This is a genomic window from Corynebacterium sp. HMSC11E11, from assembly GCF_001807025.1.
Lineage (GTDB): Bacteria > Actinomycetota > Actinomycetes > Mycobacteriales > Mycobacteriaceae > Corynebacterium > Corynebacterium freneyi.
In genome coordinates this window covers 1-57171 of record NZ_KV787135.1, presented here as the reverse complement: position 1 = coordinate 57171, position 57171 = coordinate 1, and the positions used below count along the sequence as shown (strand labels likewise).

The 57171-nt window shown below is 69.1% G+C and carries 49 protein-coding genes and 1 tRNA gene; 25 read left to right on the top strand and 25 right to left on the bottom strand.

Features of this window, described 5'->3' with window-relative positions; genetic code table 11:
* The first annotated feature begins 148 nt into the window (after positions 1–148).
* Genes HMPREF3121_RS05345 through HMPREF3121_RS05335 form a run of 3 tightly spaced genes read left to right on the top strand, consistent with a single transcriptional unit; the run spans position 149 to position 2531 of the window.
* The gene (locus HMPREF3121_RS05345; RefSeq protein WP_070520672.1) at positions 149–559 is read left to right on the top strand and encodes an HIT family protein; all 411 of its coding nucleotides are present in this window, start codon (positions 149–151) and stop codon (positions 557–559) included.
* Entirely contained in the window at positions 559–1746 is a 1188-nt protein-coding gene (locus HMPREF3121_RS05340) for an esterase/lipase family protein (protein WP_070520670.1), read from the top strand. The genes HMPREF3121_RS05345 and HMPREF3121_RS05340 overlap by 1 nt, the downstream gene beginning before the upstream one ends.
* Positions 1743–2531: an alpha/beta hydrolase gene (locus tag HMPREF3121_RS05335; RefSeq protein WP_070520668.1), complete on the top strand. Its 789-nt coding sequence runs from the start codon at positions 1743–1745 to the stop codon at positions 2529–2531. Before HMPREF3121_RS05340 ends, HMPREF3121_RS05335 begins: the two co-directional genes overlap by 4 nt.
* A 33-nt stretch (positions 2532–2564) precedes the next feature.
* On the opposite strand, the gene HMPREF3121_RS05330 is transcribed toward HMPREF3121_RS05335, so the two are convergent.
* The 6 genes from HMPREF3121_RS05330 to HMPREF3121_RS05305 all read right to left on the bottom strand — a co-directional run bounded on the left by HMPREF3121_RS05330 (position 2565) and on the right by HMPREF3121_RS05305 (position 9180).
* Positions 2565–4304, bottom strand: a complete 1740-nt coding sequence (locus tag HMPREF3121_RS05330) for a pyruvate dehydrogenase (RefSeq protein ID WP_070520665.1) — start codon at positions 4302–4304, stop codon at positions 2565–2567.
* Between the two features lie 128 nt (positions 4305–4432).
* A complete protein-coding gene (locus HMPREF3121_RS05325; RefSeq protein ID WP_224370521.1) occupies positions 4433–5269 on the bottom strand; it encodes a PaaI family thioesterase in 837 nt (278 codons plus the stop codon).
* A gap of 105 nt (positions 5270–5374) precedes the next feature.
* Positions 5375–5797 carry an arsenate reductase/protein-tyrosine-phosphatase family protein gene (locus HMPREF3121_RS05320; protein ID WP_070520660.1) on the bottom strand — a complete coding sequence of 141 codons (423 nt, stop codon included), beginning with the start codon at positions 5795–5797 and terminating at the stop codon, positions 5375–5377.
* Positions 5798–6015: 218 nt separating this feature from the next.
* The gene (locus HMPREF3121_RS05315; RefSeq protein WP_070520658.1) at positions 6016–6747 is read right to left on the bottom strand and encodes a hypothetical protein; all 732 of its coding nucleotides are present in this window, start codon (positions 6745–6747) and stop codon (positions 6016–6018) included.
* A 185-nt stretch (positions 6748–6932) separates the two neighbouring features.
* The gene (locus tag HMPREF3121_RS05310; protein ID WP_141742981.1) at positions 6933–8807 is read right to left on the bottom strand and encodes an AMP-binding protein; all 1875 of its coding nucleotides are present in this window, start codon (positions 8805–8807) and stop codon (positions 6933–6935) included.
* A 297-nt stretch (positions 8808–9104) separates the two neighbouring features.
* Positions 9105–9180, bottom strand: a tRNA-Thr gene (locus tag HMPREF3121_RS05305).
* 214 nt (positions 9181–9394) lie between these two features.
* On the opposite strand from HMPREF3121_RS05305, the gene HMPREF3121_RS05300 reads away from it, so the two are divergent.
* From HMPREF3121_RS05300 to HMPREF3121_RS05285, 4 genes are all read left to right on the top strand, one after another.
* Positions 9395–10996, top strand: a complete 1602-nt coding sequence (locus tag HMPREF3121_RS05300; protein ID WP_070520655.1) for a threonine/serine exporter ThrE — start codon at positions 9395–9397, stop codon at positions 10994–10996.
* A gap of 208 nt (positions 10997–11204) precedes the next feature.
* A complete protein-coding gene (locus HMPREF3121_RS05295) occupies positions 11205–11579 on the top strand; it encodes a hypothetical protein (RefSeq protein ID WP_070520653.1) in 375 nt (124 codons plus the stop codon).
* A 5-nt stretch (positions 11580–11584) separates the two neighbouring features.
* Positions 11585–13084, top strand: a complete 1500-nt coding sequence (locus HMPREF3121_RS05290; protein WP_070520650.1) for an alpha,alpha-trehalose-phosphate synthase (UDP-forming) — start codon at positions 11585–11587, stop codon at positions 13082–13084.
* 32 nt (positions 13085–13116) lie between these two features.
* Positions 13117–13578: a hypothetical protein gene (locus tag HMPREF3121_RS05285; RefSeq protein ID WP_141742980.1), complete on the top strand. Its 462-nt coding sequence runs from the start codon at positions 13117–13119 to the stop codon at positions 13576–13578.
* A 10-nt stretch (positions 13579–13588) separates the two neighbouring features.
* Here the strand turns inward: HMPREF3121_RS05285 and hsaB are convergent, their stop codons facing one another.
* Positions 13589–14146, bottom strand: a complete 558-nt coding sequence (gene hsaB, locus HMPREF3121_RS05280) for a 3-hydroxy-9,10-secoandrosta-1,3,5(10)-triene-9,17-dione monooxygenase reductase subunit (protein WP_083291303.1) — start codon at positions 14144–14146, stop codon at positions 13589–13591.
* A 70-nt stretch (positions 14147–14216) separates the two neighbouring features.
* Between hsaB and otsB the strand changes: the two genes are divergently transcribed.
* Positions 14217–14996 (top strand): trehalose-phosphatase, encoded by a 780-nt coding sequence (gene otsB / locus HMPREF3121_RS05275; RefSeq protein WP_070520699.1) that lies wholly within the window; start codon positions 14217–14219, stop codon positions 14994–14996.
* 12 nt (positions 14997–15008) lie between these two features.
* Here otsB and HMPREF3121_RS05270 read toward each other — a convergent pair whose 3' ends face one another.
* The gene (locus HMPREF3121_RS05270) at positions 15009–16097 is read right to left on the bottom strand and encodes a LacI family DNA-binding transcriptional regulator (RefSeq protein WP_070520697.1); all 1089 of its coding nucleotides are present in this window, start codon (positions 16095–16097) and stop codon (positions 15009–15011) included.
* 204 nt (positions 16098–16301) lie between these two features.
* On the opposite strand from HMPREF3121_RS05270, the gene HMPREF3121_RS05265 reads away from it, so the two are divergent.
* Genes HMPREF3121_RS05265 through HMPREF3121_RS05255 form a run of 3 tightly spaced genes read left to right on the top strand, consistent with a single transcriptional unit; the run spans position 16302 to position 19018 of the window.
* A complete protein-coding gene (locus HMPREF3121_RS05265; RefSeq protein ID WP_070520641.1) occupies positions 16302–17318 on the top strand; it encodes a metal ABC transporter solute-binding protein, Zn/Mn family in 1017 nt (338 codons plus the stop codon).
* Entirely contained in the window at positions 17319–18020 is a 702-nt protein-coding gene (locus HMPREF3121_RS05260) for a metal ABC transporter ATP-binding protein (RefSeq protein ID WP_070520638.1), read from the top strand.
* Positions 18020–19018 carry a metal ABC transporter permease gene (locus tag HMPREF3121_RS05255; protein WP_371327324.1) on the top strand — a complete coding sequence of 333 codons (999 nt, stop codon included), beginning with the start codon at positions 18020–18022 and terminating at the stop codon, positions 19016–19018. Before HMPREF3121_RS05260 ends, HMPREF3121_RS05255 begins: the two co-directional genes overlap by 1 nt.
* A 108-nt stretch (positions 19019–19126) precedes the next feature.
* On the opposite strand, the gene rlmB is transcribed toward HMPREF3121_RS05255, so the two are convergent.
* Both rlmB and cysS read right to left on the bottom strand, forming a co-directional pair.
* Positions 19127–20074: a 23S rRNA (guanosine(2251)-2'-O)-methyltransferase RlmB gene (rlmB, locus tag HMPREF3121_RS05250; RefSeq protein WP_070520635.1), complete on the bottom strand. Its 948-nt coding sequence runs from the start codon at positions 20072–20074 to the stop codon at positions 19127–19129.
* A gap of 124 nt (positions 20075–20198) precedes the next feature.
* Complete coding sequence (cysS, locus tag HMPREF3121_RS05245; protein ID WP_070520632.1) at positions 20199–21602, bottom strand: cysteine--tRNA ligase; 1404 nt, start codon at positions 21600–21602, stop codon at positions 20199–20201.
* 353 nt (positions 21603–21955) lie between these two features.
* Between cysS and HMPREF3121_RS05240 the strand changes: the two genes are divergently transcribed.
* Positions 21956–23377: an HNH endonuclease signature motif containing protein gene (locus tag HMPREF3121_RS05240; protein ID WP_070520629.1), complete on the top strand. Its 1422-nt coding sequence runs from the start codon at positions 21956–21958 to the stop codon at positions 23375–23377.
* Between the two features lie 20 nt (positions 23378–23397).
* Here HMPREF3121_RS05240 and ispF read toward each other — a convergent pair whose 3' ends face one another.
* From ispF to HMPREF3121_RS05225, 3 genes are read right to left on the bottom strand one after another with little or no spacing between them, the layout of a single operon-like run.
* Entirely contained in the window at positions 23398–23898 is a 501-nt protein-coding gene (gene ispF, locus HMPREF3121_RS05235) for a 2-C-methyl-D-erythritol 2,4-cyclodiphosphate synthase (RefSeq protein WP_070520627.1), read from the bottom strand.
* Between the two features lies 1 nt (position 23899).
* Positions 23900–24634: a 2-C-methyl-D-erythritol 4-phosphate cytidylyltransferase gene (ispD, locus tag HMPREF3121_RS05230; protein WP_209651905.1), complete on the bottom strand. Its 735-nt coding sequence runs from the start codon at positions 24632–24634 to the stop codon at positions 23900–23902.
* 12 nt (positions 24635–24646) lie between these two features.
* Complete coding sequence (locus tag HMPREF3121_RS05225) at positions 24647–25216, bottom strand: CarD family transcriptional regulator (RefSeq protein WP_070520623.1); 570 nt, start codon at positions 25214–25216, stop codon at positions 24647–24649.
* Between the two features lie 170 nt (positions 25217–25386).
* On the opposite strand from HMPREF3121_RS05225, the gene HMPREF3121_RS05220 reads away from it, so the two are divergent.
* Genes HMPREF3121_RS05220 through disA form a run of 3 tightly spaced genes read left to right on the top strand, consistent with a single transcriptional unit; the run spans position 25387 to position 28590 of the window.
* Positions 25387–26136, top strand: coding sequence for a hypothetical protein (locus HMPREF3121_RS05220; RefSeq protein WP_070520620.1), 750 nt, complete (start codon positions 25387–25389; stop codon positions 26134–26136).
* 5 nt (positions 26137–26141) lie between these two features.
* Positions 26142–27524, top strand: coding sequence for a DNA repair protein RadA (gene radA / locus HMPREF3121_RS05215; protein WP_070520617.1), 1383 nt, complete (start codon positions 26142–26144; stop codon positions 27522–27524).
* Between the two features lie 19 nt (positions 27525–27543).
* Positions 27544–28590 carry a DNA integrity scanning diadenylate cyclase DisA gene (gene disA / locus HMPREF3121_RS05210; protein WP_246816077.1) on the top strand — a complete coding sequence of 349 codons (1047 nt, stop codon included), beginning with the start codon at positions 27544–27546 and terminating at the stop codon, positions 28588–28590.
* Positions 28591–28602: 12 nt separating this feature from the next.
* Here the strand turns inward: disA and HMPREF3121_RS05205 are convergent, their stop codons facing one another.
* A complete protein-coding gene (locus HMPREF3121_RS05205; protein WP_070520611.1) occupies positions 28603–29268 on the bottom strand; it encodes a hypothetical protein in 666 nt (221 codons plus the stop codon).
* 5 nt (positions 29269–29273) lie between these two features.
* On the bottom strand, positions 29274–29897 hold the full coding sequence (locus HMPREF3121_RS05200; RefSeq protein WP_168161370.1) for a carbonic anhydrase: 624 nt from the start codon (positions 29895–29897) through the stop codon (positions 29274–29276).
* A 45-nt stretch (positions 29898–29942) separates the two neighbouring features.
* Between HMPREF3121_RS05200 and HMPREF3121_RS05195 the strand changes: the two genes are divergently transcribed.
* Together HMPREF3121_RS05195 and HMPREF3121_RS05190 are read left to right on the top strand one after the other, a co-directional pair.
* Entirely contained in the window at positions 29943–30854 is a 912-nt protein-coding gene (locus HMPREF3121_RS05195) for an HhH-GPD family protein (RefSeq protein ID WP_070520605.1), read from the top strand.
* Between the two features lie 67 nt (positions 30855–30921).
* A complete protein-coding gene (locus tag HMPREF3121_RS05190) occupies positions 30922–32181 on the top strand; it encodes a lipase family protein (RefSeq protein WP_070520602.1) in 1260 nt (419 codons plus the stop codon).
* A gap of 4 nt (positions 32182–32185) precedes the next feature.
* On the opposite strand, the gene HMPREF3121_RS05185 is transcribed toward HMPREF3121_RS05190, so the two are convergent.
* Entirely contained in the window at positions 32186–33166 is a 981-nt protein-coding gene (locus HMPREF3121_RS05185; protein ID WP_168161369.1) for a pirin family protein, read from the bottom strand.
* A 251-nt stretch (positions 33167–33417) separates the two neighbouring features.
* Between HMPREF3121_RS05185 and HMPREF3121_RS05180 the strand changes: the two genes are divergently transcribed.
* Positions 33418–33966, top strand: coding sequence for a hypothetical protein (locus tag HMPREF3121_RS05180; RefSeq protein ID WP_141742979.1), 549 nt, complete (start codon positions 33418–33420; stop codon positions 33964–33966).
* A 105-nt stretch (positions 33967–34071) separates the two neighbouring features.
* Here the strand turns inward: HMPREF3121_RS05180 and HMPREF3121_RS12385 are convergent, their stop codons facing one another.
* Both HMPREF3121_RS12385 and HMPREF3121_RS05175 read right to left on the bottom strand, forming a co-directional pair.
* A complete protein-coding gene (locus tag HMPREF3121_RS12385) occupies positions 34072–34242 on the bottom strand; it encodes a DUF4236 domain-containing protein (protein WP_141742978.1) in 171 nt (56 codons plus the stop codon).
* Between the two features lies 1 nt (position 34243).
* A complete protein-coding gene (locus tag HMPREF3121_RS05175) occupies positions 34244–36958 on the bottom strand; it encodes an ATP-dependent Clp protease ATP-binding subunit (protein ID WP_083291307.1) in 2715 nt (904 codons plus the stop codon).
* Positions 36959–37176: 218 nt separating this feature from the next.
* Between HMPREF3121_RS05175 and mgtE the strand changes: the two genes are divergently transcribed.
* The 5 genes from mgtE to HMPREF3121_RS05150 all read left to right on the top strand — a co-directional run bounded on the left by mgtE (position 37177) and on the right by HMPREF3121_RS05150 (position 44212).
* Positions 37177–38586 (top strand): magnesium transporter, encoded by a 1410-nt coding sequence (mgtE, locus tag HMPREF3121_RS05170; RefSeq protein ID WP_070520593.1) that lies wholly within the window; start codon positions 37177–37179, stop codon positions 38584–38586.
* A gap of 129 nt (positions 38587–38715) precedes the next feature.
* The gene (locus HMPREF3121_RS05165; RefSeq protein ID WP_070520591.1) at positions 38716–39441 is read left to right on the top strand and encodes a hypothetical protein; all 726 of its coding nucleotides are present in this window, start codon (positions 38716–38718) and stop codon (positions 39439–39441) included.
* A gap of 127 nt (positions 39442–39568) precedes the next feature.
* Complete coding sequence (ald, locus tag HMPREF3121_RS05160) at positions 39569–40672, top strand: alanine dehydrogenase (protein ID WP_070520588.1); 1104 nt, start codon at positions 39569–39571, stop codon at positions 40670–40672.
* Between the two features lie 167 nt (positions 40673–40839).
* Positions 40840–42657 carry an AMP-binding protein gene (locus HMPREF3121_RS05155; RefSeq protein WP_083291298.1) on the top strand — a complete coding sequence of 606 codons (1818 nt, stop codon included), beginning with the start codon at positions 40840–40842 and terminating at the stop codon, positions 42655–42657.
* Positions 42658–42787: 130 nt separating this feature from the next.
* Positions 42788–44212 carry a purple acid phosphatase family protein gene (locus HMPREF3121_RS05150; RefSeq protein ID WP_070520585.1) on the top strand — a complete coding sequence of 475 codons (1425 nt, stop codon included), beginning with the start codon at positions 42788–42790 and terminating at the stop codon, positions 44210–44212.
* A 156-nt stretch (positions 44213–44368) separates the two neighbouring features.
* Here the strand turns inward: HMPREF3121_RS05150 and HMPREF3121_RS05145 are convergent, their stop codons facing one another.
* Both HMPREF3121_RS05145 and HMPREF3121_RS05140 read right to left on the bottom strand, forming a co-directional pair.
* The gene (locus HMPREF3121_RS05145; protein ID WP_070520582.1) at positions 44369–45580 is read right to left on the bottom strand and encodes an acyl-CoA dehydrogenase family protein; all 1212 of its coding nucleotides are present in this window, start codon (positions 45578–45580) and stop codon (positions 44369–44371) included.
* A 36-nt stretch (positions 45581–45616) separates the two neighbouring features.
* Entirely contained in the window at positions 45617–47041 is a 1425-nt protein-coding gene (locus tag HMPREF3121_RS05140) for an acyl-CoA dehydrogenase family protein (protein ID WP_070520578.1), read from the bottom strand.
* Between the two features lie 349 nt (positions 47042–47390).
* Here HMPREF3121_RS05140 and HMPREF3121_RS05135 point away from each other — a divergent pair, with 349 nt between their 5' ends.
* Positions 47391–48971, top strand: a complete 1581-nt coding sequence (locus tag HMPREF3121_RS05135; protein ID WP_083291297.1) for a metallophosphoesterase family protein — start codon at positions 47391–47393, stop codon at positions 48969–48971.
* Positions 48972–49032: 61 nt separating this feature from the next.
* Here HMPREF3121_RS05135 and lysS read toward each other — a convergent pair whose 3' ends face one another.
* From lysS to HMPREF3121_RS05120, 3 genes are all read right to left on the bottom strand, one after another.
* Positions 49033–50583, bottom strand: a complete 1551-nt coding sequence (lysS, locus tag HMPREF3121_RS05130) for a lysine--tRNA ligase (protein WP_070520575.1) — start codon at positions 50581–50583, stop codon at positions 49033–49035.
* Between the two features lie 75 nt (positions 50584–50658).
* Positions 50659–51705 carry a carbohydrate kinase family protein gene (locus HMPREF3121_RS05125; protein WP_070520570.1) on the bottom strand — a complete coding sequence of 349 codons (1047 nt, stop codon included), beginning with the start codon at positions 51703–51705 and terminating at the stop codon, positions 50659–50661.
* Between the two features lie 115 nt (positions 51706–51820).
* Positions 51821–53962 carry a PhoX family protein gene (locus HMPREF3121_RS05120; RefSeq protein WP_070520567.1) on the bottom strand — a complete coding sequence of 714 codons (2142 nt, stop codon included), beginning with the start codon at positions 53960–53962 and terminating at the stop codon, positions 51821–51823.
* 230 nt (positions 53963–54192) lie between these two features.
* Here HMPREF3121_RS05120 and HMPREF3121_RS05115 point away from each other — a divergent pair, with 230 nt between their 5' ends.
* Entirely contained in the window at positions 54193–55872 is a 1680-nt protein-coding gene (locus tag HMPREF3121_RS05115) for a dihydroxyacetone kinase subunit DhaK (protein WP_070520564.1), read from the top strand.
* A gap of 36 nt (positions 55873–55908) precedes the next feature.
* Here the strand turns inward: HMPREF3121_RS05115 and HMPREF3121_RS05110 are convergent, their stop codons facing one another.
* On the bottom strand, positions 55909–56148 hold the full coding sequence (locus HMPREF3121_RS05110; RefSeq protein WP_052054514.1) for a helix-turn-helix domain-containing protein: 240 nt from the start codon (positions 56146–56148) through the stop codon (positions 55909–55911).
* The gene (locus HMPREF3121_RS05105; RefSeq protein WP_141742977.1) at positions 56148–56864 is read right to left on the bottom strand and encodes a hypothetical protein; all 717 of its coding nucleotides are present in this window, start codon (positions 56862–56864) and stop codon (positions 56148–56150) included. The genes HMPREF3121_RS05110 and HMPREF3121_RS05105 overlap by 1 nt, the downstream gene beginning before the upstream one ends.
* Positions 56865–57171: the final 307 nt, after the last annotated feature.

Here is a 57171-nt window from a genome sequence, read left to right as displayed (position 1 = left end):
GGGCCGTCGTCACGCACAACGAAGCACCGCGAATGGGGCCGCGAAAAATACCCCCGCAGAACGAATTACACGGACGTGGTTCACCGCCGCCCGCGACCGGGCACGATTGCCCTGCACCCGCCCCGGGTTCGCCGCTACCCTGGGCGGCATGAGCACCGTCTTCACGAAGATCATCAACGGCGAACTGCCCGGACGTTTCGTCTACCGGGACGACGAAGTCGTCGCCTTCCTGACCATCGAGCCGGTCGCCTACGGCCACACCCTCGTCATCCCCGTCGAGGAAGTCGACAAGTGGACCGACGCCGACCCCGCCCTGTGGGCCCACATGAACGAGGTTGCGCAGAAGGTCGGCCAGGCCGTCGTCGAGGCGTTCGACGCCCCGCGCGCCGGCTACCTCATCGCCGGCTTCGAGGTCCCGCACGCGCACATCCACGTCTTCCCGGCCTCCGACATGAGCGGCTTCAACCTGGCCAACGTCAACCGCGACCCCGACCCCGCCAAAATGGACGAGGCCGCAGACAAGCTCCGCAACGCGCTGGGAACCACGGAACTGGCGTAATGGCCGATCAGAACCCGCAGGTCCCCTACGCCACGTACCGCACGCGGCGCGGGATTTTCGAGGATGATTGGCGGGCGACCGTGTCGCCGCAACGCCCGTGGCCGATCGTGCTGCTCCACGGCACCGGCCACGCCAAGGGGGTGTGGGAGGACCTCGGGGCAGAACTGCGCAAAGACGGTTGGGCGGTGTTCGCCCCCGACTACGGCTACCGGGCGACCGGGCCGCTGACGGAGTCGATGGACCAGCTCGCCGCGTACATCCGGCAGGTGCTGGCCGCCACGGGCGGGCGGCGCGCCATCATCGTCGGCCATTCGCAGGGCGGACTGCTGGCGACGCTGCTGTCGTTCCACCACCCGCAGATCACACGGCACGTCGTGTGCCTGGCCGCACCCAACCACGGCACGTCGCTCGGCGGCGTCGCATCCGGGCTGCTGAAGATCCCGGGCACGAAATCGCTGGTCAACAACTTCGTGCAGAGCTACTGGGGACAGTCCGGCCTCGAACAGCTGACGGGATCGCCGCTGCTGGAGGACATCGCGCAACGGGACGTGACCGCACCGGGCGTGACATACACGTGCCTCGCCAGCCGCACGGACCAGCTGATCAACCCGCCGTCGTCGTGCTTCCTCGACGACGGCGGGCAGGGAACGGTCGACAACATCTGGGTGCAGGACCGGTTCCCCCAGGCGGTGGTGCTCCACGAGCACGTGGCCACCGACCGCCGCGTGCGGGCGCTGGTGCGCGAACAGCTGCTGCTGCTGGTCAACGAGTCGTTCACGGGCGGCGCGTTCGTCGCCGATGGAAATGACGACGACGGCGACGGCGGCGCCGGGGCCAGCTCGGATGAGCGGGCCGATGCGATGCGCGAGGAGTTCGGCGGCGACGACTCAAACGACGGTGGCGGCGGGCCGAACTTCGCGTCCCTGCTGTCGGCGCTGATGTACCGCGAGGGCTTCGCCGAATGGGCCGAACGGTCGGGCTTCGCCGAATGGGCCGAGCGCGCGGGCTGGTCGGGCCTGCAACAACTGACCGAATCGAAGGGCACGGGCCCGAAGTTTTCGTGGAACTGGGGTGACGGCTCCGATTCCCGCGACGGCGGTGGCGAGGATGACGGCGACGCCGACGACGCCGACGACGCCGCCGATGGCACCGCCGCCGATGGCACCGACGACGCGGCCGACCGGTGAAGCCGCTGCTGCTGGCCTTCCCGCCGACGGGTTTCATCCCCGACGGCGTGCTCGACGTCTCGGCCGCATCCGCCGCCCCGCTCGCCGAGCCGCCGACCGCACCACCCGTCGTCTGCCTGCACGGGACGGTGGCCAACGGCGGCAATTGGGCGGCGTTGGCGCAGTTGTTGCTCGCACGGGGGCGTGTGGCGGTGACGCCGACGTACGGCAATCGGGGCACGGCGCCGCTGGCGGACAATCGTGCGGAGGTCACCCGCATCGTCCGCCGCACCCTCGAATTGACGGGTGCCGACCGGGTGGACCTGGTCGGGCACTCGCAGGGCGGATTGTTGGCGGGTCTGGTGGTCGCGGATGTGCTTGACGACGACGTCGTCCGCCGCGTCATCTGCATGTCGGGGACTCACCGCGGGGTGCGCATGCCCCGTGGGGTGCCGATGTCGGCGATCTCGGCGACATTCGGGCCCGCGTTGGCCGATCAGGTCCGCCTTCGACGGCAGCTGCTCGCCGGGTCGGGGCTCCCCGAGGTCGCGCGGGCGGTCCGCGACCGCCTCAACGCAGACGGCGCCGCCGGCGGCACCGTTGGCGATGGCGCCCGGCTACCCCGGTGGTTCGACCTGGTCAGCGACGCCGACCACGTCGTGCCGCCCGACTGCGCGCTCACGCCCGACGAATACCCGGGCGCGACGACGATCCGTCTGGAGGACCGCCTCGGCCGCGGGGTGGCCCACCACCTGCAGCCCCACGACCGCGGCGTCGCCGGGCTGGTCGCGGAGCTGCTGGGCTGAGGTCGGCGCCCGCCCCTTTCGCCCCCTCCCCTTCTAAGGCCGGGGAATGTTGCGCAGGTTGGTGCGCGCGAGTTCGACCATCTTGCCCACGCCGCCGTCGAGGACGGTGCGCACGGAGGCCTTGGTGAACCCGGCGACCTGCTCGAGCGAAATCTCCGGCGGAATCGACAGGGCGTCGGCGTCGGTGACGACGTCGACGAGCACCGGCCCGTCGAATGCCAGGGCGTCGGCGAGCTGCTCGCGCAGGCGCGTCGGGTCGGTGATGCGCACCGACCGCATGCCCAATGCGGAGGCGACGGCCGCGTAGTCGACGTCGTCCTGGTCGGTGCCGAAGTCGGGCATGCCCTCGACGAGCATCTCCAACTTCACCATGCCCAGCGACGAGTTGTTGAACACGATGGTCTTCACCGGCAGGCCGTTGCGGCGCACGGTGAGCAGTTCACCGAGCAGCATGGTCAGGCCACCGTCGCCGGACATGGAAATCACCTGACGGTCGCGGTCCGGGCCCTGGGCGCCGATGGCGTGCGGCAGGGCGTTGGCCATGGTGCCGTGGCGCCACGAACCGAGCACCCGGCGGCGGCCATTGGGGGTGATGTAGCGGGCGGCCCACACGTTGCACATGCCGGTGTCGACGGTGAACACCGCGTCGTCGTCGGCGAGTTCGTCGAGCACGCGGGCGACGTACTCGGGGTGGATGGGGGTCTTGTCCTCGATGCCGCTGGTGTACGCCTCGATGACGTGCTCGAGCTGGCGTTCGTGGTGGCGGAGCATCTTCACCAGGAAGGAGTCGTCGGTTTTCTCGGCGACCAACGGCAGCAGGGCGCGGACGGTTTCCCCGACGTCGCCGTGGACGGGGTGGGCGACGGTGGTGCGGCGGCCGAGGTTGGCGGCGTTGGCGTCGATCTGCGCGACGTTCTTCGTCGGCAGGAAGTCGGTGTAGGGGAAATCGGTGCCGATCATGATGAACAGGTCGGCGTCGTCCATCGCCTTCTGCAACCCGCCGTAACCCAGCAGACCGGACATGCCCACGTCGTGGGGGTTGTCGTGCTGGATGATCTCCTTGCCGCCGAGCGAATGCCCGACGGGCGCGTTGAGGCGGCGGGCCAGCGCGAGCACGTCGTCGCGTGCGCCGGCGGCACCCGCGCCGACCATGAACGTCACCGTGTCGGCGTCGTTGATGGCCCGGGCCAGGTCGTCCACCTGGGCGGGATCGGGCTTGACGACGCCTGCGGCCGGCACGATCGTCGACCCCAGGGCGGGCACGTCGACGGCGTCCTCGGCCGCCAGATCACCCGGCATGACCAGCACCGACACGCCATTTCCCGCCATCGTCGACTGGATCGCCCCGTGCAGGACCTTCGCGCCCTGCTCGGCCGAATTGACCATCTCGCAGTAGCCGGAGCACTCGCCGAAGATCTGCTCCGGGTGCGTCTCCTGGAAGAAGGAGGACCCGATCATCTGCGACGGGATGTGCGATGCGATCGCCAACACCTTGGCGCCGTTGCGGTGCGCGTCGTAAAGCCCCTGGATCAGGTGCGTGTTGCCGGGGCCGCACGACGCGGCGCACACCGCCAACCCACCCGTGATCAGCGACTCCGCACCCGCGGCGAACGCGGCGGACTCCTCGTTGTGGACGTGCACCCACTCGATGTCGTCGCTGCGGCGCACCGCGTCGACGACCGGGTTGAGGCTGTCGCCGACCAACCCGTAAATGCGCCGCACCCCCTGCGCCGCGAGGGTCTCCACCAGTTGACGTGCGTAGTTTCCGCTCATGCCGATCCGCCTTTCGCTCGTATCCACTGCACGGCACCGCATGATCCGGCCAATGGTGGTGACCGGCATTCATCGGTGTTCGCCACCGTACTCTCGACGGCGAATTCCCGCAGTGGGACGAAAGGCTGTCAGTACTTGCCCAGCGACTCCCGGGCGTCGATGACCTCGGCACGCAGCGACATCGCGGCGGACCCCGGATTATCGGACGTCAACGCCTCGATGACGACGTCGGGCAGCCCCGCCGCCCGGTAGTCGTCCAGCGTCACCGCACCGTACTCGAGCACCCCGTCGAGCCACGCGACGGCGCGGGCCTCGGGTCGCACGCATCGACGGGCCATGCGCTCATGCTCGGTCAACAGCTCGCGGTGCTCCGCCCCCCGCAACCCCAGACGGGCCAGCGTGCGGCCCGCGGCGATGAGGTTCTCGCCCGCGACGTGCTCGATCTGCGCCGGATTCGGCGGCGGCTTGCCCACGCCCCGCCGGCGCACGTACAGGTCCTGCTGCCCGATGCCGACGATCCCGCCGTCCTTGTCCCGGATGACGGACGTGTAGGGGACGACCGTCGAAAAGCCGCCCTCGGTCTCCGCCAGGATCTGCTCGATCAGCTCATCACTGGCCTCCACGTCCAGGTAGGCGCCGCGACGACCCGGTCGGATGTACTCGAACGAACCCGTACGCGTCCACGCCTCGTAACGGTCGACGCCCAGGCGCTGCATGACCAGCGTGCCGAAAAGCACGTCCGTCATGGAAAACAGCGTGCCGCCGAACGCCGCACCATGCATGTTCGCGTTGAGGCGATTGAGGCGCAGCTCCAGATGACCCCGCGACCAGTCATCCGCGATGTGCGTGATGCGGATGCCCATCGCGATCAGCGGCGGCCACGCATTGAGCAGATGGCGCAGACGGTTGGGCGTCAGCTTCGTTCCCGCGGCGTTGACGAGCACGCGACGGAGAGATGGTCCCATTTTCATGGGTACCCAGCGTAGGCTACGCGACCGTCACCCGAGGCGAAGGGGCCGAAATCACGGGCCGACGGACGGAAGGAAAGGCGGGACGCCGGTGTCGACGCCTCAGTGGGCCGTCGGATCGTCGCCGAGCTCCTTGAGCACGCCGATGATCCGCTCGCGCAGATCGTCGCGCAGCCGGCGGTAACGCTCCACGCCGCGAATGCCGTCGTCGGCGGGATCGCGGATCTCCCAACGCTGCGTGGCGACGTCCGGGGCGACGTGATCGGAAACGTCGATGTCGCCGAGCACGACGACGACGTCGGCGCGGTCGGCCAACGACGCGGTCAACTGCAGCGGATCACCGTCGCAGCGGGCCCCGATCTCGGCGCACGCCAGGCGCGCGTCCTCGTCCACGCCGCGATCGTCCGGGTCGACGTCGATGCCCGCGGAAAAAACCGTCACGGAGGGGGCGACGTGGCGCGTGAGCCCCTCGGCGATGCGCGACATCCCCATGTTCGATCCGCTGACGTACAAGATCTCCGACATCTTTACGCACCCTGCCTTCCGCATGATCGGAATATTCGGATTCCCCGTGCGGGCGCATGTCGCCGCAGCGGTGGCGGCGGAGACGGTGCCGGTGCGATGCCGGTGCGATGCCGGTGCGACGACCCCCGGTCGCCCCCTTCCGTCCGCGCCCCAGCATAGGTGCTTTCGACATGTGCAGCACCCGGAGCAGCCGGCGCGGGGAATCGGGTGCGGGCGAGTTACGGCCCCGCGGACCAGAGGGTGACGATCGACCCGTCTTCGGCGGTGCAGCGCAGCACCTTCTCCGCGACCGGACGGCACCGGTAGGCGTGGCCGGCGGCGTTGACGTCGCGGGCGGTGCCCAGCAGATCGCCGTCGCCGTCGGCCATGATCAGCGCGCCGGTCAACCGCAGCGCGTCGGCGCACAGGCGCTCGGAGTCGGCTGCGGTGGCGTCACCGTCGGCACCGGCCTCGAGGGTCACGCCCACGTGGCTGAGGCCGAACCCATTGCCGGTGAGGCACACCAGGACGTCCTCGCCCTCGATCTCGATAACGTCGCCCTGCACGGCGTAGCCGGTGCGGCCACTGCTGCCCTTGCCGGACTCGGGGGTCGGCGAAGGAGCATCGGCTCCACCAGCACCGGCGTCACCGGCACCGCCGCCGTCACCGGAATCGCCGTCGGCATCGGCCGCGCCGCCATCGCGTCCCGCCGAGGACCCCGGCGCCGACGATCCGGACGACGAGGAGCCGAAGAAGGTGGACTCGTAGGCGACCTCCGAAGCGTCGTCGGCGCCGCCGGAGTTCTGCCCCACCGCGGCCCCGACGAAGAACCCGCCGCCGGCGAGCACGAGGGCCCCCAACACCGCGCCCACGACGGTCCGCGCCGTACGACGCCCGCCGTCAACGCCGTCGGCCGCCGAAATGACCGCGGGTTTCCTGGCGATGATGTTGTCAGAGTCGTTGTCCGACATGCGTCCTCCCTGGTTCTCGCGCCGGCGGGGTGGGGTCGTCACCCCACTTGCGCACGCTCCAGCTTACGCCAAAACCAATAACGGAAGAAACGCAAGTGACGGATGTGACCAACGAAAGCCCTCCCCCGAGCGCACGAAACACCTCCGGCGATCGGGGAAGGGCGGCCGTCGTCAAGCAAAAACGGCTAATCCTTCTCCCAGTACTCCCGCTCGCGGCGCAGCTCCACCGGAGCCTCCGGATCGGTCTCCGCCTCCGGACGCGCCAACTCACTGTTGCGCAACTCGACGCGACGGATCTTGCCCGACGCCGTCTTCGGCAGATCGTCCGAGAACTCCAGACGACGCACGCGCTTGAAACCGGCCAGACGCTCGGCGGTGTGCGCCATGATCGACTTCGCCGTCTCCAGGTTCTCCTCCGCGCCCGCGGCCAGGCGGACCACGCCCTTCGGCACCGCCAACCGCAGCGGATCCGGCGACGGAATCACCGCCGCCTCGGCCACCGCCGGATGCTCCAACAGCACCGACTCCAACTCGAACGGCGAAATCCGGTAGTCCGACGCCTTGAACACGTCGTCGATGCGGCCCTCGAAGGTGATGTAGCCGTCCTCGTCGCGAATGCCCCGGTCACCCGTGTGATAGTGCCCGCCGAACATCACCGCACCCGTCTTGTCGGCGTCCTCGTGGTAGCCCGGCGTCAGGAATAGCGGATGGCCGTCCATGACCACGCAAATCTCGCCGTCATCGACGAGCTCGCCGGTCTCCGGGTCGACCAGCACGATGTCGACGCCCGGACAGGGCCGCCCCATCGACCCCGGACGCACCGCCTGGCCCGGCGAGTTGCACACCAGCGCCGTCGTCTCCGTCTGCCCGTACCCGTCGCGGATGGTCACGCCCCAGTCCCGCTCCACGCGGGCGATGACCTCCGGATTCAGCGGCTCGCCGGCGCCGAGGGCCTCGCGGGGCACGCGGGACATGCCCGTCATGTCGGCCTGGATGAGCATGCGCCACACCGTCGGCGGCGCGCAGAACGTGTCCACGCCGCAACGCTCGAGCTGGCCCATCAACGCGCCGGCCTCGAAGCGGTCCGTGTTGTAGATGAAGATGCACGCCTCCGCCGACCACGGCGCGAACACCTGCGACCACGAATGCTTCGCCCACCCCGGCTGCGAGATCGACATGTGCACGTCGCCGGGCTGCACGCCGAGCCAGTACATGGTGGTCAGCGTGCCCACCGGGTAGCTGGCGTGGGTGTGCGCGACCAACTTCGGCTTCGACGTCGTGCCGGAAGTGAAGTACAGCAGCAGCAGATCATCGGGGCGGGTCGGACCGTCGGCTTCGAATTCGTCGGAGGCGATGTAGGCCTCGTGGAAGTTGAGCACCGGGATGGCGGGCATGCGGCCGTCGCCGGTCATCGGCTCCTCGTCCTCGTCGGCGGCCAGCAGGATGACGTCGCTGTCCGCGGGAACGTCGGCGAAGCGGTCCAGGTAGCGGCGGGAGGTGACGGCCATCTTGACCCGCGCGCGTTCCAGACGCTCCGGGGTTTCGGCGGCGGGCAGCTGAATCGACGCGGGGCTGACGACGGCGCCGAGCTTCATCGCGGCGAGCAGCGTCTCCCACAGCTCGACCTGGTTGTCCAGCATGAGCATGATGCGGTCGCCGCGACCGATGCCGAGGCTGCGCAGGTGGTTGGCCACGCGGTTGGAGCGGCGGCGCATGAGGTCGAAGGAGTAGATCGCCTCGGAGCCGTCGGGCTCGACGATCCACAGCGCCGGCTCGGGGTTCTGGTAGGCGATGACGTCGAACCAGTTGAGCGCCCAGTTGAAGTCCTGCAGTTCAGGCCATTCGAAGGCTTCGCGGGCGCCGTCGTAGTCGGTGCGGGTGGCCAGCAGGGTGTCGCGGGCGGCGCGGAAGGCCTCGCTGTCGCGGGTGTGGCCCGGGGTGCTCAGGCGGTCGTCCTTTTGCTGCGGCGCCTGCACCCGCTTGGGGTGGCGGGGCTGATGCGGGGCTCCGAAGTGGGCGGTGCGATCGAGGCCGGGGGCGGGGGATGCGGAAGCGTTCATGTCGGGTCCTTGAGCGTGAGGCGGTGGGGCCGGACGCCTTGCCGGACGGTGACCCGCCAACGTGGCGCGGATCACAGGCAGTGCGTGGCGAACAGTATTAGGTGAATCCCCATTAACCGGCAAGGTTTCGTTCACTGAACTGTTTTCGGGGGTGGACCATCAATTACCGACGAGTGAAAAGTGTCCCAGGTCACACGTTTTTTGCTTTACGACGCCCGCCTCTCGACGGGGGTGCCCCACCGTGGCAGACCGAAACGAATGCAGACCGGGACGATCACCGTCCCGGCCTGCATGCTTTGGGGCCGGAGACGGGACTTGAACCCGCAACCATCCGCTTACAAGGCGGGCGCGCTGCCAATTGCGCCACTCCGGCATGGAACGGCATTCTACCCGGTCGCACCATCGCCCCGGGGACGCACCCGCATCCGCACTTCGCCCACGTCAGCGGGCCGCGGTCACCGCCCCGACCGGGCGGGTGTCTACGGGCGAATGCGCATGTAGACTCCCCGCGACGCGGAACCACCCCGCCACTAAGACGCGACGAGACACGGGGATCCCCACCACGGGATCCCCGGGGACGGAGGAACATGGCCGAGGACCAGCAGGCGACCACCGCCGCGGCGATCCCCGGATTCGCCGGAGCGTTCCGCACCAAGGTGCGCAACGCCCTGTTCGGACCCCAGTCGACGGTCGACCTCGTCCAGTCGACCCGCACTCCCCTGCCCCTCGCCCCGATCGACTACACCGACCCCGACCAGGTCACGTCGGTGCTCGACCTCGCCGCCCAACTCGGCGGGCTGCTGCTGTCCTGCGGCTCCGGCAACTCCGACACCGTCCTGCAGATCAAAGCCGTGACCTCGGCCTACGGCCTCACCCGAGTGCAGGTCGACATCACCCTGACGTCCGTGACGGTCTACCACCTCATCGGCGCCCGCCGAACGCCGGTGACCGCCATGCGCGTCGTCGACGCCCCCTCCGTGGACTTCCACCGACTGCGCAACGTCGACAAGCTGCTCCGCGCCATCCGCGGCGGCCAGGTCTCCCTCGACGACGCCATCGAACGCGCCGACGCCATCGAAAACGCCCCTCCCCTGTACCGGCTGCGCATCATCTACCTCGGCTGGGCCGCCATGGCCGCCGCAGTGTCGATCCTGCTCGGCGGCAGCGCCCTCGTCGGGGCGATCGCGGCGGTGGTCACGGCGATCATCGTCGCCACCATCGGCGAACTCAACGTCCGGGCGTTGCCACCGTTCTTCCAGAACGCCACCGGCGGATTCATCGCCACCTTCATGGCCGCCCTCGCCTACGCGGGGGCGACGTGGGCGGGCATCGAGATGCAACCATCGCGCGTCGTCGCCTCCGGCATCATCGTCATGCTCGCCGGCCTCACGCTCGTCCAATCCCTCCAGGACGGCATCACCGGCGCCCCCGTCACCGGCTCCGCGAGATTCTTCGACACGATGCTGCTCACCGGAGGCATCATCGCCGGCATCGCCATCGGCTTCGAAGTCACCGCCTTCATCGGCATCCCCCTACCGCCCATCGGCGCCGCCGCCGACCCCAACTTCACCCAGTCCACCGTCCGCGTGCTGGCCGGAACCGCAGCCAGCGTCGCCTTCGCCCTGGCCTCCAACGCGGGCGGAAAGGCGCTCGCAGTCTCCGGCGCGACCGCCCTGATGGGCTCGATGCTCTACTACTGGATGCTCCTGCCCGTCGGCGTCCACCCCGTCGCCGCAGCCGGCGCCGCCGCCACCGCAGTCGGCCTCGCCGGCGGCCTGCTCTCCCGCCGCTCCTCCATTCCCCCGCTGGTCACCGCCATCGCCGGCGTCACCCCCTTCCTGCCCGGCATGGCCATCTACCGCGGCCTCCACGCCCTGCTCAACGGCCAACCCCTCAACGGCTTCACCGCACTCGCCGCCGCCCTGGCCACTGCCACGGCACTGGCCGCCGGCATCGCCCTCGGCGAATGGCTGGCCCGCCAGATGCGCCGCCCGCCGAGCCTGATCCGCCACGGCGACGTCAAACGCCCGAAGGTCCAGCGCCGTCGCCGCCGCCAAGCCGCCGGCACCGACTCCGCCGACGGCACCGCCAACCCCACCGACCCCCGCACGCGCCTCAGCCGCAGCGCCCGCGCCAAATTCGGCCGCCGCTACGGACGCGCCCCCGGCGACGACGGCGTCGAGTGGTAACACGCCGAACGCGAACCCGACGGACTTCGCAAAGCAACGAAGCCACGCGAGCCGCAGGCGAGAAACCGCCCGGCTCACCCCGGAAAGCCCACCTTGGTACACTGGAAGGCCTGTAATGGGGCCACCGGCGAGGCGGACGACCGGACCCCGGGGGACGAGCCCGACCCCACCCGAACCATTCGCAGACCGCCACGAGCCAGGAGGATCCGTGCCACCCAAGGTCACCGACACCCGCACCGCCCAGAACGAGGCACTGCACCAGGTCGAGGCCGAAACGGCGGCGGGCGCGCGACGAATCGTCGCGACGTTCTCCGATGACTTCCACGACTGCGTCACCCTCATGTGCATGCTCGGCGTCGAACCCGAGGGCCTGAACTACAAGAAGGTCCACGAAGAGCACCTCGAGGCCACCGCCCCGAAGACCGCCAAGCGCACCCGCAAGTCGACGAAGAAGGCCGCCAAGAAGACCACCAAGAAGACGACAGCGAAGAAGACCACGAAGAAGACGACGGCCAAGAAGGCCACCGCCAAAAAGACCACCGCCAAAAAGACCACCGCCAAGAAGACCGCGAAGAAGGCGTGACCCCCATGGGCCGCGAACGCTCGGACTTCGTCGTCGTGGCCAACCGGCTGCCCGTCGCCCCCGTCGACGACCCGACGGCCCCCGGCGGCGTGCGCTGGGAAGCCAGCCCCGGCGGCCTGGTCACCGCACTCACCCCGGTGCTGCTGCGCAACAACGGCGCCTGGGTCGGCTGGGCCGGGAGCGTCTCCGACGCACCCGACGCCCCCGACGTGCCCGAGGCCATCGACACCGACGAAGGACTCCACCTCTTCCCCGTCGAACTGACCGCCGACGAGCACGAAAAGTTCTACGAGGGCTTCTCCAACGCCACCCTGTGGCCGCTGTACCACTCGCTCATCGTCGCCCCGACCTACGACGGCGACTGGTGGGAGTCGTACCGCGAAGTCAACCTCCGCTACGCCGAAGCCGTGTCGCGCCGCGCCGCGGACGGCGCCACCGTGTGGGTGCAGGACTACCAGCTGCAGCTGGTGCCGGGCATCCTCCGCCAACTGCGCCCCGACCTGACCATCGGCTTCTTCCTGCACATCCCCTTCCCGCCGTCGGAGATCTTCCGCCAGCTGCCGTGGCGCGAGGAAATCGTCCGCGGGCTGCTCGGCGCCGACGTCATCGGGTTCCACCTGGACACGTGCGCCGACAACTTCCTCGACCTGTGCCGCCGCGTGTCCGGCGAGGCCGGCTCCCACACGGGACTGCCCGACACCCTCTCCGTGCACGGCCGATCGTCGGTGCGCACGGCCACCGGGTCGATCACCGCCCCGGACGGCCGGACGGTGCGGGTGGGGTCGTTCCCCATTTCCATCGATTCCGGCGACGTCATCGCCAAGGCCGCCGACGCCGACCGCGACGGCGTCCGCGCGCTGGCCGGCGATCCGCGCACGCTGCTGCTCGGCGTCGACCGGCTGGACTACACGAAGGGCATCCTCGTGCGGCTCGAGGCATTCGAGTCGCTGCTGGAATCGGGTGCGCTGGATCCGTCGGAAAGCGTCCTGGTGCAGGTGGCCACCCCGTCACGCGAACGCGTCGACGACTACCGCCGCACCCGGGCCCGCGTGGAACACGCGGTCGGGCGCATCAACGGCCGCTTCGGGTCGCTGGGCCGCCCGGTGATCCACTACATCCACCGGCCCGTTCCCTTCGACCAACTGCTGGGCCTGTACGCGGCCGCCGACGTCATGCTGGTCACCGCGCTGCGCGACGGCATGAACCTGGTGGCCAAGGAGTACGTCGCCTGCCACCCCGACGGCACCGGGTCGCTGGTGCTGTCCGAGTTCACCGGCGCCGCCACGGAGCTCGACGGCGCGCACCTGTGCAACCCGCATGACCTGGAGTCGGTGAAGCGGGCGATCATGGCGGCGGTCAACTCCCTGGAGCACCACCCCGACGACGCCCGCGACCGCATGGCGCGCCTGCACGCCCAGGTCCGCGACCACGACGTCGACCTGTGGGCCCGCAGCTTCCTCGAGGAACTCACCCGCGCCCACGAAGCTTCGGAGGCCGGCCGATGAGGCGGGCCGGACGCGCGATCGCCGTTTTCTGCGTGACGACGGCCACCGCGCTGGGTCTGGCGGCGTGCGGCGCCGGAGACGGCCCGGGTGAAACCGCCGACGACGGCGTGGGCGGAGACGAGCGGATCGTCGGCAAGCGCTGGCAGGTCACCGAGGTCTACGACGACCCGACGCTGCCCCGCGGGGTGCCGGAGGGCACCGTGCCGCCGGTGATCGTGTTCGGCCGCGAGTCGTACACCGGCGACGGCGCGTGCGGCTCGTTCCAGGGCACGCTGACCTGGCGCGACCGCGGCATCGTCCACGTCGGCGAGCCGGAGACCGTGCGCGAGACCGGCTGCGACGCCGCGGCGCGGACCTACGACGAACGCCTGCGGGCGCAGCTGCCCGGCGAATTCGTCGTGGGCGCCCCCGACCCCGACCTGCGGATGACCGCCGTCGGCGACTACCCCGCCGGCGAGGCCGCGCCCGGGTGGGCGGCGGTGTCGAGGGGATAGCGGAGCCGGGCTACACCGAGGGGCGCTGGCGCCAGCTCTCGCCGGCCGGGGCGTCCTCGCCTGCGGCGACGACGTTGGCGTACGACCCGCGATGGTACAGCAGCGGCCGCGAATCCGACCGATGCCCGATCTCGGCGACGGCGCCGACGACGATGAAGTGGTCGCCGGCCTCGTGGACCGCCTCGATGGTGCAGTCGATCCACGTGGCGCAGTCGCGCAGCAACGGGTTGCCCAGGTCGGAGCGGATCCACTCGCCGTGGGCGAACTTGTCGGGGCCGCGGCGGCCGAACGCGGCGGACACGTCGCGCTGGTCCTCGGTGAGCACGTTGACCGAAAACCGACCGGTCGCCTCGATGCGGGGCCACGACCGCGACGTCTTCATCACCGTGAACAGCACCAGCGGCGGGTTCAAGCTCAGCGAGGAAAACGACTGGCAGGCGAAACCGACCGGTTCGCCGTCGTCGGAGGCGACGATGGTCACGCCCGTCGCGAATTCGCCGAACGCCTTGCGGATGGACATCTCGTCGAACGTCTCCATGGGGGCGGGGCGGGGGTCGGTGTGCGTCATGGGCCGCACTTTACCCATGGCCGCCTCCAACCGCGCCGCCGGGGCGGGACCGTTGCGTAGGCTGGGCGACGTGAGCAACAAGTCACCGTCCCAGTCCGCCATCGACGCCGTCGCTTCGGCCGACACCGTTTTGGTCGCGCTCGACTTCGACGGCACCCTGGCGGATCTCGGCGACGACCCGATGGCCGTGCGCCCCCGCGAAGGCAACCTCGAGCTGGTGTCGCGCCTGTCCGCGCTGCCCCGCACCGAGGTGGTCATCCTCTCCGGGCGGCAGCTGCGCGACCTGCGGTACCTGTCCGGGATGGAACACGTCGCCCGGCTCGTCGGCAGCCACGGCGCCGAACCTCAGGACGGACTGGCCCTGTCGGAGGCGGAGTCCGCGCTGCTCGAGGCCGTCGACCTGCGGCTGCGCGAAGTCCTCGCCGACGCCGACGACGATCGGGTGTGGGTGGAGCGCAAACCCGCCGCCCGCGTCCTCCACGTGCGGCTGCTGGAGGATGCCGTGCGCAAGCGCCGCGTCCTCGACCACGCCATGTCCTTCTTCCGCCCCATCAAGGGCGTCCACGTCACGGAGGGCAAGGACATCCTCGAGCTCGCCGTCCTCGACGTGACCAAGGGCAGCTACCTCGAGGCCGCCCGCGCCGAATACGGCGCCGACGCCGTGCTGTTCATCGGCGACGACGTCACCGACGAAACCGCCCTGCGCTGCCTCACCCACGGCGACCTGGGCATCAAGGTCGGCTCCCCCGACGACGGCCCCAGCGCCGCGAAGGCGTTCCTCCCCGACACCGCGGCCGTGACCGAATTCCTCCGCCGGTTCGCCGACGCCCGCGAAGCCCAGGTCTCCTAGTGTCCCGGCCTCCTAGTTTCGCGGCGTGCCCGTCGTCCTGCCCGCCAGGAACTCCGTGGGCAAAATGACCTTCGTTTCCCCACCCGCCAGCGCGGCGCCGGCGGCACGGCCCTTGTCCCGGTTGGGCTGGATGATCGTGGTCACGCCCATGTGGCGGGCGATGTCGATGCCGTCGAACCCCGTGACCGACAGATCCTCCGGAACCCGGATGCCGTTGTCCCGCGCATACCGCAGCACCCCGAGCGCCTGCGTATCCGTCGTGCACACCACCGCCGTGAGATTCGGGTGGGCGGTGAGCAGCTCACGGGCCGCGTCGTAGTTGTTGGCGGGGTCGTTGAGGTGACGCTCGACGATCGGCACGTCCGCCGCGTCGACACCCGCCTCCGCCAGCGCCTCCAACGCCCCCTCCACGCGCGACCGCTGCACGTGATGACGCGCCCCCGCCAACCGCTCGGCCGTGACCGCACCATCATTCCGCCGCCGCGACAACCGCACCGACAGCACGCCCACCTCACGGTGCCCCAACTCCGTCAAATGCCGCACCGCCGGCTTGATCGCCTCACGATCGTCGATGCCCACGAACGGCACCCCCGCCACGCCCGTCGGCTGATCGCAGATCACCGTCGGCAACCCGCGCTCCAACACCGCCCGCAGGAAGGGATCATCCTCCGCCACCGAATACACGACGAAAGAATCCACCACCGCCTGGCGGATCAACAACCGCGGATCCGACCCCACCGGCGAAGGGCCTTGCGACGAGCCGTCGTCACGCACATCCCCGGGCTCCCCCTCCGCCGACGACGCCGGAATGACCAGCAACGAATCCCCGCGGAGCCCGCACTCCTCCGACAGGCCCGCCAAAAAATCCACCGACGCCGGATCGTCGAACGCGAAAGACAACTGCTCCGTGAACAACACGCCCACCGCACCGACCCGACGCATCCGCAAACTCCGCGCCATCGGATCCGGCCCCGGATACCCCTGCGCCTCCGCCTGCGCCAGAATCCGCTCCCGCAGCTCCGGCGACAACTGATCCGGCCGGTTGTACGCGTTCGACACCGTCGTCCGCGACACCCCCAACTCCGCCGCGATCGACGCCAACGTGCCCCGGGAACGACGGCCCCCACGCCGGGCCCCGCCTCGGACCGCCGGCGCCGAACGGCCCGAACGGCCCGAACCGGACTCGGACGGGTCTACGGAATCTTCGATGCGCACGCACTTGAATGTACTCGAAGCCCCGGATCGCCGGACCCCACCACAAACCCAGTTGGCAATGGTTTTCATTGTCGCGTTAGGATGCGCCCCATGAAGAACCCCTTCCTCCGCTCCGCCCTCGCCGCCGCAGCCGCCGCGGGCCTGACCATGGGCCTCACCGCCTGCTCCGACGACGGCACCACCGACGCCGTCGGCGATTCCGACGACGTCGTGAAGATCGTGACCTCCACCAAGGTCTGGGCCGACGTCGCCGACGCGGTCGTCGGTGACGCTGACGGCGTCGAGATCCAGCCGATCATCGAATCCAACGACCTCGACCCGCACTCCTACCAGCCCACCGCCGCCGACATGGCGCTCGTCGAACAGGCCGACGTCCTGCTCGCCGGCGGCGGACACTACGACGCCTGGCTCACCGACGCCGCCTCCTCCAACTCCTCCGCGATCATCCTCACCGCCATCGAAGGCGACGGCTTCGACGGCCACGGCCACGGCGAGGACGATCACGGGGACCACGACCACGACCACGCCGCACACGAGGACGAGGACGAGGCCGAAGCCGACGACCACGCCGGCCACGACCATGACCACGCTCACGACCACGACCACGGTCATGACCACGAGGTCAACGAGCACATCTGGTACAACACCGACGCCGTGACGTCCCTCGCGTCGACTCTCGCCGACGAAATCAACGCCCATTGGGATCTCGACGCATCCGACGAGGACGTCGTCAAGCGCATGGAGGACATCGAGGACCGCAAGGCCGACCTGCCCTCCGCGAAAACCGCCCAAACCCACCCCCTCGCCGACGACATCATCGCCGACACCAAGATCAAGGACATCACCCCCGAGGGCTACCGCTCGGCGACCCTCAGCGAATCCGAGCCCGCCGCCGCCGACGTCGCGGAAATGCTCGAGCTCATCGAATCCGGCGACCTCGACTTCCTCATCGACTCGCCCCAGACCCGCAACCACGTCTCCGAGCGGCTGATGCAGGCCGCGCAGTCGAAGGGCCTGCGCATCATCAACGTCTACGAGTCGCCGGACTCCAACGAAAACTTCTTCGATCTGTACGACCGCATCCTCGACTCCCTGGAGAAGAAGTAGGTGCATCCGCTCACCTTCGCCGGCGCGGCCGTCGCACCGCTGTGGTCCGACCTCGACCTGCAGGTCCGGCCCGGGGAATTCCTCGCGGTGCTCGGCCCGAACGGCGTGGGTAAGTCGACCCTGATCGGCGCCGCCCTCGGCACCCGCAAACTCACCGCCGGCACCGTCCGCACGGCGTCGACCGTCGGGTACATCCCGCAGCAGCGCATGTTCGACCCCGACCTGCCCATGCGCGTCCGCGACCTCGTGGGGCTCTCGTCCGCCCATGGCGTGTTTCGCCGCAGCCCGTCGCGCGCCCGCATCGACGAGGCGCTGGCCGAAGTCGGTGCGGAGGGCATCGCCGACCGTCGCGTCGGCACCCTGTCCGGCGGCCAACAGCAGCTGGCCCGGCAGGCGCAGGCCATGGTCAACAATCCCGCGTTGCTGCTTTGCGACGAGCCCCTCCTCAGCCTCGACCCCGCCGCCCAGCGAGCGGCCGTGGAGCGGCTCGACCGGCGCCGCCGCCTGCACGACACCGCCGTGGTCTTCGTCACCCACGGCATCAACCCGATCCTGGGCTACTGCGACCGGGTCCTCTACATCACGCCGCACGGGCACAGGGTCGGGCCCGTCGAGGAGGTCATGACGTCCGAAACCCTGTCCGAGCTGTACCGCACCGAAATCACCGTAGCGACCGTCGGCGGAAAGCTGGTGGTGGTCTGATGGGCGGAGCGATGGGGTGGCTCAACACCTTCGTGGCGGACACCCAGACGTTGCTCAACGTCGGGTTCGTCCAGTCGGCGTTGATCGCCGCGGCGCTGCTGGGCCTGGTGTCCGGCGTGATCACTCCGTTGGTGGTCATGCGCCAGATGAGTTTCACCGTGCACGGGACGTCGGAGCTGGCGCTGATGGGCGCGTCGGCGGCGCTGCTGGCCGGGGTCAGCGTCGGCGGCGGTGCGATCGTCGGTTCGGTGTTGGCCGCCGTGGTTTTGGCCTTGTTGGGGATGCGCGGCAGCCAGGATGCGATCGTCGGCGTGGTCTTGAGTTTCGGCATGGGCTTGTCCGTTTTGTTCATCCACCTGTATCCCGGGCGCACGACCACCGCGTTCGCCTTGTTGACCGGCCAGATCGTCGGCCTGTCCAGCGCGTCGGTGTGGTTGTTGGCCGGCGTGGCGGCGCTGGTGATCACCGTGGTGGCGCTGTTCTGGCGGCCGCTGCTCTTCGCGTCGGCGGACCCCGTGATGGCGGCGGCGTCGGGCATCAACGTCCGGGCGATGTCGGTGTTGTTCGCCGTGCTGATCGGCCTGACCGCCGCGCAGGGCGTGCAGATCGTCGGCGCCCTGTTGATCATCTCCCTGGTGATCACCCCGGGCGCCGCCGCCGCGTACGTCACCGCGTCGCCCGTGAAGGCGGTGGTGCTGTCGGTGATCTTCGCCGAGGTCGCCGCCGTCGGCGGTGTGATCCTGTCGCTGGCGCCGGGCATGCCGGTGAGCGTTTTCGTGACCACGATTTCGTTCGTCATCTACCTGGTCTGCCGCTTCCTCGGTTGGTACCGGGGCCGTTCCGCCACCCGCGACGAGGTCTCCGCCGGCCGTTGGGCCTCTCCCCCGACGGCCCCGACTGCCCCTACTGGCTCGGCTGCCCCGGCCATCCCAGATGGGCCGACCGGTGGCTCCCTCGATGACCACCCCGATTGGGCAGGGCGCCATCCCGCTCCCTGATCCCCCCCTTCCTTCACTCCGAGTCGTGCCCCCACTCCACCCCGCACTGGGGCCGTCCGATTGTCCCTGCGCTCTGGTTCGACCTCCTTCGACCTATTTCGCCGCGGTCTACTTCGACGCGGCCGCCCGGCGCTGGCGCGCGAACTCGCTCAGCGTCACGCCCGCCGCAACCGACGCGTTGAGCGATTCGACCCATCCCGCCATCGGGATCGACATGATCGTGTCGCAGGTCTCCCGGACCAGACGCGACAGCCCCTTGCCCTCCGAGCCGACCACAACCACGGTCGGGGTCGTGCCGTCATAGGTGTCCAGGGTGTGCTCGCCACCGGCATCGAGGCCGACGACCTGGTAGCCCGCCTTCTGGAACTGCTTCAGCGAACGCACCATGTTCGTCGCCCGCGCAACCGGCAGTCGAGCGGCCGTACCGGCGGAGGTACGCCACGTGACGCCCGTGACCGCCGCGGACCGCCGCTCGGGAATGACCACGCCATGCCCGCCGAAGGCGGCGGCCGAACGAATCACCGCACCGAGGTTGCGGGGGTCGGTGATGTTGTCCAGGCACACGATCAAGCCGGGTTCGCCGGAGTCGACGACCTTTTCCAGCAGATCCTCCACCGCCATGTACTTGTACGGCGGGATCTGCAGGCCGATGCCCTGATGCAGCGAGTTGCCGGTCATCCGGTCCAGTTCATGTCGCGGAACCTCGCGAATCGGAATGGCCCGATCGTTGGCGATGCGCACGGCCTCCTGCAGCCGCTCATCGTTGTCCGTGCCCAGCGCCACGAACAGGGTGCTGCCCGGGACCTTGGCGTGCAGGCACTCGACGACTGGGTTGCGTCCGACCACGAGCTCGGTGCCGTCCGACACCTTCTCGTGGCGGCCTTGGTCACGGCGGCGCTTCTGCTGCGCCTGCTTGTAGGCCTTGTGGTAGACCCGGTCCTCCGCCTTCGGGGTCGGCCCCTTTCCGCGCAGGCCTCTCTTCTGCCCGCCGGAGCCCCCGGCGTCCTTCTTGTTCGACTTGCGCACCGCGCCCCGTCGCTGGGAATTGCCCGCCATCGTTCAGCCTCTCGCCTTCGTCGCGTTCGCCGCGTTCGTTCCGGTTGTCGTCATCGTTCCGTGTGGCCGTCGTTTCATGCGGCCGTCGTTTCGCGTGATGCCCGTTACCCTCGGCCGTTTCCCGTCAGTCCCCCAGCGACCACTTCGGCCCGTCGGCGGTGTCGGTGACCGTGATGCCGGCTTCGGTGAGACGGTCCCGCACGGCATCTGCGGCGGCCCAGTCCTTCTCCGCCCGCGCGGTCTTGCGCGCCTCCAGTTCATGGCCGACGAGAACACCCAGGGCGTGCATCGCCTTGTCGTCATCGCCTCCTGACGCGGCCCACTTCTCCGACAGCGGGTCGAATCCCAGCACGGACGCCATGGCCCGCACGGATCCCGCGGTCTTCTTGGCCTCCACGTCATCACCGTCGGCAAGCAACTGGTTGCCCGCGCGGACCGCATTGTGCAGCTCGGCCAGGGCCCGCGGCACGGCGAGGTCCTCATTCATGGCGGCGTCGAAAGCCTCGGTGCGCTCGCCGATCTCGACCTCACCGAACTTGTCCGCGGCGCGATTGAGGAACGCCTCGATGCGCCGGTAGCCTGCGGCGGCCTCCTGCAGCGCCTCCTCCGAGTACTCCAGCACCGAACGGTAGTGGGCGCTGCCCAGGTAGTACCGCAGCTCGACGGGGCGCACCAGCTCGAGGATGTGCGGCACGGACAGCACGTTGCCGAGAGACTTCGACATCTTCTCGCCGGACATCGTCACCCAGTGGTTGTGCATCCAGTACCGCGCGAAACCGTCGCCGGCCGCGTGCGACTGGGCGATCTCGTTCTCATGGTGCGGGAACTGCAGATCCAGCCCGCCGCAATGGATGTCGAACTCACCGCCGAGGTAGTAGGTCGCCATCGCCGAGCACTCCAGGTGCCAGCCCGGCCGGCCATCGCCCCACGGAGTCGGCCACGACGGCTCACCCGGTTTGGCGGACTTCCACAGCGCGAAGTCGTGCGGACCCCGCTTGCCCGGGGAATCCGGTTCACCCTGCTCCATTTCATCGACGCGGTTGCCGGACAGCGCTCCGTAGTCGCCGCCGTCCGAAGACGCCCACGCATCAACGTCGAAGTACACGTTGCCGTCGACGTCGTACGCGTAACCGTTGTCGATCAGCCGTCGCATGTACTCGACCATCTGCGTCACGTGGCCGGTCGCACGCGGCTCGACGCTCGGCGGCAGCACGCCCAGCTGGTCGTACGCCCAGGTGAACTCGCGCTCGTAGGTGGAAACCCATTCCCACCAGGGGCGACCGTGCTCGGCGGCCTTGGTCAGGATCTTGTCGTCGATGTCCGTCACATTGCGCACGAACGCGACGTCGAGCCCCTGCGCCAGGAGCCAGCGCCGAAGAATGTCGAACGCGACGCCCGAACGCACGTGGCCGATGTGCGGCATCGCCTGCGGGGTGGCTCCGCACAGGTACACGGAAGCGTGCCCCTCGCGGATGGGCTCGAAATCTCGCAGCTCACGGGTGGCGGTATCGAAGATTCGGAAGTTCACGCCCCTGAGTGTAGCGGTCGCACGGGAGTCTCCCGAACACTTGCGCGGCGCATGACCGGGGATCTCGGCTGCTGGGACGACAGTTGTTCACCCGCGGTTCGCGGGGCGTTCGATAAGGAGCATTTACCCCGCAGGCATCAGCTATCGGTGCGCGTGAACAGATTCGCTTTACGACGATCATGCGCCCCTTTCGCCACTTGCGCCCCAATTGTCACCCATCCAAAAGCGACCGCCAAACACCGAATGAACGTTCGATTAATTTCCGATTCGCACTTGCGAGCGACCGCAACTGCCCTTAACATCGGAGCCAGAGAATCCGGCATGCGCCATACAGCGAGGGGGGACGGGCGGCCATGGACGACAAGATCAGCAGGCGAATCAACGACCGGAGCGGACTGACGGGCAGGGCACAGGCCACCACCGAAGAGTTCATCGCATTGTTGACGACAGCCACTGAAGCGCTGACCGTGCTCGCCTATCTGTACGAATCAAGCGAACTGGCGGCAGCCACTCTGATGCGGCTCATGCCCGCGCTCAAGAGGTTCGAGACTGCGCGACGCGGGCTCGCGGTCATCGACGCGCGGATAACGGCAACGGTGGCAGCCGAGCAGATGTCGCGAGTGCTGGGGACGACGCGTCCCGACGACTTCCTCGTCGAAGAGCTGAAACTGACGCGACACGAGGCAACGACGCGGGTGCGGGCATCCGCTTTCCTCAGCGAACACCCGGAGATCACCGCATCCGCCCACGCCGCCCTCCGCGCCGGCAACATGACCATGAAAGGCATCTCCGACATGGCGAAGGAACTCGACGCACTGGACGACCGGGTGGAACGGACCCCAGCGGATATCGCCGGCGAAGTGATCGCCCGCTCCCCCGCCCACGGCCCGCATGGAGCTGGCCCGCTGTGCCGCGCACTGGTGAAGGAACACAACAAATGCTTCCCGCGGGATCCGAATGCGGCGCACCGGAAACGCAGGCTGAGCGTCGGCAAGCAAGATGGGGACGGCGGAGCCAAGATCAACGGATACCTCGACGCGGCGACCCTGGCGCTGCTGGAAGCATGGCTGCTCGCACACGGCGTGAAGAAGGGCAGCCACGACGACGGGCGAACGCCTGCCCAACGCAATGCGGACGCGATCGGCATGGCCCTGCGGACGGCGCACGAGGCCCACCCGCGGGTCAAGGGCAAGCCGATGTGCACGGTCATCGCCGCACTGAACGTCGACGACTTGGCGGCGGCAACCGGAACATCCCCGAAAAACCAGCAATCACCGCCGATACACCGGCCGGGGGTGCACCCCACCCGCGTCACCGTGAAGGCGGGTTCCGGCATCGAGCTGGGACTGATCGACCTGCTGAGGCTTGGGCTGTCAGAGGAGATGTACGCCGCAGTATTGGACCCGGACGCACCGACCGTAGATGCACAGCTGGAACTCGGGCGAACGAAGCGGTCCGCGACGCTGGAACAACGTATCGCTCTGCAACTTCTCGACGGCACCTGCCAGCACCCCGGTTGCCGACGGCCACCTGATGCCTGCGACGCACACCATCTCGTCGCCTGGCTGCTGGGCGGAGGCACGGACCTGGAAAACCTGACCCTGCTATGCCGGCGACATCATTCCGATAACGACGACACTCGGGCGGATCCGCGGCGCGGACACATGACGCCCAGGACGGAACACCCTCGAGGCCGAACCGGATGGGCCCGACCGGTCGGCCCGGACGGAACGCGCCAAGTTCGCTTTAACAACCGGAGCGGAGCCGCGGCATGAGGGCGCAGATCGGGGCGGAACTACTCCGCGTCGGCCCTCTTCCAGACGACCGCGGTACCCACGGCGGCGACGCCTTCGCCGCGACCGGTGAAGCCCATGTGGTCGGTCGTCGTGGCGGACACGCTGACCGGGGCGCCGATGTAACCGGACAGGACCTTCTCGGCCTCCTCGCGGCGCGGCCCCATCTTCGGGCGGTTGCCGATCATCTGGGCCGCGGCATTGCCGATGACGAAACCGTTGTCCTCGAGCAGCTGGCGACACTCCTTGAGCAGCTGCTCCCCGGAAACGTCGTCGTACTCGGGCAGACCGACGCCCACGAAACTACCGAGGTCGCCGAGGCCGGAAGCGGAAAGCAACGCATCGACGATGACGTGGGCCACGACGTCACCGTCGGAATGGCCCTCGCACCCGTTCTCCCCCTCGAAAAGGAGGCCGGCCATCCAGCACGGCTTCCCCTCCTGAACCTGGTGCGCGTCCGTGGCGATGCCCACGCGCGGAATGATGATGGGTGCGTCGGTCATGTCATTCTCCGGAAATCTCGAACTCGGTGGACTCGGCCTCTTCGGCGATCTGCGTCGCCAACGCCAAGTCGAGCGGGGTGGTCACCTTGAAGGCCATCGGGTCGCCCTGGACGACGTGGACCGGGACCCCGAGACGCTCCACGAGGGACGCGTCATCGGTGGCGTGCCGGGCTTCATCGGCGGGACGGTTGAAGTGATCCTCGTACGCACGGCGCAACAAGGGCAGGCGGAACCCCTGCGGAGTCTGCACCGCACGGAGGGAAGAACGGTCGGGAGTGCCCACGACCACATCGCCTGCGACTTCCTTGATCGTGTCCGCGACCGGAAGGACGGGAATGACCGCGTCACTGCCCCCGAGGACGGATCGAACGACGCGGGCGATCATGCCCGGAGGAGTCAGGGCGCGAGCGGCGTCATGCACCAGGACGACGCCGTCATCGGGCATGGTGCGCATGCCCTCCCAAACGGAATCGATGCGCTCTCCACCGCCGACGATGAACTCGACGTCGGTGCGAATCCGGCCGGCGGCTTTGGCCCGGCGGAAAAGCTCACGGGCATACCCCATCATGTCGTCGGAGACGATGACGGCGATGTCGTCGACGGCCTCCGACCGCTCGATCGCCGCGACGGAACGTTCCACCAGGGAACGGCCGCACAGCTGGACGTACGCCTTGGGGATGGGCTCCCCGAGCCGCGTGCCGCGACCGGCCGCGGCGACGAGGGCGGTGACCCGCATTCCCACCGGGGCCTAGGCCTCGGCGTCGAGGTCGACCGCGTCCGCAGCCTTGGGCTCGGCGGAGTTGGCGGCCTCGTCGGCCAGCGCCTGGTGACGCTCGATGGTGGCCTCGATGCGGGCGAACAGCTCGGTGGTCTTCTCCTCGTCGACGCCCTCGGCGAGGGACAGCTCGCCGACCAGCACCTGGCGGGCCTTGCTCAGCATTCGCTTCTCACCGGCGGACAGGCCACGGTCCTGATCGCGGCGCCACAGGTCGCGGACGACCTCGGCAACCTTGTTGATGTCGCCGGAACCGAGGCGCTCCTGGTTGGCCTTGTAGCGACGCGACCAGTTGCCGGCTTCCTCGACGTCGGTCTCACGGAGAACGGAGAAAACCTTGCGCAGCCCCTCCTCGCCCACGACATCGCGCACGCCGACCAGTTCGGCGTTCATGGCCGGAACCTGAATGTTCAGGTCACTCTGCAGAATCTGGAGGACGAGATACTGAACGGGCTCCCCGTTCAGTTCGCGCTCGATGATCTGCTCGATCTTCGCGGCCCCGTGATGCGGGTAGACGACGGTATCGCCGACGCTGAATTCCATGTGGTGTCCACGCCCCTTTCAACGGCCCTCCACCCTATCATGACCCCCCTGCAAAGTACCGCTAGTATGAGAAGAGCCTTTGAGGACACTAAGGTGGGTTCTCAACTGCAGAACCCAGTTTTTCAGACCCCAATCCTCAAGTTGCCCTAGATGATGGAGGACACGAACTCATGACCCTCAAGTCGGTTGTCCGCCGCGGTGCCCTCGCCACCGTCGCCGCCGCTTCCGCCGTTGCGCTCGCCGCCTGCGGCGCCGGCCAGATTTCCCAGACCGCCAACCAGGTCGCCGCCGTCGACGGCGCGCAGAACGTCCAGGAGGCCATCCCGGGCGGCATCGCCATCCGCGACGCGCACATCGTCGTCGACCCGGACACGGGTGACGCGGCGCTGAAGTTCTCCGCCACCAACCAGGAGCGCTCGAACGACGCCGCCTACACCCTCCGATCCGTCGAGGTCGAGGGCGCGGGCAAGGTCGACCTGACCACGGTCACCTCCACCAAGAACTACGAGTCCGCCGCCGACGGTGACCTGGCCATCCCGCGCGACTGCCAGCTGGTCGCCGACTACGCCGGCGCCGTCGAGCAGTACTCCGAGGTCGCCGAGCACAACGCGGCGTGCATCACGTACGTCGCCACCTCGCTGGACGCCGAGACGCTGGTGGGCGACAAGGCCACCGCCGCCGGCGAGAACCGCAACGTGACCTTCACGTTCGACGGCCCGGAGGGCACCGAGACGATCGAGATGTTCGTGACCATCTCCGCCTACGTCCCGGAGGCCGGCGCGGTCGACCGCGGCGCCGACGGCCTGGCCGAGGGCGCCGAAGCTGCCGAGGCCTCGAAGCCGGCCAACGGCGCTGTCACCGACGCCGACGCTGACAGCCCGGCGGCCGAGCAGGCCGTCGGCCAGATCAACCAGCAGTAGGCTCCGTGGCGAAGGGGCCGTCCTACCGCTGCTCCGCCTGTGGCTGGCGGGCGTCCAAGTGGGTGGGCCAGTGCCCTTCGTGCGGGGAGTGGGGTTCTTTGACCGAGGCCGCGGAACCGGCCGGACGATTGCGTTCGGCCGGGTCCGCGGTCTCTTCCGCGTCCGGGCCGCCGGCGGTCGCGGCGACGCCGATCACGGGGGTCGATCCGGGGTTGGCGAAGGCCGTGCCCACGGGCATCGGCGAGTTGGACCGGGTGCTGGGCCGCGGCGTGGTGCCCGGGTCGGTGGTGTTGCTGGCGGGCGAGCCGGGGGTGGGCAAGTCGACGCTGCTGCTGGAGGTGTCGTACCGGTGCGCGTCGGGTGAGCTGGGTCCGGCGCTGTACGTGACGGGCGAGGAGTCGGTGGGGCAGGTTCGGCTTCGCGCGGAGCGGACGGGGGCGCTTCACGACGATTTGTATCTCGCCGCAGAGTCCGACGTCGGGGAGGTCATCGAGCAGGCGCTGGCGGTGAAGCCGGGGCTGCTGGTGGTCGATTCGGTGCAGACGATGCAGGCCGCCGGGGTCGAGAGCACTCGGGGCGGCGTGGCGCAGGCGCGGGCGGTGACGGCGGCGTTGACGGCGCTGGCGAAGGAGTCGGGCATCGCGGTGCTGCTGGTGGGGCACGTGACCAAGGACGGGACGGTCGCGGGTCCGAGAACGATGGAGCACCTGGTCGACGTGGTGCTGAACTTCGAGGGCGACCGGCATTCGGGGCTGCGGTTTTTGCGGGGCCTGAAGAATCGGTTCGGCGCCACCGACGAGGTGGGGTGTTTCGAGCAGACGGCCGACGGCATCCGGGAGGTCGAGGATCCGTCGGGCCTGTTTCTGCATCACCGCTCCCCCACCCCGGGTACGGCGGTGACGGTGGCGATGGAGGGCCGTCGGCCGATGTTGGCGGAAGTGCAGGGCTTGGTGGTGTCGGGCGAGGAGGCGAAGGGCAACCGTCGCAACGTGTCCGGCCTGGATCAGCGGAGGGTGCCGATGGTCGCGGCGATCGTCGCGCAGCACGGCCCGGACATGCGGGGGTTGGCGTCTCGGGAGCTGTACGTGGCAACGGTTGGCGGCATGACGTTGATGGAGCCGGCGTCGGACCTGGCGGTCGGGGTGGCGTTGGCGTCGGCGGTGCGGCAGCGGCCGGTGCGGGAGAACATGGTGGTCATCGGCGAGTTGGGGCTGGCCGGGGAGGTTCGCCGTGTCCCCGACATCGGGCGGCGGCTGAAGGAGGCGGCGCGGATGGGCTTCACTCGCGCGGTGGTGCCGGCGGAGACGGATTCGTCGCTGGCTCCCCGGGGGCTGTGGCTGGTGCGGGTGGGAACCATCGCGGAGGCGATCGACGCGGCCCTGGATTAGGTGGCGGTAAGCTGGCGTGGTGTCCGAACTTAGCCATGACCTGCTGAAAACCCTCGCCCCGGGGTCCGGTATCCGCGATGGGCTGGAGAGGATCCGCCGGGGGCGGACGGGCGCGTTGATCGTGCTCGGTTTCGACGACGACGTCGAGGCGCTGTGCGACGGCGGGTTCGAGATAGACGTGGCGTTCGCGCCGACGCGGTTGCGGGAGCTGTGCAAGATGGATGGCGCGGTTGTGCTGTCGACGGATGGCACTCGCATTCGGCGGGCGAATGTGCAGTTGGTGCCGGATCCGTCGCTGCCGACGGATGAGTCGGGGACGCGGCATCGGTCGGCGGAGCGTACGGCGTTGCAGACGGGGGTGCCGGTGATTGCGGTGTCGCAGTCGATGAACATCATCACGGTGTATGCCGATGGGGTGCGGCATGTGTTGAAGGATTCGGCGGAGATTCTGTCGCGGGCGAATCAGGCGCTGGGTACCGTCGAGAGGTACCGGGCGCGGCTGGACGCGGAGTCGGAGGAGCTGTTCGAGGCGGAGATGGCGGGGTTCGCGTCGGCGTCGGAGGTCGTGGGGGTGCTGCGGTTGTCGGAGTTGCTGCGGCGGGCGGCGCAGTCGGTGTCGCGGGACGTGGTGGCGTTGGGGTCGGATGGGCATCAGCTGGACGTGCAGTTGCGGGAGCTCGTCGCCGACACGGCCCCCGATGCGCGGTTGTTGCTGCACGATTACCTGGTCACGGCTTCGGGGCTTCCCGACGAGGCCGACGTGGACGCCGCGTTGGCGGGTCTGGCGGAGTTGCCGGATCCGGATTTGCTGGGGCCGAGGGCGGTGGCGCAGGTGTTGGGATTCCCGACGGACGCGGAGTCGTTGGACGAGCGCGTCGATCCGCGTGGTTATCGTGCGCTGGCGCGGGTGCCCCGGATGCAGTATTCGCTGATGGACAAGCTGGTGGCGCGGTTCGTGACGTTGCCGTCGTTGTTGCGGGCGCAGACCGAGGATTTGGCCGCGTTGGAGGGCGTGGGCCCGTTGTGGGCGCGGCACGTGCGGCAGGGGTTGGACCGGTTGACGTAGCCGGGCGGCGGGTCAGCGGATGTTGAACGTGTAGGGGTCGGAGTTGCGGTCGCCTACGAGACCGTAGACGAGGTAGCTGCCGGAGCCGACTTCCTGTCGGTCGGTTTCGGTGCACTTGCCGGGCGCGGAGCTCTTGCGGGACCAGTTGACGTCGTAGACGGCTTCTTCGCCGGCTTCGATGGTTTCGGTGCCGCTGCCTTCGGAGTCGTGGCAGTCGAGGTCGGACCAGATGCGTTCGTAGGTGACCATGTCGTAGACCTCGAAGCGGAGGGTGTCTTCGTCGAGGTCGATTTCGCAGTCGCCGCCGGTGGGGTTGGCCAGGGTCAGGGCGAAGCGGGGGTTGGTGGCGCCGTAGTTGGGGCTGTCGGCGGTGACGGTGAGGATGAGGTCGCCGAGTTCGCAGGTGTCCTTCGTCGCGGCTTCGGAGGTTTCGGCCGTGTCGGTGGTGGTGTACGGCTCGGAGGAGTGTTTGCCGGGGGCGGAGGTGTTTTCGACGCCGTCGTCGCGGGTGACGGTGACCGGTTCGCTGGTGTCGGCCGCTTGGTCGGTGTCCTGGTCCGAGCCGCCGGCCACCCATCTGATGATGCCCGCGATCACGAGGATCAGGGCGAGCAGCAGAACCAGCGCGGCGATTCGCCGGCGCCGGTAGATCTCGGGGGGCAGCGGTCGGTTGGTCACGGCAATCAGATTAGCGGGTCTTCGCTGACTCCCTTGGTCACGACGACTTCGGCGCGTCCGTCGCCGAGGTGGTAGCGCATGCCGACGACGCCGACGGTGCCTTCGGCGAGGCGGGTTTTGATTTCGGGCGATCGGTCGATGATGTGGTTGACGATTTCGCGGACGTGGCGGCGTTCGAGTTCGTCGGAGGTGTTTTGGCCGTCCTTGCGGGCGGCGAGGAGGGAGGGGGTGACCTTTTCGACGAGGACGCGTTGGAATCCGCCGGGCAGGTCGCCGCCGTCGAGGGCGGCGTGGGCGGCTTTGACGGCGCCGCAGGATTCGTGGCCGAGGACGACGACGAGGTTGACGCCGAGGGAGTCGACGGCGAATTCGAGGGACGCCAGTACGGACAGGTCGGTGATGTGGCCGGCGGTGCGGATGACGAAGACGTCGCCGAGGCCTTGGTCGAAGATGATTTCGACGGGGACGCGGGAGTCGGAGCAGGACAGCACGACGACGGCGGGGTTTTGGCCGGCGGTCAGCTTCTCGCGGCGGGAGGGGTCCTGGTTCGGGTGGGCGGAGTGGCCCGCCATGAACCGGCGGTTTCCCTCGAGCAGTTGCTTCCAGACTGTTTCAGGGGTGCGTGGCATACCATCCATTGTGCTCGTAGTTCGCAGAATGGAGTGAATCGTCTTTTGAAATCAACGCATTCCGGGGGTTCGTCGGCAAGCGGGGATTGGCGGGGTGGCCTCGTGGATTGGTTTCGGGTCAATGCCCGGGATTTGCCGTGGCGGGAGCCGGGTACGTCGGCGTGGGGGGTTTTGGTCAGCGAGGTGATGAGTCAGCAGACGCCGGTGGCGCGGGTGGCGCCGGTGTGGCGGCGGTGGATGGGGTTGTGGCCGGGGCCGGAGGAGTTGGCGGCGGCGCCGGCGGATCTGGTGCTGCGGGAGTGGGGGAAGTTGGGGTATCCGCGGCGGGCGTTGCGGTTGCGGGAGTGTGCGGCGGTGATCGTCGCGGAACATGGGGGTCGGGTGCCGTCGGATGTGGGGGCGTTGTTGGCGTTGCCGGGGATCGGGGATTACACGGCGCGGGCGGTGGCGGCGTTTGCGTTCGGGGCGCGGACGCCGGTGGTGGATGTGAATGTGCGGCGGGTGTTGCGGCGGCATCGGCAGGGGGTGTTTTTGCCGGGTCCGCATAGGCGGGCGGATTTGGATGTGGTGGAGGGGTTGCTTTACGACGATCCGTCGGCGGCGGCGGAGTTGTCGGTGGCGTGGATGGAGTTGGGGGCGACGGTGTGCCGGACGTCGCCGGCGTGCGGTGAGTGTCCGGTGCGGGGGTCGTGTGCGTGGGTGGCGGCGGGGTCGCCGGGGCCGTCGGAGGAGGAGTTGGCGGCGGCGAAGCGGCGGGTGCAGAAGTTCGAGGGCACGGATCGGCAGGTGCGGGGGAAGTTGTTGGATGTGTTGCGGGGGTCGGAGTCGCCGGTGGAGCGGGCGGTGCTCGATGCGGTGTGGCCGGATGCGGCGCAGCGGTCGCGGGCGTTGTTTTCGCTGCTCGATGATGGTTTGGCGGTGCAGGAGGCAGATGGGCGGTTTCGGTTGCCTCGGTAGGGCGCGGCGGACGGCGGTGTTCGAACGGCATGGTCGGGTGGTCCGGGCGGGAGGATAGGCTGGCGTCATGAGCGCTTCGATGGTGGCGGGTGGCCCGATGCGGCGCCGCCTGGTCGCGGCGTTGCTGGTGGTGGTGGTGTGTTTCGGGGTGTCGGCGTGTTCGGGTGGCGGGTTCGAGGGCGCCGATGCGGGGCGGGCGAAGCCGCCGCCGGTGGTGCGGGAGCCGGGCACGGTGGTCACGGAGATGCCGTTGTCGGTGGAGTCGCCGAGCGTGGCTGCGGCGCGGAGGATCGTGTACGCGTCGACGGATGCGCATGGGGCGTCGAACGTGGTCAGTGGTTCGGTGTTGGAGCCGACGGCGAAGTGGACGGGTGATGGGCCGCGGCCGTTGTTGGTCATCGCCCCGGGGACGCAGGGGTCGGCGGATAATTGTGCGCCGTCGTTGACCATGCAGTTCGGCACCGCTCCCCCGCCGCCGTCGACGCATTTCCTGGATTTGGGGTGGGCGGTGGCCATCACGGATTACGAGGGGTTGGGCACTCCGGGCGGACACACGTATCTGGTGCGCGAGGCGCAGGGGCATGCGGTGCTCGATGTGGCGCGGGCGGCGGAGTCGTTGTTGCCGCGGGAGTCGGAGGAGGCGAAGGAGGCGACGCCGATCGCGCTGTTCGGGTTTTCGCAGGGCGGTGCGGCGACGGCTGCGGCGGCGGAGTTGGCGGCGGAGCATGCCCCGGAGCTGAACATTCGGGCGGTGTATGCGGGCGGGGTGCCGGCGGATGTGCCGTCGACGGCGGAGGAGATCGACGGGTCGGCGTTGTCGGGGGCGATGGGGTACGCCCTCAACGGGCTGGTCACGGCGTATCCGGGGGTCGGCGAGGAGGTCACGGCGATGCTCGGTGAGGAGGGCCGCAGGTTCCTCGACGACACCGCCGCCCAGTGCGTCGGCGCGACGTTGGCGTTGTGGGGGCACCGCGATTCCTCGGATTTCACGCGCGACGGGAAGTCTTTTGCGCGGCACCTGGGTTCGGGGGCCGGGCCGGGGTTGAGGGCGGCCGTCGACAAGCAGAGGTTGGGTACGGTCGCGCCGGAGATGCCGGTGTTCGTGACGCACAACGTGCAGGATGACGTGATTCCCGTCGAGGGTGCGCGGCGGCTGGTGCGGGATTGGTGCGAAGCCGGCGCGAACGTGACGTACGTGGAGGTCGACGAGGATCTCGGCGAGGCGTCGCATGGGCTGGCGTGGCAGCTGACGGTGGATGAGGCGTTCGGGTGGTTGGTCTCCGTGATGGGCGGCCCGGATACCCCGGGGGCGGAGGGGACGTGCTGAGGGGCTATTTGTTGCGGCGCGGGCGGAGTTTCACCGACGGCATCGGCGGCGCCGGGATCCGGTCGATTTGGGCGCGGGTGGGTTCGCCGTCGAAGCCGGGGTAGCCTTCGACGACGCCGAAGCGGGAGGCGCGGGTCTCTGCGTTTTCCCAGTCCTCGCGGGCGGAGCGGACGGCGGATTCGTCTTCGCCGACGAAGTTCCAGAACATCAGCAAGTCTTCGCCGTAGGGGTCGCCGGCCAGGAGGATCAGGACGGCGCCGTCGTCGCCGGCGGTGATGGTCGCCTCGGAGACGACGCCGCGGGAGTGGGCCAGGGCGGCGGGGCCGGCGATGGCGCTGGATCCAGCACCGTCCTCCAGTTCAGCCGAGCCGGAGTCGACGAGGATGGCCACCTCGCGGCCGAGCGGCAGGGTGAGGGCGGCGCCGGGTTCCATGCGGAGCTCGGCTGCGAGGGCGCGGCGCGGGGCGGGGATCGGCGAGGAGCCGAAGTCGGCCTCCACTCCCCCGATCTCACCGCCGACCTCACCGCTGAGCCCGCCGAGGAAGACGCGGGCGGTGACGCCGCCGTGGGTGATGGCGCGGGTGGTGAAGTGGTGCAGGCCGCGGTCGGCGTGGCGTTCGTCGGTGGGGTAGCCGAGCCACAGCTGCACGCCGTGGAGGTCGGGGCCGTCGGGCCAGGAGTACTCGGAGTGGGCGATGCCGTTTCCGGCGACCATGAGGACGGTGTCGCCGGGGACGACGTCGAGGTGGTGGCCGGCGGAATCGTCGTGGCGCACCCGGCCGGAGAACAGCCACGTGCAGGTGGCCAGGTGGGTGTGCGGGTGCGGGGCGACGTCCATTGCGGGTTCGGTGGGGCCGAAGTGGTCGGCGAAGATGAAGGGGTCGACGCTGGTGCGCTCGATGTGCGGCAGGGTGCGGCGCACGGTGATGGCGCGGTAGCCGCCGAGGGGGACGTCGCGGGGTTCGAGAACGACGATTGTTGCCATGTCACCCATCGTGCCGCAGCAACCGTCGATCGGCCAGGCTTTCCGGCTTCCGGCCCACCCCATGCCACCCGACCGCCGCGTCCCTCCCCCCGCCACGGGAACGGCGGGAAGACGCGGGGGATCTTTCCCGGTGACTGTGCGGCGGGCGGGTCATAGCTTCATTGGTGAAGGACGGGCGAAACCCCGACCACCGGAACCACGATCACGACGATCCCGAACACCACAGCAACACCGACCCGATGGGAGCCATCATGAACTCGACCACCCGCACCTCCGACCACACCACCGGCCGCGCCACCACCCACATCACCCGCCGTACTTTCCTCCGCGCCATCGCGTCCTGCGGACTGGCCGCGGCCGCCGCCACGGGCCTGGTCTTCGCCCCGGCCGTCGCCGACACCGCGCCCGCCGCCGAGGCGAAGCGCGTGGCCACCGTGGACAGCGACACCTGCCGGAACGGCGACTGGGGCATGACCACCACCGGCACTGGCCGCATGGCGTTCTGCTTCGACTACCGCGCCAGGAAGGCGAACAGCACCGTCGACATCGTGCTGAGCAAGGATCTGCGCGAGTCCGACAAGAACTGGGTGCGCTCCTTCTCCCACTCGAAGGGCAACTCGAATCGGCATAACTTCCGCAAGCTGGGTTACGTGCTCAACGACTCCCGGAACAACTGGAAGGCCGGCGACAGCTGCCCGTCCGCGAAGATCAGGGGCAGCGTGATCGAGAACTTCGACGCCATCTCCGCGAATGGCACCTACCTCTCCTGCTCCTCCGGCAGGCTGGCCACTTCCGACTAACGGGCGGCCGGCACGCGAAAGCGCGGCGCGCGTCGATTGACGTGCGCCGCGCCTTCAGGTTCCCGGGGACTTTGCGACGACCAGGTGGTCGTCGTCAAGCACCTATTACTTCCAGCGGCCCCGGAAATTCAGGCCCTTGCCCAGGCGGACGGAGAATCCGCCGCGGCTGTTGACGGTCACCGGCCCGACGCGCTTCGAACCCGAAACCCCGGACTTCGACCAATTGAGCCAGGAATCCTTGCCGACCTTGGTGCGCTTGCGGAAGTAGATCCCCATGTCAGGCGTCCTTCCCGGCGTCGCCCTCGGCGCCCTCGGCACTCTCGGAGCCGGACTCGCCGTACTTCTCCTCCAGCGTCGCCTCCTCGATCGCGGCTTCGGCGGCGTCGATGACGTCGCCGGCGCCGGAGTCGATGGTGCCCTCGGCGTTGCCCATGGCCTCCAGGCCGTCGAGCTCGTCGGGCACGTCGGCGCCGTCGGTCGAGGTGGTGGTGAAGGTGAACGTGGCGTCGGTGCCCTCGGACTCGCCGTCCCAGCCGTCGACGTCGACGCGGACGGTCTCGCCCATGCCGATCTGGCCGTACAGGATCTTCTCGGACAGCTGGTCCTCGATCTCGCGCTGAATCGTGCGGCGCAGCGGGCGGGCGCCCAGCACCGGGTCGAAGCCGCGCTTGGCCAGCAGGTTCTTCGCCTTGTCGGTGACCTCCATGGTGATGCGCTTTTCCTTCAGCTGCTCCGACACGCGGGCCAGCATCAGGTCGACCATCTCCACGATCTCCTCGCGGGACAGCTGCTTGAACACCACGATCTCGTCGATGCGGTTGAGGAACTCCGGACGGAAGTGCTTCTTCAGCTCGTCGTGGACCTTGCCCTTCATGCGCTCGTACTGGCCGTCGGCGTCCTGCTCGCCGACGCCGGAGAAGCCCATGCCGACGGCCTTCGAGATGTCCTGCGTGCCCAGGTTCGAGGTGAAGATGAGCACCGTGTTCTTGAAGTCGACGACGCGACCCTGCGCGTCGGTGAGGCGACCGTCCTCGAGGACCTGCAGGAGGGTGTTGTAGATCTCCTTGTGGGCCTTCTCGATCTCGTCGAACAGCACGACGGAGAACGGCTTGCGGCGGACCTTCTCGGTGAGCTGGCCGCCCTCCTCGTAGCCGACGTAGCCCGGAGGGGCGCCGAACAGGCGGGAGGCGGTGAAGCGGTCGTGGAACTCGCCCATGTCGATCTGGATGAGCGAATCCTCGTCGCCGAACAGGAACTCCGCCAGCGCCTTCGACAGCTCCGTCTTACCGACGCCGGACGGGCCGGCGAAGATGAACGAACCGGACGGGCGCTTCGGGTCCTTCAGGCCGGCGCGGGTGCGGCGGATGGCGCGGGACACGGCCTGCACGGCCTCGTCCTGGCCGATGATCCGCTTGTGCAGCTCCTCCTCCATGCGCAGCAGGCGCGAGGACTCCTCCTCGGTGAGCTTGAACACCGGGATGCCGGTCCAGTTGGCCAGCACCTCCGCGATCTGCTCCTCGCCGACCTCGGTGATGGTGTCGGACTCGCCGGAGCGCCACTTCTTCTCCTTCTCGCGGCGCTCCTCCCCCAGCTTGCGTTCGGTGTCGCGCAGGCCGGCGGCCTTCTCGAAGTCCTGGGCGTCGATGGCGGCTTCCTTCTCGCGGCGCACGTCCGCGATCCGGCCGTCGATCTCCTGCAGGTCCGCCGGGGCGGTCATGCGCTTGATGCGCATGCGGGCGCCGGCCTCGTCGATGAGGTCGACGGCCTTGTCCGGCAGGAAGCGGTCGTTGATGTAGCGGTCCGACAGGGTCGCCGCGGCGACGAGCGCCTGGTCGGTGATGGACACGCGGTGGTGCTGCTCGTACTTGTCGCGCAGGCCCTTGAGGATCTCGATGGTCAGGTCGACGCTCGGCTCCGGCACGTTGACCGGCTGGAAGCGGCGCTCCAGGGCGGCGTCCTTTTCGATGTGCTTGCGGTACTCGTCGAGCGTGGTGGCGCCGATGGTCTGCAGCTCGCCGCGGGCCAGCTTCGGCTTCAGGATCGACGCGGCGTCGATCGCGCCCTCGGCGGCACCCGCGCCGACGAGGGTGTGGATCTCGTCGATGAACAGGATGATGTCGCCGCGCTGGTTGATCTCCTTGAGCACCTTCTTCAGGCGCTCCTCGAAGTCGCCGCGGTAGCGGGAACCGGCGACGAGGGAACCCAGGTCGAGGGAGTAGAGCTGCTTGTCCTTGAGGGTCTCGGGCACGCGGCCGTTGACGATGTCCAGGGCCAGGCCCTCGACGACGGCGGTCTTGCCGACGCCGGGCTCGCCGATGAGCACCGGGTTGTTTTTCGTGCGGCGCGAGAGCACCTGCATGATGCGCTCGATTTCCTTCTCTCGGCCGACGACCGGGTCGAGCTTGCCTTCGCGGGCGGCGACGGTGAGGTTGCGGCCGAACTGGTCGAGCACCAGCGAACCGGCCTGGTGGTTGCCGTCGGCGACGCGCTGGCCGGAGGTGGCGCCCACGGGACGCTGCTCCGGGCCGCCGCCGGCGCCGTCGGAGTCGCCGCCCTGGAAGCCGGACAGCAGCTGGATGACCTGCTGGCGCACGCGCGGCAGGTCGGCGCCGAGCTTGACCAGCACCTGCGCGGCGACGCCCTCGCCTTCGCGGATCAGGCCGAGCAGGATGTGCTCGGTGCCGATGTACTTGTGGCCGAGCTGAAGGGCCTCGCGCAGCGAGTACTCCAGGACCTTCTTCGCCCGCGGGGTGAACGGGATGTGGCCGCTGGGCGGCTGGGCGCCGCGGCCGATGATGTCGACGACCTCGGAGCGCACGGCTTCCAGCGAGATGCCCATGGACTCCAGGGCCTTGGCGGCGACGCCGTCGCCCTCGCTGATGAGGCCGAGCAGGATGTGCTCGGTGCCGATGTAATTGTGGTTGAGCTCGCGTGCCTCGTCCTGCGCCAGGACGACGACGCGCCGGGCGCGGTCGGTGAACCTCTCGAACATCATTCTCCTCGGTGTCGTCCGGAATCCATATGACGGTTTCACTGAAGCTTAACGACGGCTCGCCCGCGTTTCGTCCCTTCGGGCGTACGCCCATAGCGAACAGGGCCTGAACTGGAGTTTAACGGCGGCCCCCGATCCACGCCGACTCGTCGCAAAGCAGCCGCGGGTTGCCGCGCATCCGACCCCGCCCGACGTGCCGTGCGGATAGTGTCTGGGGCATGGCCTCTTCCCACACCGGACTCGAGTTCGACGTTCTCGCCGACCATTTGGCGCTGATGCTTGCGCAGGAAGATCTCGTCTCGATCGAGAGGGTGATCCGCGACATGTCGCCGTCGGATCTGGTCGACGTCCTCGAGCGCGAGGACCCCGACGACCGGGCGATCATCTACCGTCTGCTGCCGCGCGAGGTGGCGGTGGAGGTGTTCGAGCGGTTCTCCCCGGGCATGCGCGCGGACCTGCTGACGGGGTTGCGCGACGAGCATGTCGTCGGAGTTTTCGAGCACCTCGACCCCGACGACCGGGTGTCGCTGGTCGACGAGCTGCCCGCGACGGTGTCGGCGAAGCTGTTTTCGGGCCTGTCGGAGAAGGAGCGGGCGCTGACCGCGCCGATCCTCGGCTACCCGTCCGGCACCATCGGGCGCCACATGTCCACCGAATACGTGCGACTGCGACCGGGGATGACGCCGCGGGAGGCGTTCGACCACGTTCGCGCCAGCGGCGACGGCGCGGAGACCGTGTACCTGCTCATGGTCACCGACGACCACCGCCGGCTCGAGGGCGTCGTGGGCATGCGGGACCTGATTTTCGCGCTCGACGGGGATTCGGCCGACGGTGATTCGCGTGACGACGACCCCGCCGCGGAGCCGATCACCGTGCGGGACCTGATGAAGTCCCCGGAATCCGTGACGGCGTCGGAGGACGCGGAGAAGGCGGCCCGCCGGGCGGTGCGCACCACCCACCTGGTCACGCCCGTGGTCGACGAGGAGAACCGGCTGATCGGCATCCTCACCGTCGACGACGCCAACCGCATCATCGACCGCGCCGACGAGGAAGACGCCGCCCGAGCCGGCGCGTCCGAGCCGTTGGACCGCCCGTACCTGATCACGTCGGTGACCACCCTGGTGCGGTCGCGCATCGTGTGGCTGCTGGTGCTGGCCCTGTCGGCGATTCTCACGGTGCAGGTGCTGGAGATGTTCGAGGACGCGCTGGCCACGGTGGTGACGCTGTCACTGTTCATCCCCCTGCTCACCGGCACCGCAGGCAACACCGGCTCCCAGGCCGCGACGACCGTGACCCGCGCGCTGGCCGTCGGCGAGGTGCGGCTGCGCGACACGTGGAAGGTGGCGTGGCGCGAGGTCCGCGTCGGACTGACCATGGGCGTGCTGCTCGGCCTGATCGGCGCCGTCGTCGCGGGGCTGGTCTACGGCATGGACTTCGGGCTGATCATCGGCCTGACGCTGGTGTCCATCTGCACCATCGCAGCCACCGTCGGCGGCATCATGCCGATGGTCGCCCGAGCCATCAAGGCCGATCCGGCGGTGTTCTCGACGCCGTTCATCTCCACGTTCTGCGATGCGTCCGGTTTGATCGTGTACTTCCTCATCGCGAAGGCGGTGCTGGGGATCTAGGGCGGTTGCCCTGTGCCGCACCCCCGATCGTCGGAGTTTTCGGAAACCCCGAACTGCGGTGGCGGAGAAAACCACTAAATTGTGCGGGTAGCAAAACCCGGTTCAACGCGACGAGTCCCGGAGAGAGACATGAGCAACGACGCACCCGATTTCGACAACCGCTACCAGGGCGGCGCCTCCGGTGGTTCCCCCCAGTCGCCCGATTACGGCAACCCGTGGCCCAATGCGAATGGCGGCTCCGACGCACCCGCCGCCAAGGGGTCGGACGAATCTGCGGGCGCGCGGGACGCGGGGAAGTCCACCGCCGACAAGTCGAAGCTTCCGCTCATCTCCCTGGCCGTCGTGCTGGCCATCGCGGTCATCACGGGCGGCTTCTGGGCGTTGTCGGGCAAGTCCTCCGATGACTCGGACGGCGAGGACGTCGGTAGCCTCCAGGCCGAGAACGCGCGCCTGAATTCGGATAACGACAGGATCCGCGAGTTGGAATCCGATCTCGAGGCCGCGCAGACCGACAAGCAGACGGTCACCGACCAGCGCGACGCACTGATCAGCGCGTTCGGCGGCGTCAATCCCTGTTCCGTCACCAACTTCGGAACTCCCGAAGGCACGCACTGGGGAGATTCCCCCGAAATGGGGCTGGGCTGCTCCTACACAAAGGAGGGCAAGACCACCCTGGTCGTGACGGTGGCCTCCGGCACCCCCACTTCCTACGGAGAGTTCATTAAGAACCACGGCGAAGAGGGCTACATGCTGTCGTCGAGTTACGGCAAAATGGCCGTCTACGTGTGGCTTGCGGGGTCGGGGTCGGAGGCCGAACAGAAGGCGCACGAGATCATGGAGTGGCTCACCACGTGACCCGGCCCGGCGCGGAGTGCCCCGCATCCCCCTGTTGGTGATCCGGGCCCCGCTCGCGCCATGATTGGGGGAAGACCAATCGCCGGGCCCCTCCGCCCGGCGAGCCGCCACGGACCAGGAGTCACCAATGCGCATCGGAATCCCCCGCGAAATCAAGAGCGGCGAGCATCGCGTCGCAGCGAGCCCGTCGGGGGTGGCGACGCTGACCCGGGCCGGGCATGAGGTGCTCGTGGAGGCCGGCGCCGGCGAAGGCTCGTCGATGCCGGATCAGGCCTACGTCGACGCCGGTGCGACGATCGTCGACACCGCCGCCGAGGTGTGGGCGAAGGGTGATCTGCTGCTGAAGGTCAAGGAGCCCATCGGCCCGGAGTTCGACCTCATGCGGCCGGATCAGATCCTGTTCACCTACCTGCACCTGGCGGCCGCCCCGGAGTGCGCGCGGGCGTTGCTCGACGCGGGCACGACGTCGATCGGCTACGAGACCGTCACCGACGATTACGGCGAGCTGCCGTTGCTCACCCCGATGAGCCAGGTCGCCGGCCGTCTGGCGGTGCAGGTCGGCGCGTACCACCTGATGGGCCATTTCGGCGGCCGCGGCATTCTGCTGCCCGGCGTGCCCGGCACCCGCCCAGCGCGCGTGACGGTCATCGGCGCCGGCCAGGTGGGTGCCTCCGCCGTGGCCATGGCGCATGGCCTGCGCGCCGACGTCACCGTCCTCGACCTGAATCCCCGCGCCCTCAAGCGCATCGACGACATTTACCGGGGCACCGTCGACACCGTTTTCTCCACCGCCCACGAGATCGAAAGGGAGCTGCTGAAATCCGATCTGGTCATCGGCGCGGTGCTCGTGCCGGGCGCGAAGGCCCCGACGCTGGTGCCTGACGAGCTGGTGGCCCGCATGAAGCCGGGGTCGGTGCTCGTCGACGTGGCCATCGACCAGGGCGGTTGTTTCGAGTCGTCGCGGCCGACCACCCACGATGACCCGGTGTTCAAGGTCCACGACAGCCTCTTCTACTGCGTGGCGAACATGCCCGGCGCGGTGGCCAACACGTCGACGCAGGCGTTGGCCAACGCGACCCTTCCCTACGCGCTGGCCCTGGCCGAACACGGTTGGCCGGGTGCCGCGGAGGTCATGCCGGGGCTTTCCGACGGACTGATGACCCACGAGGGCGCCCTGCGCAACCGGCCCGTCGCCGAAGCCCTCGATCTGGACTACGTCCCCGCGCAGTAGGCCACCTTCCGGATGCCGGCCGCGGGGCGCGGCGGCCGGGCCGTCGTCAAGCAAAAAGGCCGCCCCGGAGAGATTCGGGAGCTTTTCCCGCGAAAACCCTCCCAGTGACGAAGGTCACGTATAAGGTTCTTTTCCAGAAGGAACCCATACGAGGAGGCCCGAGCCAGATGTCCGAGAAGATCGACGTCCACGCGACGACCAACGCGCACACCGCCGACGTCGGCGCCGCGGAGAAGTTCCGCATCCGCGCCAAGCACTCCCTGCGCGGCACCACCGACCTCATCAAGGGTCTGGCGCCCGTGACCAAGGCCGGCGTGCTCGGCGCCATGGGCCCCGCCGCCATGGGCAAGGCCGCCAACTCGATCTACCGGTGGGACTTCCTGCCCTCCGGCCTGCTCGGCATCGCCGCAGCCCGCGACCCCCACCACACCGCCATCATCGACGACGGCGGTTCCATGACCTACTCCGAGTTCCACGACAACGCCAACCGCCTGGCCCGCGCCCTGCGCCACGGCGACATCCGCCCCCGCGACCGCATCGGACTGCTGTGCCGCAACCACCGCGGCTTCCTGCTCGCCCTGTGCGCGCACGGGCGCCTCGGCACCGACCTCGTCCTGCTCAACACCGGCGCCTCCGCCGAGCAGACCCTCGCCGTCATCCGCGAGCAGAAGCTCGACTTCCTCTTCATCGACGAGGAATTCACCCACCTGCTGCCCGAGAACTTCGACGACTGCCCCGTCGCCGTGTCCTGGCTCGAGAATTACCAGGACGCCTCCTGCGTCCGCGAAGGCTGGACGTCCATGCGCGAAATGCTGCGCACCGCCCCGCCGGAGTCCTGGCCCACCGCCGACCTGCCGACCCGCCCCCGCCGCGGCCGCGTCATCGTCCTGACCTCCGGCACCACCGGCACCCCCAAGGGCGCCCGCCGCCCCGAGCCGAAGTCCTGGATGCCGGCGTCGTCGATCATGAGCCGCATCCCCCTGCGCCACAACCGGCCCGCGTTCCTCGCCGCGCCGCTGTTCCACACCTGGGGCTTCGCCACCGCCCAGCTGTGCATCGCCCTGCGCTCGACCATGATCCTGCGCCGCCACTTCGAGCCGTCCGACGCCCTGCGGATCATCGAAGCCCACAACCCGCACACCATCTTCCTCGTGCCCACCATGCTGCAGCGCATGCTCGAGGTCATGCCCGACGACTACGACGTCGCCGGCTCCCCCCTGGAGGTCATCGCCTCCTGCGGTTCGGCGATCCCGGAGCACGTGGTCAAGCAGGCGCTCGACCGCTTCGGCCCGGTCCTCTACAACCAGTACGGGTCCACCGAGGTCAGCTGGGCGACCATCGCCACCCCCGACGAGCTCGCCGCCAACCCGACCACCGCGGGCCGCGCGCCGCTGGGCACCCGCATCTCCATCCGCGACGACGAGGGCAACGCCCTGCCCGAGGGAGAGACCGGCCGCATCTTCGTCGGCAACGGCATGCTCTACGAGGGATACACCCGCCCCGGCGCCGACAAGGAGATCATCGACGGCATGGTCTGCACCGGCGACCTCGGCCACCTGGAAAACGGGATGCTCTACATCTCCGGCCGCGAGGACGACATGATCGTCTCCGGCGGCGAGAACGTCTTCCCCCGCGAGACCGAGGACGCCCTGTCCGAGCTGCCCGGCGTGCGCGAATGCTGCGTCTACGGCGTGCCCGACGAGCGCTTCGGCCAGGCTCTGGTGGCCTGGGTCGTGCGCGACGACTCCCCCGAGGGCCGCGAGCTTGACGACGAGGCGATCCGCTCCCACGTCAAGCAGCGCCTCGCCCGCCACTCCGTGCCCCGCGAGACCGTGTTCATGGACGAGTTGCCGCGCAACGCGGTCGGCAAGGTCGTGCCGCGGATGCTGCCGAAGCCGTGGGAGGGTGACAACGCCGCTGATGCCGCCGCCGCCGCCTCCGGTGACCAGCTCGTCGGCCAGGATCGTCTCCGCCCGGCCGGCTAGTCCCGCGCACCCCGAGGGGTGGTTTCCTCCGCACGATGAAACACCATGTCATCATGTGTTCACGCGGAGGAGACCACCCCTTTATCGTGGCGTGACCGAGCCGTCATCATCGCAGGTTAGCGTGCGTTTCATGACGATTTCACGCCGCGCGTTCCTTTCCGCCGCCACTCTCGCGGCGGGCAGCCTGGTGCTCGCCCGCCCCGCTTCCGCCCTTCCCGAAGGTCTCCCGCCGGGGTTGATGCCGGGGTCGCTCGACCCCGCCACGATCGAGGGCGGCATCCAGGCCGCCGACCTGGAGGTCGCGACGGTCACCGACACGTCCGTCGCCTTCACGTGGGCGACGTATGCGCCGGGCGTCCTCACCCCGTACGGGTTGGCGCAGCCGACGGTCAACGCCGGCGAGGAGGTCCTGATCGGCCCGGCCGACGGCGGCGCGATGACGGTGGTCCACGCCGATGACACGCCCCGCGGCTACCACCACGTGATCGTCGACGGCCTGGAGCCGGGCCGCGCGTACCGCTTCGAGTGCCGTTCGAACGGGGTCCGGGCCGTCCCGTCGCTGGCGACCACGCACCGCCCGTCGTCGCCCGAGATGACCGGCACGTTCACCACGTTGACCCCGCCGCCGGGCCGTTCGCTGGGCACGATCGCGATCACGAACGACACGCACATCGGCAAGCCGTACCACGACGGCATCAAGATCGAGGGCATCGGCCTGCGGGAGGCCGAGGGCGCCCGCCGCTTCCCGACGATGCAGCTGGAGGAGCTGCTGGCGGGCGTCGCCGGCACGTCGGCGGCGGCGATCGTGGTCAACGGCGACTGCACGGACGGCAACTCCGCGGAGCAGGCGGCCGAGTTCAAGCGGATCATGGACGGTTTCGGCGCGCAGAACTCCCGCTGGTTCGCCACGCGCGGCAACCACGACAACTACGAGCCGGGGTCGACGAGCGCCCGCGGCGACATGGCGGAGGTCCCGGACCACTTCGGCACCGTGGGCCCGGCCCGCCAGCAACATTGGGCGGCCCGCGTCGGAGAACTGCGCCTCATCGGCATCGACTCGTCGACGGTCCACGACGACGGCGGGTACATCTCCCCGGAGCAGCTGGATGCGGTGCATACGGAGTTGCTTGACGACGCCGACCGTCCGACCTTCGTCTTCGCGCACCATCCGATCACCCGCGATGCGGCGTACACCAACGCCGGCGGCCCGGGGTTCATCGTTCCGGAGGATCAGGCCCGTCGCCTGCAGGACTCGTTGGCGGGCACGCCGGGTGCCGCGGCGATGTTCGCGGGGCACACCCACCGCACGCGCCGCGGCCGCGCGGACGTCGGTCACGTGGACTTCTGCGAGCGCGGGGCCTGCCTGGGCTACCCCGGCGGTTACACGCTTCTCGACGTCCGCGAAGGCGGTTACATGGTCACGTTCCACCGCACGCCGGCGCGGGAGTCGCTCGATTGGTCGGCGCGGACGCGCTGGTCGCTGCTGGGCTTCGAGCCGGAGTACATGCTGGGCTCGGTGGACGACCGCAACTACTCGGTGCACCGCGGCTTCTGACCCGGGCCCGCTTTCCGACGGTTCCGATCCGACGAGTGTGCGCCCCGGGGCATGGGGCGCACACTCGTCGTTTCGTCAACCCGGTCGCCGTCGTAAAGCGAAAGGCCACGGCGGGCACGCGCATGGCGCCCTCCGTGGCCTATCGGGGTGTCGTCGTTACTTGAGTTCCTTGGAGCTCAGGCCCAGCACGCGGCGGGCGACGACGAGCTGCTGGATCTGCTGGGTGCCCTCGAAGATGTCCAGGATCTTCGAGTCGCGGGCCCACTTCTCCAGCAGGTTGCGCTCCGAGTAGCCGTACGTGCCGGCGAGCTGGACGGCGCGCAGGGTCACGTCGGTGCCCATGCGGCCGGCCTTCGCCTTCGACGCGGACGCCTCGAGGGTGTTCGGCTGCTTGTTGTCGGCCATCCACGCGGCGCGCAGGGCCAGCAGGTACGCGGCCTCCCAGTCGGACTCGAGCTTGATGTACTCGGCCACGGCGGCGTGCTGGGTGTGGGCGGGCTTGTCGTAGTCGATCTCCAGGCCGGCCTCCTCCAGGATGCGGCGCAGCTCCTCCAGCGCCGCACGCGCGACGCCGATGGCCATGCCCGCCACCAGCGGACGCGTGTTGTCGAAGGTGGCCATCGCGCCGGCGAAGGACTTCTTGACGTCGATCTCCGGGGAACCCAGCAGGTTCTCGGCCGGAACGCGGACGTTGTCCAGGCGCAGCACCGCGGTGTCGGAGGCGCGGATGCCCAGCTTCTCCTCCAGGCGCTCGACGGTGAAGCCCGGGGTGCCCTTCTTCACCAGGAAGGACTTGATGGCGGCGCGGCCCAGGGACTTGTCCAGGGTCGCCCACACCACGACGGAGTCGGCGCGGTCACCGGAGGGGACGAAGATCTTCTCGCCGTTGATGACGTATTCGTCGCCGTCCTTGCGGGCGGTCGTCGACACGGCCGACGAGTCGGAGCCGAACGACGGCTCGGTGATGGCCATCGCGGCCCAGGTCTTGCCGAAGCTTTCCAGCTGCTCGTCGGTGGCGACGGCGGCCAGCGCGGAGTTGCCCAGGCCCTGGTACGGCAGCGACAGCGTCAGGCCGACGTCGCCCCAGCAGGTCTCGATGACGTTGAGCAGCGACGCCATGTTGCCGCCGTTCTTGACGCCGGTGCGCTGCTTCTTCTTCTCGTCGCCACGGCCGCCGGACGCGCCGGAGAAGGCGCTGCCGCCGTCGGCCATGCCGTCCATCATCGACGCCAGGGTGTCGAGCTCACGCGGGTACTCGTGCTCGGCGAGGTCGTACTTACGGGAAATGGGACGGAAGATCTCCGCCGCGGCCTGATGCGCCTGAGCGGCGCCCGCCCGGAGGAACTTCGGCAGTTCGAGGTTGATCATTTCGGATCCTCTTTCAAATCTGAAGTGTCTGGCGGTTTACAGGACGACGATGCCTTCTGCGACGCCGACGGCGCGCAGATCGCGGTACCAGCGCTCGACCGGGTGCTCCTTGACGAAGCCGTGGCCGCCGAGCAGCTGGACGCCGTCGGAGCCGATCTTCATGCCCTTCTCGGTCGCGAAGTTCTTGGCCAGCGCGGCCTCGCGGTCGAAGCGGCGGCCCTGGTCGGCGCGGGAGGTGCCGCGCAGCAGGATCATGCGCAGGCCGTCGAGCTCGATCTTGATGTCGGCGACCATGAAGGCCACGGCCTGGCGGTGCGAGATCGGCTCGCCGAAGGCCTCGCGCTCGTTGACGTAGGGCACGACGTAGTCGAGGATCGCCTGGCTGGTGCCGGCGGCCAGCGCGGCCCAGCCGAGGCGGGAGCGGCGCAGAACGTCGCGGTACTCGATCTCGGCCTGCTCCGGGGAGATCTGCTCGCCGCCGAGGATGGCGTCGGCGGGGACGCGGACGTCCTTGAGCACGAGGCGGCCGAGCGCGGCGCCGCGAACGCCCATGGACGGGTCGGCCTCGACGTGCAGGCCCTCGGTGTCGGACTCGACGATGACCAGGGCGGGGCGGCCGTTGAGGTTGACGCCGACGATGAACAGCTCGGCGGCACCGGCGTTGGGGACCATCGACTTGACGCCGTTGAGGACGATTTCGTTGCCCTCGCGGCGGCCGGTGGTCTCCGGCTCCAGCGGGTCGAAGAGGGGGCGCGGCTCGGAGAGGACGACGGCGGCGGCCGGAACGTCCTCGCCGGCGAAGGCCGGGAGGTAGGTCTTCTGCTGGGCGTCGGAGCCGTGGGCGGTCAGCGTCGCGGCGACGCCGGCGGGGGCCAGCACGGTCAGGGCGAGGCCCATGTCGCCGTAGGCGAGGGCCTCGGCGACAAGCGCGTTGGTGGTGACGTCCTCGCCGGTGGCGATGCCCTCGAAGGACTCGGGGACGTTGATGAGGGAGACGCCGAGCTCGGCGGCCTCGGACAGGAGGGTCTCCGGCGGGGTGGCCTCGTGGTCGCACTTGGCGGCCGCGTCGCGCAGGCGGGACTCCGCGAACTCCTTCACCGTCTCGACGATCATCTGCTGATCTTCGGTCGGGGTGAGGTCGAAGAGCTTCTTCGACGGGGTCTTGGCCGGTTCGGCGGAGGCGGCGTCGTCCGGGGCGGCGGCCTGCGCGTCGCGCGCGGGGCGCTGCGGCTTGCCGGAGCCGGCGACCTTCTTGAACTGGCGGTTGGCGGCGCCCAGGGTCTTGAACCCGGACTTGGTGGACTGGTAGATCACGCGGTCGATCGTCGGCTGGAGGTCGTACTTCTGGGCGAAGTCGGAGCCGGTGATGGACGTGATGAACCGCATCGCCGCACCAATGGCGTCTCGGCCCGGGTTGTTGCGGCCGACGGTCGAATCCTCGCGGTTCTTCTTCTCGCTCATGGGTTCATGGCCTTTCGAGTCAGAACTGTTACTGGCATAACGATAAAGCCATCTCGTGATCGTTGTCACATCTTTCGGCGGATCCGCCCCAATATTGGCACTATCGCCGCCCCCGTAATGCACCCCCGCAAAACACGAGGTCAACGTCATATTTCGCTTTACGACGATCCCGGGAAACGGCGTTATCGCAGGTATGCCGCGTACTGCCGTCGTTTCATGACCCTTCGTACGCGCCGAGCGACCGTGCTTCCGCCGATGCGAATGGGTTCACCCGAAGGCGACACCGATGCCAACGACAGGACACGTGGCGTCCACCTTTCGTTTGCCTCCGGTCGTTAGCGTCCGGTTCATGGGCACTGAAACGAGCGTCGGCTACACCACCGGAAGCGTCGGAAGCACCGTCGGATCAGGTGCCGGGCCCGGCGCACGCCCCATCAGCAGGCGGGCGGCGCTGGCCGGAGGTGCCGCGGGCATCGGCGCGCTGCTGGCGGCGACCGTGGTCCCGAAGGCCCGGGCGGCGCGCACCGGCGGCATCGAGGCCACCGACCTGGAGGTCGTCACCGTCACTCCGACCTCGGTGACCTTCGGTTTCGCCTCCTACACCGCGCCGCATCCGGCCTACGGCCCGTTGCGCCCGACCGTCCCCACGCTCGGCGAGGTCGCGTTGGCCCCGGCCGATGACCCGATCGTCGCCGCCGATCCGGTGGGTTCCGAGGCCATCGCGGGACCGGCCGGTTCCTGGATCCGCCCCGGCATGCCGGACCTTCCGGTCGTCGCCTCGAGCGATTCGGAGACGGGCTTCCACTTGATCACCGTCGACGGTCTGGAACCCGGCCGGGAGTACGTCTTCGAGTGCCGATGCGACGGCGTGCCGGCCACTCCGGGGCTGATGACCACGAACAAGCCGGACTCCCCCGAGGTGTCGGGGCGCATCACCACCCTGACTCCCCCTCCGGGCGAGCACGTGGCCACCATCGCGGTCCTCAACGACACCCACATCGGCGAGGAAAAGCACGGCCTGATCCTCGGCGATTTCCCCGAAGCGATCGTGCAGGAACCGGGCCTGCCGCCGTTTCCCGAGGTCATGTTGGCCGCGGCGCTGGCGGAGATCCGCGATCGCGGCGTCGGGCGCGTCTTCGTCAACGGCGACACCACCTCCGAAGCACGACCGCACGAGGTCCGGCGTTTCCGCGAGATCATGGACGGATTCGGCACCTTCGGCGTGGATTGGCACGTCACCCGCGGCAACCACGACCGGCCGCACACGCCGGATGCCGACCCGGACGCGGGCTACGAAGACCACCCGGTGCTCGAGGGCACCGACGACCACCGCGATCCGTGGGGCGAGGAGTTCGTGCCCCGGCAGACGATGTGGCGCACCGACGTCGGTGGCCTGCGGGTCATCGGCCTGGACTCGTCCATGCTCGACGAATCCGGCGGCCGCATCGAGGACGATCAGCTCGCCGCCCTCGAATCCGAGCTCGCCGCCGATCCGAATCGTCCGACGCTGCTGCTCGCCCACCATCCGGTCACCGTCGAGGCGGCGTTCACGAACGTGGGCACCCCGGCCTTCACCCTCAACCTCGACCACTCCGACCGGCTGCAGCGGCTGCTCGCCCGGACGCCCGGCGCGTTCCTCATGGCCGCGGGCCACACGCACCGGGCGCGCCGCACCGCCCCCGACGCGGCGACGAACGTCGATTTCGTGGAATTCGGTTCCGCCGCCGGCTACCCGGGCGGATACACGCTCATCCACCTGCACACGGGCGGCTACCGGGTGAACTTCCACCGCACCGGTTCCCCCGAGGCGCTGCACTGGTCATCGCGCTCCCGGTGGGCGATGTACGGCCTCAACCCCGAGTACACGCTCGGCTCCACCGCCCACCGCAATTACGTCGTCGAACGCGACCTGTCGGGTCTCGCCCCATAACGCGAAAACGACGGACCGACGCGAACGCCGGGCCGTCGTCAAGCGAATCCGTGCAGCGGACCTAGTTCTGCTCGGGCTTCACGATCGGGAACAGCACCGTCTCGCGGATGCCCAGGCCGGTGAAGGCCATGAGCAGGCGGTCGACGCCCATGCCCACGCCGGTCGTCGGCGGCATGCCCTGTTCCATGGCGTGGAGGAAGTCCTCGTCGAGGACCATCGCCTCATCGTCGCCGCCGGCGGCCAAGCGGGCCTGGTCCTCGAAGCGCTCCCGCTGGATCACCGGGTCGACCAGCTCGGAGTAGCCGGTGGCCAGCTCGAAGCCGCGGACGTACAGGTCCCACTTTTCGGTGACGCCCGGCTTGGAGCGGTGCTGGCGGGTCAGTGGGGAGGTCTCCACCGGGAAGTCGCGGACGAAAACCGGGCCGTCGAGCTGGTCCTCGCACAGCAGCTCCCACATCTCCTCGACGAGCTTGCCGTGGCCCCACCCGGCGTTGGCGGGCACCTCGAGGCCGATGACGTCGGCGATGGCCGTGAGTTCCTCGACGGTGGAGTCGATGGTGACCTCCGGCTGGCCCGGGAACTTCCGGGCGAGGGCCTCGTTGAGGGAGGGGTACATCTCCAGCTGCTTCCACTCGCCGCCGAAGTCGTACTCGGTGCCGTCGGCAAGCGTCACCGTCGTCGAGCCGAACACGGCGACGGCGATTTCCTGGATGATCTCCTGCACGGTGCGGGCGGAGTCGTCGTAGGTGCCGTAGGCGTCGTAGTACTCGAGCATGGCGAACTCCGGCGAGTGCGAGGAGTCGATGCCCTCGTTGCGGAAGTTGCGGTTGATCTCGAAGACCTTTTCCAGACCGCCGACGACGCAACGCTTGAGGTACAGCTCCGGCGCGATGCGCAGGTACAGGTCCAGGTCCAGCGCATTGGAGTGCGTGACGAACGGGCGGGCCGCGGCGCCGCCGTGCAGGGTCTGCAGCATCGGGGTCTCGACTTCCAGGAAGCCGCGGCGTTCCAGCGCGAGGCGCAGTTCGCGGATGACCTTCACGCGGGTGATGGCGTTGGCGCGGGCCTCCGGGCGCATGATCAGGTCGGTGTAGCGGTGTCGGACGCGCTGGTCCTCGCTCATGTCGGAGTGGGCGAACGGCAGGGGGCGCAGCGCCTTCGACGCCATGGTCCACTCGGTGGCCATGACGGACAGTTCGCCGCGGCGCGACGCGATGACGCGGCCGGTGATGATGACGAAGTCGCCCATGTCCACGTCGGCCTTCCAGGCGGCCAGCGCATCCTCGCCGACCTCCTTCAGGCTGAGCATGGCCTGCAGCTGGGTGCCGTCGCCCTCCTGCAGGGTGGCGAAGCACAGCTTGCCGGTGTTGCGCACGAAGATGACGCGGCCGACGACGGTGACCACGTCCTGGGTCTCCTCGCCCGGCTCCAGGTGGCCCCACTGGTCGCGGACCTGCGCCAGCGTGTGGGTGCGCGGCACCTCGACCGGGTAGGCCTCGACGCCGGCGGCGAGCAGCTTGGCGCGCTTGTCGCGGCGGATGCGCAGCTGCTCGGGCAGGTCGGTGGCGGACTTCTGGTCCTGGTTGGCGGTGGTGTTCTTCGCGTCAGTCACGGTTTCACAGGGTAGCCCACCGCTTTACGACGGCCCATCCGGGCGCGCTGCACCCGCCGCCCCGGGGTGCGGCGGTCAACCCAATTCGGCCGCCGTCGGGGGGTTCGCGCCCGGACGGGACACGGTGATCGCCGCCGCCCGGACCGCACGGTCGAGGATCGGGGCCCACTGTTCCGGGCCCCATGCGCGGACGACGTCGGCCGGCGACGCATCAGAGGGGGCGTCGTGGGCGGTGCGGTCGGCGGTGCGGTCGACGTCGTGCAGTCGGGCATCGATCTCGGCGACGATCGTGCCCATCACGGTGTCGCCCGCCCCGATCGTGTCGGCGACCTCCACCGTCGGCGCCGCCATCGTCGCCGCCCCGCCGGGGGTGAACGCCGTCGCGCCATCCGGGCCCTCCGTCAGCACCACCGCGCCGCCGAACTCCACGGCGATCTCCGAGCAGGCACGGTGGACGTCGAGGCCCGGGTCGTCGTAAAGCCACGCCAAATCCGCGTCGGAGAGTTTGAGCACCGTGACGTGCGGCAACCACGACCGGAACCGCTCCCGGTACCGGGCGGGGTCGGAGATGATGGCCGGGCGGACGTTCGGGTCGAGCGCGACGACGCGGCCGCGGTCTGCCTCACGGAACAGGATGGTCTCGTAGACCGACGCACCCGGCTCGAAAACCAGCGAACACGTGCCCAGGCACACCACGTCGGCGTCGATCGGCCCGGGGTCGGCGACCAGCCGGTCGGCCGAGCCCGCCCAGTGGAAGTCGTAGGTCGCCGACCCATCCGCGTCGATCTGCGTCACCGCCAGCGTCGTCGGTTCGCCGCCGCGCTGCACATGGGCGACGTCGACGCCCGCCCCTTTCAGTCGCTCCAGCCCGGCGCGGCCGTAGGCGTCGGTGGACACCCTCGACAGGAAGGCGACGTCCGCCCCCTGGCGGCCCGCCGCGATGGCGACGTTGAACGGACCGCCACCCAGGTGCGGGCGCAGATCGGGGCCCGCCGGCGCGGTGCCCGTCGCACCGGCCGCCTCCCCAGCCCCGGCGGCGCCGCTGTTTCCTCCGTCGCCACCCGGCCCCGTTCCCGCCACGGGCACCAGGTCGACCAACATTTCTCCGCCAACGACGATCATGGCCCCACCTTAGAGAAGGTGGGGCCATGAACGGGAGCTCATCGACGCGCGATCATCGTGGCGTCACGCCGGGTTCACGCAGCGTCATGCCGGGATGGCGCGCATCGGACGCCGTTTAGACGCCGATCTTGCCGCCGTCGGACTTGACCACCTGCACGACGGCCGGACGCGGCTGGGCGTCGCCGCCCTCGGGCCAGTGCGAGATCGGGTTGTCCGGGGTGGCGTCGTCGTCCTCGCCCGGGTGCTGGACGTTGACCATGACGCGGTTGCCCTCGACGATCGGGCCGCAGGTCTCGGCGCCGACCGGCACGGTGAGGAAGCACTTGACCTCGCCGCGACGCTCGCCCTCGACGGCGACGGCGTACAGGCCGTCGTTGGAGTCCAGGGCGTTGCCGTCGGTGGAGATCCACAGGTTGCCGTACTCGTCGAACGCCAGGTTGTCCGGGCAGGAGATCGGCGAAACCGACTCCTTGTCGAAGCCGCCGAAGTAGGAGTACGCCTCCTCCGGGTCACCGCAGACGAGCAGCAGGTTCCACTTGCCGGTGGTGCCGGCGTGGTCGTCCTCCATCTCCAGGACGAGACCGTTCTTGTTCTCGGTGACCGGGGCGACCTCGGTCGGGCCCTCGTAGGGACGGCCGGCGCCGTCGGTCTCCTGGTCGATCTTGTTGTCCTGGACGCCCTCGTGGCCGCCCTCGGCCATGCCGCGGTACTTGTTGTTCGTCAACGCGGCGTAGACCTTGCCGGTCACCGGCGACGCCTCGACGTCCTCCGGGCGGTCCATGCGGGTGGCGCCGACCTTGTCGCCGGCCAGGCGGGTGTAGATGCAGACCTCGGCGGCGTCCATGCCGTCGACGTGGGACTCGCCGGAGCCGTCGGCCTTTGCGGTCATCAGCGGGATCCACTCGATCTCGCCGTCGAACTCGCCGTCCTCGGGCAGCTCGCCGGAGCCGTCGATCTCGTCCTCCGGGGAGTTGCCGTGGAACTTGGCCACGTACAGGGTGCCCTCGTTGAGGATGCCCATGTTGTGCTCGAGGTCGCCCTCCTTGACCTTGCGCGAGGAGACGAACTTGTAGATGTACTCGAAGCGCTCATCGTCGCCCATGTAGCAGACCACGGTGCCGTCGTCGGTGACGTGGATCTGGCCGGCCTCGTGCTTGAAGCGGCCCAGAGCGGTGTGCTTGACCGGGGTGGACTTCGGGTCGGACGGGTCGATCTCGACGATCCAGTAGAAGCGGTGCGGCTCGTTCGGCTCCTTGGAGACGTCGAAACGATCGTGGTACTTCTCCCAGCCACGGTCGGACAACTCGTTCTTCAGGGAGTAACGGGAGTACTTGTCCAGCAGGTCCTCGTCATCGACCTTGTCGACGCCACCGAAGTACTGGTCGACGTTCTCCTCGCCGGAGAGCATCGTGCCCCACGGGGTGATGCCGCCGGAGCAGTTGTTGAAGGTGCCGATGACCTTCTTGCCGGTCGGGTCCTCCTTGGTCTTGAGCAGATCATGACCGGCGGCGGGGCCGGTGACGGTGAACTCGGTGAAGCCGGTGATGCGGCGGTTGAGCTCGTGGCCCTTGATCGGCTTGAGGAAGCCCTTGTCGTCCTCCTCGACTGCCAGCACGGTGTGGCCGTGGGCGGCGATGCCGATGTTGACCTGCTCCTCGGTGGTCTTCTCGACGTCCCAGTCGCGGAACATCATCGGCTCGGTGGTGTACTCGTGCGAGCAGACGTAGACGAGGGTGCCGTCGGCGGCCTCGAGAACGCCGGCGAAGTCGTTGTTGAAACCGAACTGCTTCTTCTGGGCCTCGGCGGTCTGCTTGTCGAAGTCCCACTCGGGGGCGCCGTCCTCGACTGCGTCGCCCCAGGCGATGAGCACGTTCTGCTCGTAGCCCTCGGGGACGACGACCTCGTCCTTCTCGTTGGGCTCGACGACCGGGAAGCGCATGCCCTCGAGAGACTCGCCGCCGCCGTTGCCGTTGTCGCCATTGCCGCCGCCGTTGCCGGTCGCACCGCCGTTGCCATCGTCGGAGGTGCAGGCGGCCAGCAGGGACGCGCCGCCGAAGGCGACGGTCGCGGCACCGCCGGCCTTGAGGGCCTGGCGGCGGCTGTAGGCGCGCTTGGCGACGTCCGCGAAGTACTCGTTGGTCGAGAACTCGTTGGGGGCGTCGTCACGGCAGGCGTTGCCGCACTTGTACGTGCAGGTCAGGGAACTACGGGACGACGCGAACGGATTCTTCAGCAGGTTCTTGCGGGTCAGCGCCACTGCGCACCTCATTCATTTCTCGGCTGGATTCATGGGGTGGGCCCCGCCGCCAAAGGAGGTACGGCAGGACCCGGGCACCGGGTACGTTAGGGGCGGCGGGTGGCGCTGCGGTGAGTCGAAGGTGACGCCGAAGTTAACGCTCGGTGATGATTCGCATCGACGGGAACTGTCACCGTCGGCCCTTCCGCCGAACCCTCGATTGACCGGCGATTCACCAGTACCGTCGTGGCATGGGTGCATTCTTCGACGACGCAACGACTCCGTACCGACTGGGCCTGGCCGGATTGGTCGCCGGTCGCTCCGACATCGCCTGGCGCGACCGGGGATTTCTCGAACTGACCGACCGCGATGGGGGCGTCGCCGTCATTTCGGGCGGCGGCTCCGGGCACGAACCGCTCCACGCCGGTTTCCTTGGCAAGGGCATGTTGCACGCCGTGTGTCCGGGGCACATCTTCACGTCGCCGAATGCGCGGCAGATCCTGGAGGCCACCCGCGCCGTCGACGATGGCTCGGGCGTCGTCCACGTGGTGAAGAACTACACGGGCGACGTCATGAACTTCGGCGTCGCCGCCGCGCTCGCCGCGGAAGAGGGCATTCGGGTGGAGACCGTGCTCGTCGGCGACGACGTGGCGACCGATCTCGACGACGACGGCGAAAGTGACGGAGACAACGGCAACGGAGGCGGAGCCGACTCCGACGACGGCTCCGGCGGCTCCGGCGGCCCCGGCCGTCGCGGGACGGGGGCGACGATCCTGGTGGAGAAGGCCTGCGGGGCCGCCGCGGCCCGGGGCGCGGACGTCGAGGTCGTCGCCGATGTCGGCCGCAACGTCGCCCGGCGCGCCCGGTCGATCGCGATGTCGTTGGGCGGTGCCCGCACGCCCGGTTCGGAGGAGTCGTTTTCCCTGGAGGACGATGAAGCCGAGTTCGGCGTCGGCATCCACGGGGAACGGGGCGTCGACCGGCGCAAGCGGATCGACGTCGCCGACGCGGTGGCCGAGATGATCGCCGAGATCCACGAGGCCGCGGGCTCCCCCGATCGCGTGCTGGTCCTGGTCAATGGGCTTGGCGGCATCGCGGGCCTGGAGCTCTCGGCGATCCTCGCCCTGGCCTGCGGCGAGTTGGAGGAGCGGGGCGCGGTCGTCGAGCGGACGATGTGCGGCGACTACATCACCGCCTGGGACATGGCGGGGTTCTCGCTGACGGTGCTCGGCGTCGACGATGATCTCCTCGACCTGCTCGATGCCCCGACGGACGCACCGGCATGGGATGCGCCGGTGCCGTATGCGGGCGTGCCCGAGATTTCCGAGGCCGCGCTCGAGGAGTTGCCCGCCGCCGATTCGGGCCCGCGGCAGCCGGAGTTGTCGGCGTGGATCGAGCGGGTGCTGGACGCCTTCGACGAGTTGACGGCGTTGGACCGGAAGGCCGGCGACGGTGATTTCGGGGTGAACATGCGCGAGGCGCTCGGCGCCTTCGACCTGCCGTTGCGAGGCACCGTCGGCGAGGTGCTCCACGCGGTGGGCGAGTCGTACCTGGTGCGGGCCGGCGGCACGTCCGGGGCGGTGTTCGGGTTGTTCTTCGAGAAGATGGGCGCCAAGGCCGGCGACGCCGAGTCGTTCGCCGACGTCGATGTCGCGGCCGTCGTTCGCGCAGGCCTCGATGCGATCGTGGAGTTGGGTGGCGCGAAGGTCGGCGACGGCACCGTCGTCGACGCCATCGAACCGGCCGTGTTGGCTCTGGAGGACGGTGCGACCGCGGCGGAGGCCGCGTCGGCGGCGGTCGAGGGCGCGGAGGCCACGGCCGATCAGGTGGCGGGCAAGGGCCGCGCCAGCTACGTCGGCGAGGCCGCCAAGGGAGTCATCGACCCGGGCGCGCTGATCATGGGCTGGTTCTTCGAGGAACTCGCCCGCTAGCCGGAGTCCCGGCCGGATTCGCCTGCGGTTCGTGCTTTACGACGGCTCGACGGTGAACAGGTCGCCCGGGGAACACGACAAGGCGTCGCAAAGCAACGTCAACGTGGAAAACCGGACGGCCTTGGCACGGTCGTTCTTCATCACCGACAGGTTCACGGTGCTGATGCCGACCATGTCGGACAACGCCCGCAGCGTCAGCCCCCGCTCCTCGAGCAGACGGTCGAGGTGACAGCGGACGCGATGCCCGTCGGGGGCGGGAGATTCGGGCGGGACCATCAGACCAGACCCTCCGTGTCGCGCTCGAGGACGCTGGCGCGGCGAATGGCGACGCCGACCAGCGACAGCGTCATCACCAGCACATACAGGACGATGAAGTCGTTCGTGTCGAGCGCCGGAATGCTCATCCACGGCCGCCCCAGATCGCGCAGCACCATGTTGCCGCCGAGCATGCCCACGAAACCGGGCACGAACATGTAGAACAGCAGCGCCCACGACATCGCCGCCACCCACCTGTAGGAACCCAGCGTGAAGAAGTCGCCGCGCAGGAAATTCCGCGTCAGCCCCGCCCCGCAGAGCACCACGACCAACAGCGCCGCGACGGCCAGCCAGTGGGCGGTCCACAGGAGGTTGGCGGCGCCGTCGGAGATGAGATCGCGGGCGACGGCGCGACCGTTGTCGACCGCAGCATCGCCGGCGACGCGTCCGACCTTGCCCGGCACTCCTTCCCCGCGAGTGAACGGGCGCAGCGCGTAGCCGAGCAGGAGAAGCAGCGCCAAGCCCAGCGCGAAGGCAGTGGCGTAGATGTCCCGGCGATCGCCGCGCGGCGACCTCGCCTTCGGGTAGCGGCGCTCGCGAGGTTCGCGGTCGCCGCCATCCATGTCGCGGCGCGCGGCCGGTCGCGGATTGGTTCGCCGATCACCGCGCGAGTCGGAGTGCGGGCCGGGTCGCGAATCAGGGTGCCGGCGTCGGGATTCGTCGTTCCAGGCGGACATTGTGGCCTCCTCTGACCTTGAGGTAAGGGTATCGAATATCGATACCCTATCGATATTCGTTACCCTAGCGGCCATCGTCGAGGAGCGCAACGATTTTCGTTACGTTTTTCCGAATCGCCCTTCCCCGACACCACCCCGACGCCTCCCCTTCTCCCAACCCTTCCCGGCCAGTCCCCTAAAACCCCGCGAATCCCCGCGAACCCCCGCGAATCCCCCAAACCACGGGGTCCAAAACACGGGGTCACCACCGCCCCCGTGGTTTAGGGCCGAAAAACGACCGACCCCGCAGTTTGGACCCCGTGGTTTG

What these genes read in the sequence shown, in the direction of transcription:
- HMPREF3121_RS05345 (WP_070520672.1), top strand. Translation starts at nt 149, where the DNA reads ATGAGCACCGTCTTCACGAAGATCATCAACGGCGAACTGCCCGGACGT.
- HMPREF3121_RS05340 (WP_070520670.1), top strand. Translation starts at nt 559, where the DNA reads ATGGCCGATCAGAACCCGCAGGTCCCCTACGCCACGTACCGCACGCGG.
- HMPREF3121_RS05330 (WP_070520665.1), bottom strand. Translation starts at nt 4,304, where the DNA reads ATGAGCGGAAACTACGCACGTCAACTGGTGGAGACCCTCGCGGCGCAG.
- HMPREF3121_RS05325 (WP_224370521.1), bottom strand. Translation starts at nt 5,269, where the DNA reads ATGGGACCATCTCTCCGTCGCGTGCTCGTCAACGCCGCGGGAACGAAG.
- HMPREF3121_RS05320 (WP_070520660.1), bottom strand. Translation starts at nt 5,797, where the DNA reads ATGTCGGAGATCTTGTACGTCAGCGGATCGAACATGGGGATGTCGCGC.
- HMPREF3121_RS05315 (WP_070520658.1), bottom strand. Translation starts at nt 6,747, where the DNA reads ATGTCGGACAACGACTCTGACAACATCATCGCCAGGAAACCCGCGGTC.
- HMPREF3121_RS05310 (WP_141742981.1), bottom strand. Translation starts at nt 8,807, where the DNA reads ATGAACGCTTCCGCATCCCCCGCCCCCGGCCTCGATCGCACCGCCCAC.
- HMPREF3121_RS05300 (WP_070520655.1), top strand. Translation starts at nt 9,395, where the DNA reads ATGGCCGAGGACCAGCAGGCGACCACCGCCGCGGCGATCCCCGGATTC.
- HMPREF3121_RS05290 (WP_070520650.1), top strand. Translation starts at nt 11,585, where the DNA reads ATGGGCCGCGAACGCTCGGACTTCGTCGTCGTGGCCAACCGGCTGCCC.
- hsaB (WP_083291303.1), bottom strand. Translation starts at nt 14,146, where the DNA reads ATGACGCACACCGACCCCCGCCCCGCCCCCATGGAGACGTTCGACGAG.
- HMPREF3121_RS05265 (WP_070520641.1), top strand. Translation starts at nt 16,302, where the DNA reads ATGAAGAACCCCTTCCTCCGCTCCGCCCTCGCCGCCGCAGCCGCCGCG.
- HMPREF3121_RS05255 (WP_371327324.1), top strand. Translation starts at nt 18,020, where the DNA reads ATGGGCGGAGCGATGGGGTGGCTCAACACCTTCGTGGCGGACACCCAG.
- rlmB (WP_070520635.1), bottom strand. Translation starts at nt 20,074, where the DNA reads ATGGCGGGCAATTCCCAGCGACGGGGCGCGGTGCGCAAGTCGAACAAG.
- HMPREF3121_RS05240 (WP_070520629.1), top strand. Translation starts at nt 21,956, where the DNA reads ATGGACGACAAGATCAGCAGGCGAATCAACGACCGGAGCGGACTGACG.
- ispF (WP_070520627.1), bottom strand. Translation starts at nt 23,898, where the DNA reads ATGACCGACGCACCCATCATCATTCCGCGCGTGGGCATCGCCACGGAC.
- ispD (WP_209651905.1), bottom strand. Translation starts at nt 24,634, where the DNA reads ATGCGGGTCACCGCCCTCGTCGCCGCGGCCGGTCGCGGCACGCGGCTC.
- HMPREF3121_RS05225 (WP_070520623.1), bottom strand. Translation starts at nt 25,216, where the DNA reads ATGGAATTCAGCGTCGGCGATACCGTCGTCTACCCGCATCACGGGGCC.
- HMPREF3121_RS05220 (WP_070520620.1), top strand. Translation starts at nt 25,387, where the DNA reads ATGACCCTCAAGTCGGTTGTCCGCCGCGGTGCCCTCGCCACCGTCGCC.
- HMPREF3121_RS05200 (WP_168161370.1), bottom strand. Translation starts at nt 29,897, where the DNA reads ATGCCACGCACCCCTGAAACAGTCTGGAAGCAACTGCTCGAGGGAAAC.
- HMPREF3121_RS05190 (WP_070520602.1), top strand. Translation starts at nt 30,922, where the DNA reads ATGAGCGCTTCGATGGTGGCGGGTGGCCCGATGCGGCGCCGCCTGGTC.
- HMPREF3121_RS05185 (WP_168161369.1), bottom strand. Translation starts at nt 33,166, where the DNA reads ATGGCAACAATCGTCGTTCTCGAACCCCGCGACGTCCCCCTCGGCGGC.
- HMPREF3121_RS05180 (WP_141742979.1), top strand. Translation starts at nt 33,418, where the DNA reads ATGAACTCGACCACCCGCACCTCCGACCACACCACCGGCCGCGCCACC.
- HMPREF3121_RS12385 (WP_141742978.1), bottom strand. Translation starts at nt 34,242, where the DNA reads ATGGGGATCTACTTCCGCAAGCGCACCAAGGTCGGCAAGGATTCCTGG.
- HMPREF3121_RS05175 (WP_083291307.1), bottom strand. Translation starts at nt 36,958, where the DNA reads ATGTTCGAGAGGTTCACCGACCGCGCCCGGCGCGTCGTCGTCCTGGCG.
- mgtE (WP_070520593.1), top strand. Translation starts at nt 37,177, where the DNA reads ATGGCCTCTTCCCACACCGGACTCGAGTTCGACGTTCTCGCCGACCAT.
- HMPREF3121_RS05165 (WP_070520591.1), top strand. Translation starts at nt 38,716, where the DNA reads ATGAGCAACGACGCACCCGATTTCGACAACCGCTACCAGGGCGGCGCC.
- ald (WP_070520588.1), top strand. Translation starts at nt 39,569, where the DNA reads ATGCGCATCGGAATCCCCCGCGAAATCAAGAGCGGCGAGCATCGCGTC.
- HMPREF3121_RS05155 (WP_083291298.1), top strand. Translation starts at nt 40,840, where the DNA reads ATGTCCGAGAAGATCGACGTCCACGCGACGACCAACGCGCACACCGCC.
- HMPREF3121_RS05150 (WP_070520585.1), top strand. Translation starts at nt 42,788, where the DNA reads ATGACGATTTCACGCCGCGCGTTCCTTTCCGCCGCCACTCTCGCGGCG.
- HMPREF3121_RS05145 (WP_070520582.1), bottom strand. Translation starts at nt 45,580, where the DNA reads ATGATCAACCTCGAACTGCCGAAGTTCCTCCGGGCGGGCGCCGCTCAG.
- HMPREF3121_RS05140 (WP_070520578.1), bottom strand. Translation starts at nt 47,041, where the DNA reads ATGAGCGAGAAGAAGAACCGCGAGGATTCGACCGTCGGCCGCAACAAC.
- HMPREF3121_RS05135 (WP_083291297.1), top strand. Translation starts at nt 47,391, where the DNA reads ATGGGCACTGAAACGAGCGTCGGCTACACCACCGGAAGCGTCGGAAGC.
- HMPREF3121_RS05125 (WP_070520570.1), bottom strand. Translation starts at nt 51,705, where the DNA reads ATGATCGTCGTTGGCGGAGAAATGTTGGTCGACCTGGTGCCCGTGGCG.
- HMPREF3121_RS05115 (WP_070520564.1), top strand. Translation starts at nt 54,193, where the DNA reads ATGGGTGCATTCTTCGACGACGCAACGACTCCGTACCGACTGGGCCTG.
- HMPREF3121_RS05110 (WP_052054514.1), bottom strand. Translation starts at nt 56,148, where the DNA reads ATGGTCCCGCCCGAATCTCCCGCCCCCGACGGGCATCGCGTCCGCTGT.
- HMPREF3121_RS05105 (WP_141742977.1), bottom strand. Translation starts at nt 56,864, where the DNA reads ATGTCCGCCTGGAACGACGAATCCCGACGCCGGCACCCTGATTCGCGA.